This window comes from Eubacterium sp. (assembly GCF_057858645.1).
In genome coordinates this window covers 40,568-98,238 of sequence record NZ_DBLZZO010000003.1, presented here as the reverse complement: position 1 = coordinate 98,238, position 57,671 = coordinate 40,568, and the positions used below count along the sequence as shown (strand labels likewise).

The window sequence follows — 57,671 nt, the reverse complement described above, 5'->3', positions numbered from 1 at the left end:
TGATAGTCCAAAAGATTTAGGAGTTACAACAGGATTGAATGCTGATACAAAGGGCGACATTTCAATTATGGTATGGTCAGGTGATGGAAAGTATTACGAAGATATCGGAAACCCTGACAGCAAAGCTGGTAAGCAATTATCAGATGCAAAGAACATTACAGCAAGTAACGTTGCACAGGTATATGCAGTAGCTCAGAAGTTCCATGAAGCATATCCTAACATTAAGATTAATCTTTGGTCAAAGAGCGGTGACCCAGATCAGTACAATACAGCAACTTGGGAAGAAGAAATGGAAAACTTCAAGGCTAAGTATGGTAAGTATCCTGATGTTTGGGCTTCAACAGATGTTACATCAGATGTTAAGAAAGGTTTAGTTGCTGACTTATCAGTTTACAAAGATGATGAAACATATAAGTCATACAATAAATCTCTTATGGATAAGTTAAACTATTATGGATTCCAGGCTGGTATTCCATCATACACAATCCCTTGGGGTGTTTGGGTTAACAAGTCTTTAGCAGAAGATAACAACATTAGCGTTCCAGATCCAGATTGGACAATTGATGAATTTACAAGATTTGTCACAAAGGCTGATGATAAGACATTCTGGGGAATTAAAGCAATTCCTGGAACAATCATCAACATCGGAACAGAAGCAATTGCAAGAAACATTACTAAGGAAAACAAAGTTGATTTAAATAATGAAGAAGTTAAATCATTATTAAGTTACATTCCTAAGTGGTCAGACCACACAATCGATTCTGCAGAAGGTTCAGGTGCCTTAACTAAGGAAATCGTTCAGGAAAGCAAGGCTTATACATGGTACTACTTCACAAACAACAGAACATTAGTTAACACAACAGATCCTTGGTTCTTAACAGCAGGCGCTGATGAATCAGCAAAGGACAGCGATGCATACATCAAGGCTGCTGATTGGGATTATTATCCATTCCCATCAACTAAGTATACAGAAAACAGCGTTAAGATCGTTATGGATCCAATGTGTATACATAACTACGCACAGGATGATGGAAACACAGAATGGAGCAAGGCAGAAACACAGAAGAGAGATGTAGCTTACACATTCGCATCATTCTGGACAGCTTCAACAGTAGCAAAGAAAGCAGTTTATGCTCAGAAGTTCTCTGAAAACGGAGAAATGAAACTTGCAGCTGGAGATTCATTCCCAGTTGTAACAGGTAAGGCTTATGATGAACAGATGGATTTATGGAACAGCATCGATGCTCATAAACTTTACAAAGACAAAGCAGGATTCCAGGAAGTTCTTAAGATCTGGAAAGAAGGCAAGAACACAGTTGTTGACTATAGCGATGCATGTGAAAAGTGTTGGACTAAGTCAGTTACTGAAAGTGGAGAAAAGAAAGATACATTATATGAATGGAATCATAATGGTGACGAGCAGGTAGTTGGAGCATGGCCTGGAGATAAGGATTGGGCTGATAATGTTAAGGCTAAACTTTCAGATTGGAATTCAACAATCAACAAACGTATTGATAAAGCTCAGACACAGCTTAAAGATGCTTTAAAGAAATACTATAATATTGAGGCTAAATAGTAATTACTAATTAATTATTATAAACATAAGAGCGGAACTGCCGTTAAAGTAGTTCCGCTTTTGTGAAAAAGGGAAAGGACAACAATGAAAAAGAAGATTACTACTATTATAATAGCTATAGTTTGTATCGTTGTTGCTGCACTTGTTTTAACACAATTTGTTTTCAAAACAGAAACATCACATATCAAAGATGTAGATAGTAATACTTTTGAAAAAGCATATAATTTACTTTCTACATCTTATCTAAGCGATGGAGAAGAAGCAGAAGTATACTACACCGATTTCATAAAGAAGAACACAACAATTGGTGAAGGAACTCATGTTGCTAGTTTGAAAGACGGAATTGATGCTAATAAGTTCTATAACAATAAGAAGAAAGACAGCACTGATGACACAACACCAAAGGCTGTTACAAACTATAATTCAACAATGACTGAATTGAATTATAATGATAAGGCTGAATATACAGTCAAAGTAGATAAAGAAGGTTTATATTACTTGAACCTTGATTACATTTCTATTGGCGAATCATTGTCTGATTATACTGTAAAACTTACAGTAAATGGAAAGCAACAGTATTCAGAAATGAACACTATTGCATTACCAATCATATGGGCAGATGAAGACACAAAAACATATGTAGGTAGTGATAAGAAAAAGAGTTTTCCATTAGATAGTTATGGCGATGAAATAGCACCAAGTCAGAATAGAGTTCAGGAATGGACAAATACATATTTATACAATAATACATACGTTTCAAGCTCCCCGCTTTCATTCTATTTAAAGAAGGGTGTTAATAAGATTAAAATTGAAAACGTATCATCAGGTGGTTTAGCAGTTGGTAAGCTTCAGGTAGAAGCAGGAAAAAACAACACTAAGTCATATAAGGAATACGCATCAGAACATAGTAACGCAGAATTAGTAAAAAATAGTGATGATGCATTACAGGTTGATGCAGTATACTATACTAAGAAAAATTCATCTGATGCAGTATATGGATCTGAAACAAAATCTTCGCTTACAAGATTCAACATAGATAAAGAAAAATTGAATACATTACAGTGGAATGCAGCAGGTATTGAAGTTACATATACAATTAATGTAAAGAAAGCAGGTAACTACAATCTTACTTTCCATTATGATAATGGAAAGAAAGAATTTGATTCTTTCGAAACAATTAAGATTGATGGAGAAGTACCTTTTAGCGAACTTTATAACTACGCATTCGCACCGGTTTCATCAGGTTACGCTAATGAAACATTATCAGACAAAGATGGTAATGCATATAGCATTTATTTAACAGAAGGTAAGCATACAATTTCTATTAAGCAGGAAAACCAGCCTGTAATGGAAGCTTACAGATATGCATTATTACTTCAACAGCACATTACTGATTTTGAATTGGAAATTACAAAGATTACAGGTAGTGATGTTGATACAGAACGTAACTGGAAAATGACAAAATATATTCCGGAAATTCCAGAATATTTAAAAGCATATAAGACAGTAATTCAGCACATTAGATATATTCTTCAGGATTATTCACCTAATGGAAATTCAAGTGCAGTGCTTACATATTTAGATGAAGCAGAACAGTTTATTAAAGATATGCAGAAATATCCTGATGAAATTGCTTTGCACACAGCTGACTTAACTGGAGCAGATAACTCTATCTTAGTTTCATTAAGTAATTTTACAACAGAAGTTACATCAAATGATTTTACATTAGATAGAATTTATGTAACTGCTGATAAAGGTCAGATTGAAAAACCAAACCCATCAGCAGGTAGCTCAATGTGGACATCAATTAGAACATTGGTAAATACATTTACATCTTCTAAATATGCTACAGGTGCAAGTCAGGACAGCAAGACTTTAACAATTTGGGTAAATAGAGCTATCACTCATGTAGACTTGTTACAGAAGATGGTAGATACAGAGTTTGTTCCTTATTATAAGGAAAAAACAGGAAAAGACATTAAGGTTAAAGTTTCTACAATGCCTGATGTTGCAAAATTAACATTGGCTATTGCAGCGAAAGAAACACCTGACGTAGCATTAGGACTTATGTCTTATGTACCTTTTGATTTATCAAGCCGTGGAGCTTTATATGATTTAACAAAGTTCGATGATTTCTGGACAGTGGCAAGAAGATTTCCAACAGGATCTTTTGTATCATATGTATACAATGAAGGTATGTATGCAATTCCTGAAACAACAGACTTTAACGCTATAGTTTACAGAACCGACATTTTTAACAACTTAGGACTTAAAGTCCCAAGTACATGGAATGAATTAATAGATATTTTACCAACATTGCAGAGATATGGTATGAACTTCTATCATAACATTGCATTAGGTACAACAGGTTACAAGTGGTTCTACCAGACATCCCCAATGATTTTACAGAATGGTGGAGAATTATATACTCAGGACGAGAATGGTCTTGTTACAACAGGTATTGATTCTAAGAAATCTGTAAAGGGATTGTCATTGTTAGGTAACTTATTTACAAAGTATTCACTTGAAACATCAGTACAGAACTTCTTTAACTCATTTAGATATTCAACTAATCCAATTGGTATTATTGGAATGGAAGATTATACATTGATTAATAATGGTGCTAAGGAATTAGAAGGTAAATGGGCTATCGCTCCATATCTTGGAACAGAACAGGAAGATGGTAGCATTGACAGAACATTCGTTGCAAATGGTACAGGTGGAGCAATTTTCAAGACTTCAAATAAGAAAGATGAATCTTGGGAATTCTTAAAATGGTGGACAAGCAAAAAAGTTCAGACAGAATATACTTATACATTACGTTCATCTTATGGTAAGACATTCTTCTGGTTATCAGCTAACAAGGCGGCATTACAGAATAACCCAATGGATGAAGCTGATAAGAAGATTATTACTGAACAGCTTGACTATGTAACAGACGTTACAAGAACACCTGGTCAGTACCTATTAGAAAGAACAATTTCTAATATTTGGACAACAATGGTATTCGACGGAACAGCCGGTCAGGTAGCTGTTGATGAAGCTAAGAATGATGTTAACAAGGAAATCGTACGTAAGATGCAGGAACTTGGATATTATGACGAGAACGGAAAAATGGTTAAGAAATTCAAACTTCGTGGATATGATTGGATAAAAGAAAATCAGGATAAAGCGAAAGCTAATCCGGAAGAGGAGGTAAGCAAATAATGAGTAGTGCAGCTGCAGCAGTAGAGAAAACAGCCACAAAGTCAAAAGGCGGTAAAAAATTCTACCAGACTGAAGGATTTAGATCATTTTTACTTTTACTTCCTTACGGATTGCTATTCTTTACATTTATATTATTGCCAATACTTATAGCTATTGGTTTATCATTTACATACTTTGACGTTATTAATATGCCAAAGTTTGCAGGGTTAACAAACTACATTACTCTTTTTACAGGTGATGAAGTTTTCATGAAATACGTTTTACCTAACACTGTACTTTACGCTATTGTAGTTGGTATTGGTGGTTATGTATTATCGTTTATTATGGCATGGATTCTTGCTCAGGTTACTCCAAGAGCAAGAACACTATATGCTTTAGCAATGTACACACCTTCATTGTCAGGTCAGATTATGATTCAGGTTATCTGGAAAACAATCTTCTCAGGTGACCAAAGTGGTCTTGCTAACGCATGGTTACAGAAATTAGGCTTTATAAATCAGCCTATTCAGTGGTTAATATCATCTGACTACTTTATGCAGATTATGATATTCATATCATTATGGTCATCAATGGGTATCGGTTTCTTATCCATGTTATCAGGTATTATGAACATAGACCAGGAATTATACGAGGCAGCTTATGTGGATGGTATCAAAAACAGAGCCCAGGAAATTATTTATATTACAGTCCCATCAATGAAACCACAGATGTTATTCGGTGCGGTTATGTCAATTGTAAACGCATTTAACATGGGCTGGATTGGTGTAGCGTTGGCAGGTGCAAACCCAACACCTGATTATTCGGGTCAGTTAATAGCCAACCATATTGATGATTACGCGTTCGTTCGATACGAGATGGGTTACGCAGCTGCAGTATCAGTTGCACTTCTTGCATTGGTATGGGTATGTAGTAAAGTAGCAAACACATTATTTACAGAGAAAGAAGAATATTAGAAAGGAGGATACATAAATGGCAGGTTTTCAGGGGAACAGAATTAATCCAACACGTTTTTCGCGTGGTCAGATTAAGTTTCATATAATTGCATTACCATTATCAATATTTATGATCCTTCCGGTAATATTTATGATAAATAATGCATTTAAACCTTTGGGAGAATTGTTTAAATTTCCACCAACATTATTTGTACAAAATCCAACATTGGATAACTTTAAGAATTTATTGAACTTATCAGGAGCAACAGGAATTCCAATGTCCAGATATTTCTTAAATTCATTAATCGTAGCAGTATTAACAGTAGTGCTTGGAATTCTCATTACGATTATGGCAGCTTATGTACTTTCAAAGAAGAAGTTCAAAATCAAAGGTGCTTTATGGGAAGTAAACCAGATGGCTCTTATGTTCGTAGCAACAGCCGTAGCTATTCCAAGATACTTAATTATCGTAAACTTAGGCGTATACAATACATGGTTTGCACATATCTTACCATTGATTGCAATGCCTGTAAGTTTATTCTTAGTAAAACAGTTCGTTGATGGTATTCCAGATGCGTTAATTGAAGCAGCGGTAGTAGACGGTGCAGGAGATATTACTATATTAAGAAAGGTAATTATTCCTTTAACAAAACCGGCTCTTGCAACATCTGTGGTTCTTACATTCCAGCAGGTATGGAACAACGTGGAAACATCAAACAACTATATTACAAACGAAGCATTAAGAACATTAACATACTATTGTAACTCCATTGGTGTAAACAATGCTGTAGCGGCAGCCGGTATGGTAGCTGCATCAAGTTTGATTTTATTCTTGCCAAACTTGATTATATTCATTTGTATGCAGTCTAAGGTTATGAACACAATGGCAAGTTCAGGTATCAAGTAAGGAGGCAGAAATGAAAAAAATTATGAAAAAAAGTTTAGTTCTGTTTCTAGCCTTGGTATTTGTGGTAATGTCAGTGTTACCAGTGGCAGCATCACAGGCAACCAGTTACTCATATACAGAAGATGATCAGGGAGAATTGGTTAGAACACAGGATGCATATTTGCCTGACAGAACTATAACAAACTTAGAATTATCAGATCCTGAAGATATGGTAATTGATGATAACAACATTGCTTACATAGCAGATACAGGAAATCAGAGAATTGTTATTTACGATTTAAACACTGAGAAAATCGTAAGAATCCTAAATGGTAAAACAGTTAACGATAAAAGATTCCCTGGATTCAAAAGTCCTAAGGGTGTATTTAGAACAAATGCCGGTGAATTATATGTTGCTGACGTAGGACAGAAAGCGGTATTCAAATTTACAAAGGATTTTAAATTCGTAAGAAGTTATTTAAAACCATCAGCAGCTATTTTTGCTGATACAAACTACGAACCAAGTAAGGTTACAGTAGATAGCGGTAACAACATCTACATCGTTTCAGAAGGTGTTTACGCAGGTGTAATTCAGTTGGCAAACACAGGTGAGTTCTTAGGATACTTCACATCAAATAAGTCAAAATTAACACCACAGCAGATGTTCTTAAAATTAATTTATACAAAAGAACAGCAGAAAAAATCAGAGTTATTAAATACTCTTCCATCTACATTCTCTAATGTTTTTGTAGATACAAATGGTACAGCATATTCAACATGTATGGGTACAGGAAATGACTTACTTAAGAAGCATAGTACAGATGGTACTAACATGCTTGGGAATGTTAAGACTTCTTCAGCATTAACAGATGTTACTGCAAACAAAGACGGTATTATTTACGCAAGTGATTCACATGGTATGATTTGGGTATATACAAGTCAGGGTGAAGTAATCTTCCAGTTAGGTGCAGAAGCAGCAGACAAAGATATTTCAGGTTTATTTACATCACTTACAACAATTGCTGTAGATAACAGTGGAAACATCTGGACAGCTGATGGTGAAAAAGGATACTTACAGTCATTTACACCGACAGAATATGCAACAACTATTTTCAAGGCTTTAAAAGAATATGAAAATGGTGATTATAAAGAAGCCCTTAGAGATTGGAATTATGTATTAAGACTTAACCAGATGTCAGTTCTTGCTCATAACGGTGTAGCAAAAGCTTACTACAATGATGAAGTTTATGACAAAGCAATGGAACATTTTGAAATTGCCGGAAACAGAGACGGTTATTCAAACGCATTCTGGGAAGTAAGAAACAAATCAATCCAGAAGTGGTTAGGAACAGTTTTAATTGTTTTAGTTATTCTTATTGCAATTAAGATTGCTATCGGATTCATTGATAAGAATCATGTACTTAAGAAAAAGAAAAGAGCTCTTGGACAAAAACTTAAGAATACACCTGTTATTGGTGAATTAGGTTATGCGTTCAAGATAACAAAACATCCAATTGACAGATACTATGATATTAGAGTAAACAAGAACGGTTCAGTGATAGCTGCAACAATCTTATACATTGTTTTCTTCGGAGTATACATGTTATACCAGACAGGTAAAGGATTTATTTACCAGTATTCAAAAGTAGAAGACATGGATATGGGAGCGGTTATCGTAGGTTTCTTTGCAATATTAATTTTATTTATTATTTGTAACTATCTTGTAACATCAATTACAGATGGTGATGGTACATTTAGACAGGTTTACTTAATACCTGCATACGGATTAATACCTGCAATGATATCAATGGTAGCAACAGTTATTATGTCATACGTATTAACATACAACGAATCATTTATCTTAACAGTTATTATGATAATTGGTGTATGTTGGAGTATTGCTCTTATATTTGAAGGTCTTTCAACAGTTCATGATTATGACTTTAAACATACAGTAGTAAGTTTGATAATCACAGTAGTATTCATGCTTATTGCAGCAATCGTTGTTTTAGTAGTTATTATTATGTGGGAACAGTTAAAAGATTTCTTAGTAACAGTAGGAAAGGAGATTATAAGAAATGTTACAGGCAGCTAAACATAAAAAGATTAAAATTACAGCACTTGTGGTATGTCTCTTATGCGTCCTTTCACTTAGCGCTGCAGTAGCAGCTGCGTTCTTGAATACAAATAGAGATACAAGACCTGCACCTAACAAGGTAACATCAAATATGAAAGTAACAAACGCATATCAGTTACTTTGTAAGAAAGGTAATTATGAATATTATTTCAGAGATGACCGCGATATTATCTTAGTTAGAAACACAAAGACAAAATATGTTTGGAAAACAGGTGTAGATGTTGCACTTCCTAAAGAAATTGAAGAAGCTTTAGATGTTGTAACAAGTGCAAAAGAAGATAAAGATCCTTCAGAAATCAAAGATTACGCTGAGGAAAAAGGAATGACAGTTGCGCAGGTTAAAGAACTTGCCAACACACCAAAGGATTCATCATTTACTAATGACCAGTATGCAGCATTTGCAAACTCAATTGTTACAGTTGAGTATTATACAGGTTCAGGTAAGAGTATGAAGACTACAAGAGTTTCATCAGCAGCAGCTAGTGAGAATGATGGAAAATCAGGACTTAGTGAAGTTGATAAAGAAAAGGGAGAATACAAATTAGAATGTGTATTCAAACTTGGTGATGATGATTTAGGTATGAATGTATATATTACATTCGGTGATGATGGAAATATCAAATACGATATACCATATAAAGAACTTACAGGTTCAGGCATCAAGAAAATTGCTAACGTAATCATTACACCGTTCTTAGGAACAAGTGGTGGTGCTACATTAGCATATGATGAAGAAGAAGCTGACTGGGTTAAGTTACAGGGAAAAGAATTAACACCTGGTTATGCATTAATACCTGACGGAAGTGGAGCTTTAGTAAGATTCGCAACAAACAATACAAAGTTCAGTGAATATCAGGGTAAGATTTATGGAACAGATCCATCAACAAACTTAACATATTATGCAACAAGCGATGACGTTGTTCCTGTACAGGAACCAACAATGCCGGTATTCGGTATTTCACATGGTGATGGAACACAGGCAGCATTTGTTGCTTACGCTGATAAGGGTGATGAATACATGAGCATAAATGCAGTCCCTTCAACAACAGCAGAAGGTGAAGTAAGATATACATACGCTTACCCAACATTTAAGTTCAATTCAGAATATTATCAGGTAACAAACCAGAAGGGTGATTCTTACAGAAAGACACAGGATACACCAAACAAGGTTGATATTTCAATGACATATCAGTTCTTAAGTGGCGATGGAAGTGATGGAACACCATCAGCAGATTACGCAGGTATGGCTCAGGCATACAGACAGCACTTAATTGATAATGGAACATTGAAAGAAAGAACAACAGAAGGTTCAAACCTTCCAATTAGAGTTGACTTCTTAATGTCAGATTCAAAGAAAGGTGTATTCTCAACACAGCAGGTAACAGTAACAACTGCTGATGATGTAAGAAACATCTTAAACAAGTTAACAAAAGATGGAGTTGAAAATATTAATACAGGTTTAATCGGATGGCAAAGCGGTGGAGAAACATTATCAAAGCCAAACAGCACAAGTTTTTCAAGTGCCGTAGGAAGTGAAAGTAAGTTCACTTCATTAATATCTGATTTTGCTAAGAAGAATATTGATATTTCATTCTCAAGAGAGTTTACAACAATTAATGAAGATATGGTAAGTTACTACAGCAACTCTGCTAAGCACTTAAATACAAAATACCTTCAGGTTGATAAAACAGATATTTTACCAAAGAATGCTCCTGTAACAGAATTTGGTTATGCACTTCCTAAGAAGACAGCACAGTGGATGGATGACTTATATGAAGACTTAGGAGAATACAGCAAGTCATTTACAATTGACGGAGCATCAAATGTATTAGTTAGTACATACAGTAGTGATGGTGTAGAAACAACAGTAAGTGATGCAATTAAGTTATATCAGAATTCATTACAGAAAATGAAGAAGAATGGTACAACACTTAACTTAGTAGCACCAAACAAATACTTATGGAAATACACAGACAGATACTTACAGTCACCTGTAGGAACATCACAGTATGTATACGAAACAGATACAGTTCCATTTTTACAGATGGTACTTAACGGTACAATGGAAGTATATGCACCATATGCAAACTTCTCATTCTACTCAACAACAGACCAGTTAAGAATGATTGACTACAATATTTGTCCTTCATTTGTATTAACACAGGAACCATCATATCTTTTAGCATCAACAACTTCATCAGACTACTATTCAACAGAGTTTGAACAGTATGAGCAACTTGTAAAAGATATTTACAACAAAGTCAACACACCATTATCTAAGGTTATTGGATATAAGTGGTCAGGCCGTAAGGTAGTAAGTGACGGTGTTATCGTTAATACATACAAGAAAGACGGAGATACAAAGAGTGTAGTAATTAACTATACAAAGGATAAAGTTACTGTAGGAAATACAGAAGTAGCTGCACAGAGTGCAGAAGTAATTGAAGGAGGTGTTAAATAATGGCTGAAGAAAAGAAGACAACAGAAGTAAAAACAACTCCTAAAAAAGACAAGCCAAAAAAGGCTAAGAAAATGCGTACATACCAGCAGAGACAGGACAGAACAGGTTATATGTTTATGGCTCCTTGGATTGTAGGTTTTGCATTATTTACATTGTTCCCATTTGTATTTACTATTTATTTAAGTTTTACAAATGTAAAGAGAACAATCAGAGGATACGAAATTGAATGGACAGGTGTAGGAAACTACGTTAAGGCGTTCATTGGAAACAGTGAATTTACACCTGCGTTAATTAAGTATTTACAGATGATTATACCTTACACATTTATTGTAGTAGTATTATCATTTATTATCGCTTACCTTTTAAATAAGATTAAAGTAGGTAAGGGTGTTTTAAGAACAATTTATTTCTTACCTGTTATTATCATGTCTGGTCCGGTTATGACACAGATTATGGAAGTGCAGGGGGCCGCAGGACAGGCAGCAGCTCAGGCTACTGCATCAGCCACGGCGCCAGAAACAACCAATGCATATTTAAATATATTTATTATGCAGATTATAGACAGCTATTCACCGGCACTTGGAAATGCCCTAGCAGGTGTATTTGATCAGTTATCAATTATACTTTGGTTTACAGGTATTCCAATTGTATTATTTATCAATGGTTTACAGAAAATCAACCCAAGTGTTTACGAAGCAGCAAAGATTGACTCAGCCAATGCTTGGCAGATTATGTGGAAGATAACAATTCCAATGTTAAAACAGATTGGACTTATTATTACAGTCTTCACAGTAATACAGCTTGGTATGTTCAGCTCAATTAACCCATTATATGAGTTAATTCAGGAAAAGACAGGTGAAACAGGTTCAGGTCTTGGATATGCCGCAACTTACGCATGGATATACGCGTTAGTGGTACTCTTACTTGTTGGATTTGTGTTCTTACTATTTAGAGATAAGAAACCAAAAGATATCAAGGCAAGACAGAAGCAGGAAAAGAAATTAAAGAAGCTGGAAAAACAGCAGAAGAGAAGATTAAATTCTCAGAAGAGACATCAGGCAAAGGAGGCAAAGTTATATGGCAAATAAAAATAACAGTGCAAAGAAGATTGATTTGTCATCAGTTAAGAAAATCAACTTTGCCAAATTAAAGAGATTAAAAGCTGTAAACATTATTTCAAAATTTGCAATTTACTTTGTATTAATTTGTATTGGATTCATTTTCTTAGAGCCAATCTTTGAAATGATTTCCAAATCAATTATGACAACAAAGGACTTAATTGATCCATCAATTACATGGATTGCAAAACATGCAACATTAGATAACTTTAAAAATGCTATTGGAACACTTGATATTCCAACATCAATTTTAAACTCAATTTGGTACTCAGCATTACTTGCTGTTGCTCAGACATTTGTATCAGCAACAACAGGTTTCGCATTATCAAGATACACATTTAGAGGAAGAAACTTCTGGTTTGTAATGTTAATTATTGCATTCATTCTTCCTGTACCACTTTTAACAGTACCAAGAATTATGATGTTCAGCACTGCTGAAAGCATTTTAGGATTTAAATTAATTAACACAGTTGTTCCACAGTTCTTATTAGCATTATTAGGACAGGGAACATACTCAACAATGTTGGTATTGATATTCTACAATTTCTTTAACATGATACCAAAGTCACTTGATGAAGCGGCAATGATCGATGGTGCCGGTTCATTAAAAGTTTTCTATCATGTAGCAATTAGATTATCAATTTCAACAATCTTAGTTGTATTCTTATTCTCATTCGTATTTAACTGGAATGAAACATATACAACTAACATACTGACAGGTGATGCTTTAGAGTTATTACCGGGAAGATTATCATTATTTGATAACGGTTCAACTTCAAATGCCGTAAGTGAGTTAAACGAAGCCATCAAGATGGCAGCTACACTTATAGCAATTGCACCATTGTTAGTATTGTACGCATGCGTACAGAGACAGTTCATTGAAGGTATCGAAAATACAGGTATCACAGGTGAATAAAACATTTTAGAACAGGTGCGTAAAGCATCTGTTCTAACAGATGAAAGTGAGAGGGCAAAATATGAATAAGATGTTAAAGAAAATCATATCTGTTGCATTAGCAATGGCTATGGTTGTTACTACAGTTTATGTAGGAAATCCAACAACAGCACAGGCAAAAGTAACAATCAAGTCTAAGAAGACAGTTACTTTAATCGCAGGAAACAGCAGCAAAATTAAAGTTAAACAAAAAGGTGCTAAGTTTACATCAAGCAATAAGAAAATTGCTACAGTTTCAAAAAAAGGAAAAATCAAGGCTAAAAAGCCTGGTACTTGCAAAATTACAGTAAAAGTAAAGAAAAGCAAGAAGAAAGTAACTGTTAAGGTTACACCTGGCGCAACATCAATTGAGTACGCAAAGAACACAGCAAATAATGGTATTTCATTAGAGTGGACTGGTGTAAGCGGTGCAACAGGCTACCAGATTTACTATTCAACAAATGCAAACAGTGGCTTTAAAGTAACAACAGTTGGAAAAGTTACAAGAACAACAGTTAATGGTTTAACAGCAGGTTCAACTTACTACTTCAAGATTAAACCTATTGCAAAAGTAAGTGGTAAGACTTATGTATGTTCAAAGTTCTCAAACGTAGTATCAGACAAAGTTCGTAAGATGGTTTGGAATGATGAATTTAGTGGAACAACAATTGATTCAACAAAATGGACTACAGAAGGCGCAACTGGTGCAGGTGGCTATGGTAATAGGGAACTACAGAACTATCAGCCGGAATATGCAGAAGTAAAAGATGGAAATCTTGTTATTAAGCCACAGTTCGAAACAAAAAAAGGAACTAAGAATATTATAAAAAGTAGCTATTATTCAACAAAACTTTGGACTAAAGGATTATATTCATTTACATATGGTAAGGTAGAATTCAGAGCTAAGTTACCGAAAGGACAGGGAACATGGGCTGCATGTTGGATGTTAGGTAATGATAGTAATTATGGTACATGGCCAAACTGTGGTGAAATTGATGTTTTAGAAACAATGAGTGAAGCATCAAAGACAGTTATTCCACAGTCAATCCATAATACAAAGTTCAATGGTATGCCAACAAGTTCTGGAAATAAGTATAAACATACAACAGTTGCAACAGCTACAAGTGCATATCACACATACGGAATTATCTGGAATGCAAAGGAAGTTACATTTACAATTGATGGTAAGGTAACATGGTCATATAACCCATCAAGATATGTGGCTACAGGAAATGCTTGGGCTAACAGTAGTATTTGGCCATTTAACAAGCCATTCCACTTAATTATTAACTGTGCTATTGGTGGTGTTCTTGGTGGAACAGTAGGAACAGATTACTGGACAAAAGTAGGCACAAAGACTTACCCGGACGGCGGAGTTAATGATGTATATCAGGATAAGATGTACGTTGATTATGTAAGAGTATATCAGTAAAAATAAAGTAACAAGGAGGCTTTAAGCCTCCCTTGTTGCGAAACTTTCCAAGTAGATTAGGAGGATTATTGTATGGTTACAATAAAAGACGTTGCCAGAGAAGCGGGAGTGGCAATATCAACAGTTTCAAATGTGTTTAATAACGCAGATATCGTTAGTGAAGAGACAAAACAAAAAGTATTAGATGCAGTAGAAAAACTTCATTACATACCAAATATGAATGCAAAGTTATTAAAGTCTAATAGAAAAAATACAATAGGCCTCTTTTTAACAAGTTTACAAGGTGATTTCTATAAGGTATTAACACAGGCAATTCATTTACAGTGTAAATTAAATAATTACATGTTAAATATTTATATAAGTAATGACAACTCACCAGATGAAATATACAGAATGATTATTGCATCAGGTGTTGCAGGCGCAATTATTTACCATGAAGACTTAACAGGTGATTATGTAAAAAGAATTGCAACAGTAAATATCCCTATGGTATTTATTGACAGAGATAGCAAAGGTAAGAACATTTCAGGTGTTTTAGTTGATGACAAATTAGGCGCATCAATGGCAATTGATTACTTATTAAAATTAGGACATAAGAGAGTCGGTTACATGCACGGAAATGATACGGGAGATGACAGGCATCGTTATCAGGGATATGTTGAAATTATGCAGAAGCATAATCTCCCAATTGATGAAGACATTGTTTTAAGAGGTTACTACGAAGAGAGCCTGGCATACAGCGAGATGCGCTCTATGCTATCAAGTGGAATAAAGATTCCTGATGCAATGTTTTGTGCCAATGACGAAATGGCTTGGGGTTGCATAAAAGCGCTACAGGATGTGGGAATTAAGGTTCCTGAACAGGTAAGCGTAATAGGATACGATGACAGCACAATTAGTGGATATTATGGCGTTCCACTTACAACAGTACACAGCCCAATTACAGAAATGGGTAGTGCAAGCGCAAATGAATTATTCAGATTATTAAACGATGATGGTGACAAGAGCGGTACAGTTACAAAACTTTCACCAAAGATGGTTTACAGAAGTTCATGCGGAAAACGCAAATAAAAAGGAGATTATTATGGAGAATTATAGACTTGAAGGTAAGACATTTGTTATAGATGATTATGACAGATTGCCAGCTTTTTCAAGCTTTTTACCTGGTCTTGCAGGTGTAAAGGGTATTCCAATGTGGACGTTCTACACAAACAGAGGACAGGGAATGAACAGTTTTGGTATTGATAACAAGGGCAATGCCATTATGGAATTTAATTCAGCTAATACAGCTTTTGAAAACACAACAGTAAAGGGTTTTAGAACATTCTTAAAAATTGACGGCGAATATTATGAACCATTTTTCAAATATGAAAAAGAAGCAAAACGTCAGATTAGAATGAATAAAAATAGTTTCAAGATTATTGAAACAAATGAAAAATACGGTATTGAAGTAACAGTTAATTACTTCATTCTTCCAAACGAAAGTATTGGAGCATTAGTTAGACAGGTTTCAGTGAAGAACATTTCTGATTCTGCAAAAGATATTGAAGTTATTGACGGACTTCCAAAGATTATTACATACGGAATCTCAAATGGTGAATTCAAGGAAATGTCAAACTTATTTAAGAGTTGGGCATACATTAAGAACATTGATAACAAGGTTCCATACTACACACTTAGAGCATCAACAAAGGATTCAGCAGAAGTTTCAGATGTTGAAGGTGGTTACTACTATCTTACAATTAAAGATGGAGAATTACAGGATGTAATCTACGATGTGGATACAGTATTCGGATATGATCTTTCATTAATGACACCTGTAAGATTTATCGAAGGTGGAATTGATAACGTAAAAGCAAAAGAACAGTGTTTCGCAAACAAAGTTCCTTGCGGATTTACAGCATTCCATGAAACAGTAGCTGCAAACCAAGCAATCACATTTGATACAATGATGGGATTTGCAGGTTCAGAAGAACAGATTAATTCAAAGGTTTCTACATTTACAAAGCCTGGCTATATTGCAGACAAGTTTGTAGAAGCAGAAGAATTAGCAGATAGCTTCACATCTGACATTAAGACACATACATCTGCCGGAAAATTTGATCAGTACATTGAACAGTGTTACTTAGATAACTTCTTAAGAGGTGGTTATCCATATGTTCTTAACAAAGATGGTAATAAGTCTATAATACATTTATTTAGTAGAAAACATGGAGATCCGGAAAGAGATTACAACTTCTTCTCTATTGCTGCTGAATATTATTCACAGGGTAACGGAAACTTCAGAGATGTTTCTCAGAATAGAAGAAATGATGTATTCTTCAATAAAGATGTTGGAGAATTCAATGTTAAAACTTTCTTCAGTTTAGTACAGGCTGATGGTTACAACCCATTAGAAGTACGTCCAAGTTTATTTAACGTAATTGAAGGAAAAGAAGACGAAGTTAATGCTTATGTAAAAGAAAACATTGACGGAGATGCAACAGCCATTGAAAAAATTGTTGCAGGTAAGTTTACACCGGGACAGATTTCAAACACAATTGCAAAACTTGGTTTAAAAGTAAAAATTGATGATGGTGATTTCATTGCAGAAATCTTAAATGATTGTGACCAGAACATTGAAGCCGGATTTGGTGAAGGTTACTGGAGCGATCACTGGGATTACAACATGGATTTAGTAGATAACTACTTAAGCGTATTCCCTGATAAGATTAACGAATTATTATTCGAAGACAAAACATACAAGTTCTATGACAGCGTTGCATACGTTGTACCAAGAGATGAAAAGTATGTTATTAATAAAAAAGGTGACGTACGTCAGTACGGTATGGAAGTTGAAGATGAAGAAAAACTTGCACGTCCTGGATTTAACAAGTGGGCAACTAACTGGTTAAAGACAAAAGACGAAAAGATTTATGAAACATCTTTAGCTGTTAAGATGGTTATTTTAGCACTTAGCAAATTCGCTCAGCTTGACGTTGACGGAATCGGTGTTGAAATGGAAGGTGGAAAGCCGGGCTGGAATGATGCCATGAACGGTCTTCCTGGATTATTCGGTTCAGGTACACCTGAAACATTTGAATTAAAGAGATTAGTAAACTTCATCATTAACAACTTTGATGGAGAAGGCGAAGTTACAATGCCTGCTGAGATTGCAAAATACTTAGATGATGTTAAGGCAGCACTTGACGAATACAACAACGGAACAATTAATGACTTCCAGTATTGGGATAAGGTTGCAACAATCAGAGAAGCTTACAGAGAAACAATTAAACTTTACTTAAGCGGTGAAGAAACAGTTGTATCAAAAGCTCACATTGTTGAAGTATTCAAGGCATTCGAAGCTAAGATTGAAAAAGGTATTGCAAAGGCTGTTGAAATGGGTAACGGACTTGTGCCAACATACATTACACATGAAGCAGTTGACTTTGAACCTGTTGTAGACGAAAATGGAGAACCTGTAATTAGTCATTACGGACTTCAGAAGGCAAAGGTTAAGAAATTTAAGGCAGTTGCTTTACCATACTTCCTTGAAGGACCTGCCCGTATGATGGGTTACGAAGATGTAGATACAGCAAGAGACATGTACAACAAAGTTAAGAACACAGGTCTTTATGATGAGAAACTTGCTATGTACAAGACTTCAGCATCAATTGAAGAATGTTCAATGGAAAATGGACGTTGTCGTGCATTTACTCCAGGATGGCAGGAAAGAGAAAACGTATTCTTACACATGGAATACAAATATCTCTTAGCTATGATTAAAGCAGGTCTATATGATGAATATTATGAAACAATTAAGGGAGCACTTATTCCATTCTTAGATCCAAATATGTATGGTAGAAGTACACTTGAAAATTCATCATTTATTGCATCAAGCGTAAATCCAAATGAAGATGTTCATGGTAGAGGATTTGTTGCAAGACTTTCAGGTTCAACAACAGAAATGATTTCTATGTGGATTCAGATGATGATGGGTGGCAAGGTATTTACTTATGAAGATGGTAAGCTTGCACTTAACTTTGATCCAAAGCTTGCAAACTGGTTATTTGATGAAGGAAAAGTTACATTCAGACTTCTTTCAACATGTGACGTAACATACATTAATAATACAGGAAAGAACACTTATGGCGCTGATGCTGCTAAGGTTTCAAAGGTTGAAATCAACGGTGAAACAGTAGCAACAGAAGGTAAGATTGTTGGCGAAATGGCAGAAGCTGTTCGTGATGGCAAGATTAATGCTATAAATGTTTACTTTGAATAAATCATTTAAAATGCTATAAATTTTTATAGAGCAAATGGTGGGGATGAGAATCTTTAGGGTTCTCATCCAACACACATTTGAAAAAGATATAAACTCTATAAGGTTCACAGCATTTTTTCTTTATAAAAGCTTGAAACGTTTTAATTTTTGGAAAGATTATAAAAGAAAGTAAATAAAAGAATTGAAATTATATCTTTTAGATGACCTAATACAAGTTCCTGCTAATTATATTTAAGAGCAAATAAAGGTATATAAAATAAATATGTAACAATTGTAGTTTTTCCAAAAACTAAAAATATAATATAAAATATAAAAAGAAAATTTTCTAAAAATAATAAGCAAAAAAGACAATCTGCAAAGATGCACACTAAAACAACTATCTGCAAAATACAGAGTAAAGACAACAACATGCAAAAATGCAGTTTCAAACAACTATTTGAAAACTATTGAACAAAATCAATTTAAAATAAAAAGGAGAAAGGATTAGATTTTATGAGCGATTTAAAGTATTTGGACAAAAAAGGAACATTTACATTAGATGATCCTGATTTAACAAGTTACATGTACTTCCCACTTGCTAACGAAGCAGGTATGATGAGTGCAATCACACCGGATTTAGGAGGCGACATTAAGCTTGACCAAAACACATTTTTACTTGAACCGGTAAGTAGCGAAAACTTACACAACAACAAGTCTTCAAGAAACTTCTGGGTTTATGTTGAAGGAAAGGGAGCTTGGTCTGTAACAGGCCGTTCAAGCAAACAGCAGGCAAAACTTTTTGAGGATGACAAGGAAGACGTAAAACTTACAGCAGGTATTATGTGGCATCAGGTAGAAAGACAGTCACAGGAAATGGGCTTAAAAGCTGTAATGACAAGTTTTGTACCTGAAACAGAAGAAAAAGTAGAACTTACAAAGTTTGAAATTACAAACACATCTGATAAGGCACAGACAATTACATCAACAGTTGCAATACCAATGTATGCCCGTTCGGCGTCAAACATCAGAGATCACAGACACGTAACATCATTGCTTCATAGAACTTTTACAGTAAAAAACGGAATAATGATTTATCCAACTCTTACATTTGATGAAAGAGGACACAACAAAAACAAGATTTTCTATGGCGCATTAGCAAAAGAAGAAGTTAACGGAGAAATGGTTTCACCTGTAAGTTTTTGCCCTGTAACAGAAGAGTTTATCGGGCGTGGAGGAAACTTCGAAAATCCATATTACGTTGTAAAAAATCAGCCATTACCATATAAGGCAGGCGAAGAAGTAGATGGATACGAAACAGTGGCTGCAATAAGATTTGCTGACTGTACATTAGAGCCGGGCGAAACAAGAACTTATATTGTAGCTTTAGGCTATGGTGAATCAGAAGCAGAAATCACAGAATTAAGCAAGAAATATTTAATAAAGAAGCATTTTGACAAATATTTAGAAGAAACAAAAGAATTCTGGCAGGAAAAAATCAACGTAAGTTATAATTCTGCTGATTCAGATTTCGATAACTGGATGCACTGGGTTAATTTCCAGCCAATGCTTAGAAGAATTTACGGTTGCTCATTTTTACCACACCATGATTACGGAAAAGGTGGTAGAGGCTGGAGAGATTTATGGCAGGATTGTCTTGCACTCCTTATTATGGAGCCTGAAAAAGTTAGAGAAATGTTAATAGACAACTTTGGCGGAGTAAGATTTGACGGTACAAATGCAACTATCATCGGTTCAAAACAGGGTGAGTTCATAGCAGACAGAAACAACATTGTAAGAGTTTGGATGGACCATGGTGCCTGGCCATATCTTACAACAAGATTATATATGCAGCAGACAGGGGACATTGAATTCCTTACAGAAGCCAATACATATTTTAAGGACGCACAGATTTGTCGTGGTGAAAAACGCGATGACCGTTGGAATGACACAAGAGGAAATAAGCAGATGACCGAAGACGCACTTCCATACGAAGGAACTGTTTTAGAACATCTACTTATTCAGCACTTAACATCATTCTACGATGTTGGCGAGCATAATCATATAAGACTTCGCGGAGCAGACTGGAACGACGGTCTTGACATGGCGGAAGAGCGTGGAGAAAGCGTTGCTTTTACAGCTCTTTACGGCGGTAACTTGAAGAATCTTGCTCAGGATATTAAGGATTACAGTGACAAAACAGGAAAAGATACAGTAAGCATAGCAAAAGAAATTTTGGTGCTCTTAGAAGCAGATAGTAGCGTTTATGATAGCATTGGCGAAAAGAATGCTTTACTTGAAAAATACTGTGATGAAGTTGGTCACATTATTTCAGGAGAAAAAACAGAAGTTAAGTGCGACTGGTTAGCCGATAAATTAACAGAAATGTCAAACTGGATTACAGACCACATTAGAAACACAGAATGGACTTCTGACAAGGAAGGAAATTCATGGTTCAACGGTTACTATGACAACAGCGGAAAAGCTGTAGAAGGTGACTTTGAAAGTGGAGTAAGAATGATGCTTACAGGTCAGGTATTTACAGTAATGTCAGGTGTTGCCACAGACGAACAGGTAGCAGAAATCGCAAAAGCTGCTGACAAATATCTTTACGATGAAGCAATTGGCGGTTACAGACTTAACACTGATTTTAAGGAAGTAAAAACAGATATGGGTAGATTATTTGGATTTGCTTTTGGTCACAAAGAAAACGGTGCAGTATTCTCACACATGGCTGTTATGTATGCAAATGCATTATATAGCAGAGGTTTTGCAAAAGAAGGTTACAAAGTAATCAACACATTGTACAAGCATTGCGCAGATTACCACAAGAGTAACATTTATCCTGGTGTGCCTGAATATGTAAATCAGAGAGGACAGGGAATGTACCATTACTTAACAGGTGCAGCAAGCTGGTTACTTCTTACAGTATTAAATGAAATGTACGGAATTAAAGGTGAACTTGGTGCCTTGAAACTTGCTCCAAAGCTTTTAGCTGAACAGTTCTCAAACGGAATGGCAAGTGCCACATGTATGTTCAGAGGTGCAAACATTACAGTAACATACCAGAATCCATTTGGTTTAGAAGCAGGAGAATACACAGTAAAAGAAATCTACATTGACGGTGATTTATACGGAAACACAGACACAATTGCAAAAGAAGATGTAGACAAACTTGGCGATAAGAGCCAAATCACAGCAATTTTAGGCTAAAAAATTCAATACTTCCGGCTGTGAAAAACATATTAACGAAAGCACGCTCCCGCTGCGTTCCGCTCGTAGTGGTTCTACAAAGCCTACTACGCTGCCTTTGTGAACCAACGGCTCCACAGCACTTTCTTATAATAATGTTTTTCACAGCCGGAAATATACAATTACCTAAGAATTGCAAGGATATTAGAAATGTATTGATACAGAAGGAGAAAATAAATGTTTGATTGGGGCAGAGCAATTTGCTATTCAGGATATAGAGAAGGACAAAGTCCAAAAACCTGTACATATCCAACATACGACCAGATTGTTGAGGATTTAAAAATTTTAGATGAAATGGGATTTAAGTATATTAGAATGTACGATCCAATTAGCTATGCAGAAATGACATGCCAGGTAATCCGCGACTTAGGTCTTGATATGCAGGTAATGTTAGGACCAGATTTAATATCAGAGGTAAATAATCCAGGTTGTCCATGGTTAAAAGAAACTTACACAGATGAGGAACTTGTTAATAGAGCAAAAAGAAATGATAATAACATTGAAAAATTAATTGAAATTGCTAATAACTACTCTGATGTTATTAACGCTGTTTCAGTTGGAAACGAAAATACACCAAAATGGGGTGCTAACAATGTGCCTGTAGAACGTTTAATTGAATTTGCAGACAGATTAAGAGAAGGAACAGGCAAGCCTGTAACTTTTAACGAAGGTGCTTTCGAGTGGGTGGAACTTGAAGAACTTGCTAAACATCTTGATATTATTAGCGTTCATTCATACCCATTATGGTACGGAAACACTGTGGAGGAAGCTTTGGAAGTAAATAAAACCTGGTACAATAAAATCAAGGAAATGTATCCTGACAAATTTGTGTTATTTTCAGAAGTAGGCTGGGCTACAGATTGCGCTGATTTTAAGCAGATGAAAGAAGGTCAGGCAAACGAGGAGAACCAGAAGAAATATTATGATGCGTTTTGGAACTGGACAGATAGGGAACAGATAATTGCCTATATGTTTGAAGCTTTTGACGAGCCATGGAAGGGTGGCAACAGACCAAATGAAGCTGAAAAGAACTGGGGGATATACAGAGTAGACAGAACTCCAAAACTTATGCTTAATTAATTTATAAAAAGGGATTACATACATAAATTAATTGGAATGAAAAAATGAATAAAAGTGTTTTTATTGTGAAAAACTACCAAAAAGAAGTGACTATTATCCTGATGGTCACTTCTTTTTTGCAAATTCCCCCTATTAATTAATAGGAATCAATGCTATAATCGTAAAGTATCATTTGCCAAAAAATGTATAAAAATGGGCTAAAAATACGAAAATGACAAATGAAAACATTTAACAAAGAGGAGGGAAAACACATGTTAAAAAAAGCAGGTAAGAAATTTTTATCTGTGGTACTTGCAACAGCAATGGTAGTAAGCAGTATAACTGTTTACGGTGCAAGTGTTAAAGTACCGGAAGACAGAGTGCTAACATCTGTAAAAGAATACAGTATAGCACCTGGTATTAAGGAGAAACACATTACAACAGTAGATAAGGATGGAAATAATCAGGTTCAGGCCTATATGGCAGAAGTAGATTTGAAAACATCTAGTATTGGAATGATGGCTGGTTATAAGAACTATGATAAGACTGGTAAATGGGGCATGCAGACAGTTCGAGATCAGGCAAAAGCAGCAGAAAAAGCAACAGGAAAAACAATCGTAGCAGCAATTAATGGTGACTATTTTGATATGGGAACAGGTCAGCCATGGGGTTCATTAGTTATGGGTGGAGATATTGTTCAGACTCAGAATGGTTATCCATACTTTGCAATAATGAAAGATGGAACAGCTGATTGTAGAGAAGCATATGAACCTTTAGATGATGTAGTTGAAGCTATCGGTTCACCATTCTTTCTTGTAAAAGATGGAAAAGCTTTAGAAGAATTAGCAGCGGATCCTTATGCAATGCCAAGATGTGCAGTAGGTATTAAGGCAGACGGTTCAGTTATCATATATGAAGCGGATGGTAGACAGGCACCAAAGTCATGTGGACAGCCAATTTATGAAACTGCAAAACAAATGGAAGCTATGGGGTGTGTTGAAGCATTATATTTAGATGGTGGTGGTTCAGCAACATTTGCATCAAGAACAGAAGGAACAGATTCATTAGAAGTAAAGAATAGCCCATCTGATGGAACAGAAAGAAAAGTTTCTTCATCATTATTCATTTATTCAGATGCAAAGGCAAATGGTGAATTTGATCATGCAACAATCTCACCTTTAGAGGAAGTATATACACCAGGTTCAACTGTACAGTTTGAAGCAAAAGGTGTTGACAGTGCAGGTAGCAAGGCAGATTTACCTAAAGATGCAACTTTTGTATTAAAAGATGATAGCTTTGGCACAATTGATGGAACAACAGGTCAATTTGTTTCTAATGGAACAGAAGGAACTGTAGAAGTACAGTTAAAGTCAGGAGATAAAGTTGTTGGTAGCACAACAATTGAAGTAAGAAAACCTGACAGCATTACATTCGTAAATGATGAAGTAAACCTTGGTTTTGAAGAAGAAACAGATTTAGGTTTAACTGTTAAGTGGAATAACAGACAGGTTAATTATGTAGATGGTGATTTTATTTGGACAACTGAAAATGTAACAGATGCTAACAAACAGCCTAGTGATTTATCAATTGGTACATTTAAGGATAATAAATTTACATCATCAGACGGAAATACTTTATATGGAACTATCAGATGTAAGTACAAAGATAGCGACATCCAGGCAACAATTAATGTTGTTGTAGGATTACAGCCAACAGTTGTATATGACTTTGAAGACCATACAATGGAAGATGGAACAGTAATTCCTGCAGCAGACTGGTATTCAACAGCAGCAGACAAGACAGAACCAAATGCCGGATTTAAGACAATGAATTATGGCAGAGGTGGTAACGAGTCTACAGAAGTTGTTGATATTGCAAGTGGTGAGCCTGTAAGATTTGGTAATCATTCGCTTAAATTAAACTATGACTTCTCACAGTGTGGAGCTGTTACAGAAGGTGCATGCGTAGGTCTTGAAAATCCATCAGGAGACATACCTGGAACACCAACAGGAATTGGTATGTATGTATATGCACCGGAAGGAATACCAAACTTCTGGTTGAGAATTCAGCTATATGATGCTAACGGAACAGTTCTTAACTTGAACTTTACAGAAGAAGCAAATTTGGATGAACATAAACTTGGTGGTTTCGATTGGACAGGTTGGAAATATGTAGAAGCCAGTTTAAAGGATTATCAGGCACCATACAAATTCCTTGGAAACAACATGATTAGACTTATGTTCGTAAACGGAACAGGTATGGGTAAATATGACAAGGATGGAAACGAAGTTCAGCCAAGTGACCGTAAGGGAGCAATCTATATTGACAACATTCAGTTCGTATATGGAGCAAATACTGATGATACAGACAACCCAAGTATTGATACAATTTCAGCCAACGGAACTGAATTAAATGATGATGCAGTGCTTGACACAAACAATGTAACATTCACAGCAAGAGCATCAGACTTACAAAACAAATACACATCAGGTGTAGATTTTACAACAGCAAACGTATGGTTAGATGGTGTTAATCTTACAAATGGCGGTAGTATGCATACTGACGAAAGTAAGGATGAAATCTCATTAAATAACCAGAAACTTGCAAACGGAAAGCATACTATCAAATTCTCTGTCAGAGATAAGTTCGGTAACGAAGCGTCAAAGACAAAGACTTTTGAAGTGAAAAATAAAGATGACAATACAGTTACAATTAATGCTACTTCACAGGGAGAAGCAAATATTGGTGACGAGGCGAACATCGACTTTACAGCAAGTGATGCAAGTAAAGTTAATGAATTAACAGCAACAGTTAAATTAGCAAAAGGTTATTCTGATTATTCAGTAAGTTATGCTGAAGGCTTTGAACAGGCAAAAGAACCTGAATATAACAAAGCAAACAATCAGGTAACAATCTATGCTAAGAAAAAAGCAAGTGAAACAAGTAATCAGATTGCAACCTATGCAGATACAGCAAACGAAGACTCAAATAAGATTGCAACATTATCTGTAAAGATTCCATTAGATGTAAGCGCTGGAAGCAAATTCTCATATTCAATTCCTAGCGCAACATATAAGATTGCAGCAGGTGACGGTGAAGAAACATATACATTTGTTCAGGATACAGAATATACAGATATTGGAGATTACTACACAATTTCTTTCAGTGACTTAATTGAAGGAATGGACATTACAATGTCAGTTAAAGACAGCAAGACAGGCAAGAGAGTGAAAGGTGTATCTGTTTATAAGGAGGATGGTGAACTTCTTGGAAAGACAGATTTAAGAGGAAATATTACAACATCTAAGTTTCAGGAAGCACAGGCAATTTCAGTTTATGCTCAGGATGACAATGGACATCGTTCATTTATTACAAAGGCACAGACATACGCTACAGCCGGTAATGAAGATGGTACACCAACATTTGTTAAGGTTAATGCTGTCAAAGATTCAACATCTATGAAGAATATCACTTGGGTTTCAAAACCGGGCGTAAGTGAAGACACACCTGTTGTTTTATACGCAAAGAAGAGTGATTATGAAAAAGATGGAGACGCTGCATTCAAGAAGGTTGAAGGCAAGTGCAAACTTACATCTCTTTCTGGATATTCAGATGTAAAAGAAAATAGAATTATCTATGCTAACTCAGCAGAAATTAGCAATTTAGATGCTGATACAACTTACGTATACAAAGTTGGAGACGGAGATTTATGGTCTAAGGAATATGAGTTTACAACTGCTTACAAGAATGAAGATACTAAGTTCTTCTTAGTTGGTGATACACAGGCAGAAGATACAACAATTATTTCTAAGATTACAGATATGATTTCAAAAGAACATTATGATTTTGGTGTTCAGACAGGTGACTTTGTAGATGATCCTACAAAGTACAATTACTGGGATAATATTTTAACAGCCTTTGACGGTGATGTATTTAAGGGTGTTGATATGATTCATGTAACAGGAAACCACGAATTAGCAGGTGATCCTGATTCAACAATTGCAAAGAATATGTTCAATATTGAAAGTGAACATCACTACTCAGTAACTTATGGAAATGTATACGTTGCAGTTATTGGATACACAGCTTCAAAGAACCAGACAATTGAAGATGCAAAATGGTTAGTTGAAGATGCAGCAAAGAGCAATGAAAAATGGAAAGTTGTTGTGTCACATCAGCCACCTTATGGAACAAATGAAACAACACATGACTGCGAAAACGTACATAAGTATATTTCAGAAGCATGTGACCAAGCAGGTATTGATTTTATGTTCTCAGGACATGATCATGCTTATGCAAGAACAAATCCATTAAAGGCAGGCACAAGAGACACAGAAAACGGAACAGTATATTATGTATGTGGTTCAACAGGTGAAAAATCATACCCTGCAACAAATGTAAGAGGTTATGATTTCGCTAAATTTGGAAACACAGACTACGACGGAATTTATTTCTCAGTTGATGCAAATGCATCAGAATTTAAAGTTGATGTATATGATCAGGATGGAAATTTATTAGACACATATACAAAGTCAAAAGGCGAATGTGCAAATGGAATCCATGATTATGTATATCAGGGAGATGGACATTTAATATGTAAGAAGTGTGATGGCTCAAGAAAAGTTGACGGTTACACAGGTATTGCAACTAATAAGGACAATGGCCTTCCAATGTTCTTTGCAAATGGAAATCTTGATAAGAACAGATGGGAAACAAATGACAATGACAACTACTATGTAGGAGAAGACGGAGTAGCAGTTACAGGCAAGAATACAATTGACGGAAAAGAATATACTTTTGATGAAAATGGTAAGTTTGTAAGAGGCTCATTTGTTGAAGAAGTTGTTAAGGATAAGAAAGGCAAAGATGTTACTATTACAAGATACTACACAGCAGGCGGTAGCTATGCATTAATGTGGCAGGAAATTGACGGAAATCTCTATTACTTCCAAAACAGCGGTAAAGAAATGGGTCGTATGTTATCAGGCGGTCAGTGGATTATCACAACAAGAGGTAAGAATACAAAGAGAACTTACACATTTGCTAAAGACGGTAAGCTTACAGTAGGTGCTTTTGAAGATGAACTTGATTCAGATGGAAATGTTAAGGGTACAAGATATTACTGGGGTGATAATTATGTAACAGGTGAAGTAGAAATTAAGGGCAAGAAGTACAAGTTTGATGAAAACGGCTACATGGTAAAAGAGCCTGAAACTACAACTGATACAACAACAGAAAAGCCGACTACACCGGCAACTACAACACAGAAACCAACAACACAGAAGCCAACAACTGAAGTTACAACACAGAAACCAACAACTGTAGTTACAACACAGAAACCAACAACTAAGAAGCCAACAACTGTAGTTACAACACAGAAACTTGGTAAGGCAAGTGTTGCTAAGAAATCAGCTAAGAGAGTTTCTAAGAAGAAAATCTCATTAATGGTTAAGAAGGTTAATAAGGCTAATGGATATCAGGTAAGAGTTTACAAAACAAAGAAAAATGCTAATAACAACAAGAAAGCGTTAGTAACTTGTACAAAGAAAGTTGTAAAAGCTAATAAGAACGCGATAACAATTAAAGTAACTTCTAAGAAGTTTAAGAATAAGAAAACTTTATATGCAAGAGTAAGAGCATTTAGAAAAGTTGGTAAGAATACATCTTATGGAAAATGGTCAAAACCTGTTAAGATTAAAAACAAATAAGAATAGGAGCAGATAATGTACAGAAAAATAGTTAAGAAAATTATTTCTTGTACAACAGTTTGCACTTTGATTTTAGGTATGAGCAGTGTCAATTTCGACACTGCTTATGCTGAAAATGGGAGTGGATCCGATGTTAGTACAGTAGCTGAAAAAAATACTGAAGACACAAAAGAAAATTTGGCAGGAAACACATCAACAGACGATTACGATGTGACAAAAAGTGGTTTGCCTGTTGTATACATTAACACAGAAGGCAATGCAGAAATTGCATCTAAGGAAGACTACATTGATGCTAATTTAAAAATTCAGGATGCAGGAACAGATGGAACAGACGGAAAAGTAGAATATGATGGGGTTACAAAAGTAAAAGGTCATGGAAATTCTACATGGAGATGGTTCCCCAAAAAAGCATATAAATTAAAATTAGATAAGAAAACAAGCCTATTTGGAATGGGCAAAAATAAACATTGGTTATTACTTGCCAATTATATAGATGAAACTCAGATGAGAAATGCGCTTTCATCAAAGATAGGTAAAACATTTGGTGTAACAGCCATGGATACTGTTTGGGTTGAGGTGGTTATTAATGGAAAAAAACTTGGAACTTACCAATTATGTGAACAGGTAAAAATATCAAAAGACAGAGCAGATACTTATGACTGGGAAGACACTGCAGGAACAATTGCAGAAAAAATCGCCAAGAAAAATAATTTGTCTAGTAAGGAAGAAAAGGCACTTTCAACACAAATGGAAGAAGACCTTAACTGGATGACAACTAAAACAGTTACATACAATAACGTTACATACAATATCGATGACTACTATGAAATTCCAAACGCTAATGGTGGATTCTTAATGGAAATTGACAACAATGCTGATGAGGCATCCTTGTTTTATACAGACAAGAAACAGTGTGTTATGTTTAAAAATCCGGAATTTATTAAAACAAACGAAACTGTCTTTAATAGCATTAAGACATATATGCAGAATTTTGAAAATGCCACATATAGCACAGACGGTTGTATTGACATAGACGGTGTAAAAACATCTTATACACAGTTATGTAATTTCGATTCTCTTGTAGCTTTTTGGTTTGCTTCTGAAATTCAGGTAAATGAATTTGGCGGAAGAAGTACATACGTTACAAAGGAAATAGATGGCGGTTTAACTTTTGGTCCTATTTGGGATTATGATTTCAGTTCAGGCTCTGTTGCACCTTTCGGAGCACAGGGAATTGAACGTTGGACTGCAAAGGATAGAACATGGTTCTCACAGTATGTAAAAGATCCTTACTTTGTTATAAAAGCAAGAGAACTTTATATGAAAAATAGAGATTTCTTAAATAATATTTATGCTGATGGAGGCTTACTTGACGGCTGGCATGACACATTAAAAACATCAGCGACACATAATGAAAGTATGTGGTTCTATTCAAAAGGTTTTGAAGGAGATTTTGCAACTTTAAAACAGTGGATGAAGAAGAGACTTACATGGATTAATGAACAGTTTGGAACAGACGCCTCAGCAATGAAATCATTTGGTGCACCTGTAAGCAAGGATATAACTGTTTCAATGACAGAAAATAATGGCACAAATAGCAACTATGGAAGCGGAGTTGCTAACACTTCAGGAGCAAATGACTCTGGAAGTGATATTAATGAAACAAGCAAAGTTGTAACAAACAGCGACAACGCATTTCATGTAAGCACCAATACAGATAAGGTTACATTGAAGTTTAAGTCAGATAACAAGGCTGATACTTCATTTAACTACTACATTAACGGAAAATACATTGATAATGTAAAATCTGAGAACAATGAAGTAGTAATAACAATTCCTGCAGAATTATTAACTAATAAAGATTCAAAGAACGTCGTTACAGTATGGGCAAAGGATGCAAATGGTAACCTTACAAGAATGAACTATGCTACTGTAAACTTTACAGATAAGCAAAGTCATACAGTAACATTCGAGGATGAAAGAGGAATTGAAACAACAGAAGTTTTAGATGGCGACACTGTTTACATGGACTATCCAAAATCAGATTCAGCTAATAGAATTTTTGTAGGCTGGACTGATGGAACAACAACTTATGACAAAGAATCACGCGTAGTTGTAAAAGAAGACATTGAACTAACACCTGTCTGGGAACAGTGTGCAGATGGAGGTTTGGAACATACATGGAAAGAAGAAGTACCTGAAGGTGATGACTTTGAATGTAGTACATGTGGAAAAACTAAATTAGACAAAAACACATACAAGGACATAACAAAGATTTACTGTAATTTAAGCTTAAGATACTCTAATAGTTATACAGGTGGAGAAACAATACCAACAATTGATGTATACTATGATAATAAGAAATTAACAAAAGATGTTGATTATACAATCTCATTTAGAAATGACGTCAATGTAGGTTACGCTACATACACAATTAAGGGTATTAAGAAAAATGGCTTCAAAGGAACAGCGGAAATGTCATACAGAATAATACCAAGAGCCATTTATGCGTGTGTTTCTTATAATATTTTTGGGACTTATGAATATACAGGAAAGCCAATAGAGGCTAAGAATTATTCTGTAAGATTAATTAACAATGAACTAAACTATAATTGCCTATTAACTGAAGGAGTAGACTACACAGTAACATATCAAAATAATGTTGAAGTAGGTGAAGGAAAAGCTATCCTTACAGGATTTGGTAACTTTAATAATACAAAGAATGTAAAAATGACTATAATCCCGGCAAAGGTAAAAGCTTTTGCAGGCAAAGCAAACGGCAAAAATGTAACATTGTCATGGAATAAGTCAGAAGAAGTAAATGGCTACAATGTTTACAGAAGAACAACTTCTACAGAAGAATGGACAAAAATCGCTGATGTGAAAGATACATCTTATGTAGATTCAGATATAAAAGAAGGCAAAACATATAGTTATGCAATTGAAGGCTACACTGCAAAAGACGACAAAATTTATGTAGGTAAGAAGGTTGAAATTGAAGTTAAGAATACTCAGAAAATAACAACTGAACCATCAACAACATGTAAAAAGCCTACAACAACAACTAAACCATCAACAACATGTAAAAAGCCTACAACATCAAAGAACACAAGCAAACTTGCTAGGACAAAGCTTATAACTACAAGTAAAAAGAATAATTCTAAAAAGATTAGTATAAGTTTCAAAAAGGTTAAGGGAGCAAAGAAATATACAGTACAGATTTCTGCAACAAAGAATTTTAAAAAAGTTCTTGTTAAGAAAACAGTGAAGAAAACAAAAGTTTCAATAACAAGCTCAAAAGTTAAAAAGAAAAAGGTATTGTATGTAAGAGTAAAAGCTGTAGGCGCAGCTAAATGGTCCAAGCCAAAGAAAGTTAGAATTAAAAAATAAATACTTATTTTACTAAAATAAAAAATCAAACTGCAATATATTTGTCCGAGGAAGAAAACTAGATGTATTGTCAGTTTGATTTTTTTGTGCTATTTGCAATATAGTGAGTGACTTTTAGCTTTGTTATGTAATAAAAATTAATAAAAAAAATGTTTTTTATACCAAGAATATAAAAAATATACAGTGAATAGTGCAATTTGCGTAAAAATAATAATAAAAAATATACATAATACACAAAAATTCGTCTCGAACCGTTACAAGGGGAAAAATTGTTTTATATAAAATTGACACTTTAAAAAAAAATGGTATACTTAAACGGAGCCAAAAATTGGCAACATAAGATTGAATGAAAATATTATAGGAAGATTCAATCGGGTATGTTTTTTTACAATGAAAGGAGAAATAGAGATGAAAAAACAGCTTAAAAAAGCGCTCGCCGTTGTTTGTGCAGTTGCAATGGTAGTAGCAGGAATTACAGTAGTTCCAAACAGTGTAAAAGCTGACACAACAGGAGTAGAAGCACCAGCAGAACAGTTAAAAGAAATTGGTGGAGATGCAGCAGCAACTTGGTTCTATGATGAAGCAAAGACAACAGGAATTAAAGAAGTTGTAAATATTCAGAAACCAGGTTTCGCTAAAGAAAGCGGTGTTTATGTAACAGTACCAGCAGGAATTTCAAAGGTTACTGTAAATGGTAATGATGATGCAGCTTTAACAGCAATCCAGGGAGCTGGAGTTGTAGTATATTTAACATCATTAACAAAAGAATACAACACAGTTGTAATTACATACGCTAATGGAGAAGGAACAGTTGTAATTAAGAATGTTAATGGAACAAAAGATACAACAGACGTAACACAGCCAGATGCATCATCAGCAGACGTTTCACAGCCAGATGCATCATCAGCAGATGTAACTTCACCAGATGCATCATCAGCAGACGTAACATCAGCAGACGTAACTTCAGCAGACGTAACATCAGCAGACGTAACATCAGCAGATGTAACATCAGCAGACGTAACTTCAGCAGACGTAACTTCAGCAGACGTAACATCAGCAGATGTAACATCAGCAGACTCAACATCAACAGATGTAACTACAACACCAAAGGCTACAACAGCTAAGCCAACAACAGCTAAGCCAACAACAGCTAAGCCAAAGGCAACAACAAAGAAAGCTTCACTTAAGCAGACAAAGGTTACTAAGAAAGTAACAAAGAAACTTAGCTCAAAGAAAGTTAAATTAACATTCAAGAAAGTTAAGGGTGCTAAGAAGTACACAGTACAGGTATCAACAAGCAAGAAGTTTAAGAAAGTTCTTTACAAGAAGACAGTTAAGAAGACAAAAGTTACTCTTTCAAGCAAGAAATTAAAGAACAAGAAGAAATTATATGTAAGAGTAAAAGCTGTAGGCGCTAAGAAATGGTCAAAGGTTGTTAAAATTAAAGTAAAGAAATAATTAAAATTACATATTTTAATCTAACAGAGTCCCTTATGAACTGTGATGGTTCGTAAGGGGCTTTTTGTGTGCCAAAAGATTAATTTGTTGTGTGTGAGTGTTTGGTAAATATGAAAAATAGTAACCCTTTGCAAAGTATATGAGTTCGTTAATTTCAGAACTAATAAAAATGATTTTTATATAAAAAGACACCTTAATAAAAAATAGGCTACTAATTTTGAAAAAATGAATCTGCTAGAATAAAAGCAGACTGTGATGAAAGACGCATCGAATCTAATACAATTTTATTTTTTGAAAGGAGTAGAATATGAGAAAACAATTTAAGAAAGGTGTTGCTATTTTAAGTGCAGTTTCTATGGTGGCAGCAGGTATATCATATGTACCACAGAATGTAAAAGCTGACGCGCCGGCGATAGCAGTTCAGGATAGCGAAGAAGGAGTGGATTATTCAAGCCTTACATACACAAAGGCAGAACCAATTGGTGGTGGAGAGTTCCCAGAACTTTATTATTCAGTTATAACAAATGAACTTCATGCAAATGTAGGTTATCTTGATGCAGGAGCAACATTCCAGTTTGCTTATTCAGCAGACAATAAGCAGGAGGATACAAAGATTACAGTAAATGGCGTTGAAACTGAACCAGGTGCTGGGGTTGTATCAATGTATACTCAGGGCTTAACAAAGTTGAATCCGAAAGCAATGGAAGATAATGCTTATACACATGTTGTTATTACAAGCACAACAGGTAAGCTTGAAATTGTGTTTAGGAAAGGTACTCCAGCAAGTTCTGGTACAACAACAACTACAACAACAGAACCAACAAGTTCTGACACAACAACAACTACAACAACAGAACCAGCAAGTTCTGACACAACAACAACTACAACAACTACAACTACTACTACAGAAGCACCTGAAGTTACAACACCTGCAAAGGTACTTGGTTTAACATATGCAGGAAATGAAAATTTACCATTTTATTTTGCATGGCAAAGTGTAGCAGGAGCTAATGGTTACAATGTATATTTAGATGGACAACTTATCACTAAAGTAGACGGTGTAACATACGAATTTAGTAAAGACTTATTTGCAGAAGCTCGTGAATATACAATTGCAGTAGCTGCTGTAAATGAAGCGGGAGAAGGCACCAAAACTGAATATAAATATACTGTAAAATCTAAAGAACCTGATTCAACAAAGAATGAAGAGACAACTTCAACAAAGAATGAAGAGACAGATTCAACAAAAAATGAAGAGTCAAATTCATCATCATCAACAGAAGAAGATGTAAAAGTACCTGTTGCAGTTGCAGGATTAGCATATACAGGAACAGAAGAAGCATCATTCAAATTCTCATGGGAGGCATCAGAAGGTGCTGAATCATATAATGTATACTTAAATGATATATTTGTTGAATCAACTATAGCACCTGAATATAGCTTTAACAGTGCATTATTTGAAAAAGCAGGCACATACACAATTTCAGTTGAAGCTGTAAATAAAGCAGGTAAGAGTGATAAGAAATCAATTGAATATGTTGTAAAAGAACCAGCTTCAAGTGAATCAACAGATGAATCAAAGGATCCACAGCCAAGCTCAACAGATGAATCAAAAGATCCACAACAGAGTTCAACAGATGAATCAAAAGACGATAATACAGAAGTTACAATGCCAAGTGATTATACAGCATTTGAGAATAACGCAGATTTCGGATATAAGTTTGTAAGTGCACCTGAAGCTGCAAAAGCAGAGGTTAAAACAGACCAGGGAGAAAACTTATTTATTGCCTTTAACGCAGTAGAAGGATTTTTACCTGATTACACAGGATTAAAAGTTAATGGAACAGACAGGGATGTTTCTAAGGGAACAGGAATTACACTTCCAAAATCTTTATTAACAAAGAAAGTAAATGAAGTAGTAATCTTAGACAAAGATGGAAAAGAAATTGTAATTAATATATTCAATGTAAAAGGCGAAGAAAAAAATCCGGTAACTAAACCTGAGGAATCAAAGACAAGTGGAACAGATGAATCAAAGACAACTTCAACAAAGAACGAAGAGACAGATTCAACAAAAAATGAAGAGTCAAATTCATCATCCTCAACAGAAGAAGATGTAAAAGTACCTGTTGCAGTTGCAGGATTAGCATATACAGGAACAGAAGAAGCATCATTCAAATTCTCATGGGATGCATCAGAAGGAGCTGAATCATATAATGTATACTTAAATGATACATTTGTTGAATCAACTATAGCACCTGAATATAGCTTTGACAGTGCATTATTTAAAAAAGCAGGCACATACACAATTTCAGTTGAAGCTGTAAATAAAGCAGGTAAGAGTGATAAGACATCAATTGAATATGTTGTAAAAGAACCAGCTTCAAGTGAATCAACAGATGAATCAAAAGACGATAACACAAAAGTTACAATGCCAAGTGATTATGATGCAATTGAAAACAATGCAGACTTTGGTTTCAAATTTGCAAAAGCACCAGCAGGCGCAAAGGCAATCACAAGTACAGATCAGGGAGATAAGTTATATATTGCATTTGAAGCAACAGAAGGTTTCTTACCTGATTATACAGAAGTAAAAGTAAACGGCACAAGCGTAGATGTTTCAAAGGGAACAGGAATTAGAATTCCAAAATCTTTATTAACAAAGAAAGTAAATGAAGTTATTATTTTAGACAAAGATGGAAAAGAAGTAGTTCTTAACGTATTTAACGTAAATGGAGAAGGAGAAATTCCAACGAGTCCAAGTGTAACTGAACCAGACGTATCATCAGCAGACGTAACATCAGCAGATGTAACTTCACCAGATGCATCATCAGCAGATGTAACAACACCGGATTTGACAAAACCAGATGTAACTACAACATCAACAGAAAAGGTAACAGAAACATCAACTAAAGAAGATGTTGAAACAACACCAGATAGCGGAAAAGATGAATCAACAGCTAAGCCAACAGTTGAGCCTACAACACCAAAGGCTACAACAGCTAAGCCAACAGTTAAGCCAACAACAAAGAAAGCTTCACTTAAGCGAACAAAGATTACTAAGAAAGTAACAAAGAAACTCAGCTCAAAGAAAGTTAAATTAACATTCAAGAAAGTTAAGGGTGCTAAGAAGTACACAGTACAGGTATCAACAAACAAGAAGTTTAAGAAAGTTCTTTACAAGAAGACAGTTAAGAAAACAAAAGTTACTCTTTCAAGCAAGAAACTTAAAGGTAAGAAGAAATTGTACGTTAGAGTAAAAGCAGTTGGTGCTAAGAAGTGGTCAAAGGCTGTAAAAATTAAAGTTAAATAAATAAGTTTTTCAGATTATTAAAATAATAATGATAAGGGCTATGTACAGTATAATAAAGTATATAGTCCTTATTTTGGTGTAATAAGAAATTATTTTAGAATTTCTATCGCACATAAGATATTTCATTGTTGATGTATACTCACATGAAAACACTTTTTAAAAAAAACACACCTTTACTAAAAAATGATACCCTTAAACACAACAAAAAGTTTGATAAAATCTACATAGTTTTTGTAAAACTAAAATTAGGAAATTTTGAAAGGAGTTACAAATGAAGAAAGGATTCAAAAAAATTATGGCATACTTTTGTGCCATAGCATTAATTGTTACAAGTGTAACAGTGTACAATAACAAGTCAGTTTCAGCATATGAAGATTCTGAGTACACAGCTTTAACAGATGGTAAGGGCGCTGCAGTTGGCGACTGGTCAGAATTGTTTGCGGGAACATGGGATAATCTTGCAGGTAAAATGAGTTATGCAGGAAGCAAGTTAGATGACTTAAGCTTAAAGATTGATGAGTCATGTGGTAAGCCTGGTACTTGGCATTTACAGGCTAAGACAAAATTGACAGGACTTACAGCAGGAAAGACATATGATATTAAAACAAAATTAAATTCATCTATGGCAGGAATTTTATATGAAAAAACTGATGTTACAAACGTAGTAAATTCAAACATTGAAATTAAAGCAGGTGAGAACGAAACTACACTTCAGTTTAAGGCAACAGGAGAAACAGAAACTTTAGTATTTGAACTTAGTGGTATGCCAACAGGTTGTGTAATTGATTTTAAGGGTATTACAACAACAGAAGCAACTGAGATTGTTACAACAACAGAACAGCAGCCGGAAGAAGATGGCTATTATGCTTCTATCAAAGGTCAGTGGACATTAACATCACCTTGGAGTGCTTTTTCATCAGGGAGCATTAAATATAAAGGAACAGCAGACAACAATTCAGCAACAGTAGATATTAAATTCGCTGAATATGGTGGTGGAGATTGGCAGACACAGCTTCGTGTTCTTGGCTCAACAAATGTAGTTGGTTCTTTAGAAGCAGGAAAAGATTACAAGGTAAAAGTAGATTACACAGCTTCAAAAGCTTTTGACGGTTTAGTAAAAATTGGAGAAAAAGTAGAAAATGTAAAATTCGCGGAAGGTACAAATTCACTTGAAATATCATATAAGGCTGAAACAGAAAGACCTGATATTTATTTAAATTTAGGATACGCTCCAGCAGATGAAGAATTAAATATTAAGTTGACATTAGTGAAGGTTGAAGATATACAGCCAACAGTTGATCCAACATCAAACAATGTGACATCAGCAGATGTAACACAGCCAGATGCAACATCAGCAGACGTAACACAGCCAGACGCAACATCAGCAGACGTAACATCACCGGATGCAACATCAGCAGACGTAACACAGCCGGATGCAACATCAGCAGACGTAACATCACCGGATGCAACATCAGCAGATGTAACTACAACTCCAAAGGCTACAACACCAAAGGCTACAACAGCAAAACCAACAACAGCAAAACCAACAACAGCAAAGCCAACAACAAAGAAGGCTTCACTTAAGAAAACAAAGATTACTAAGAAAATAACAAAGAAACTTAGCTCAAAGAAAGTTAAATTAACATTCAAGAAAGTTAAGGGTGCTAAGAAGTACACAGTACAGGTATCAACAAGCAAGAAGTTTAAGAAAGTTCTTTACAAGAAGACAGTTAAGAAGACAAAAGTTACTCTTTCAAGCAAGAAACTTAAAGGCAAGAAGAAATTATACGTTAGAGTAAAAGCAGTTGGTGCTAAGAAGTGGTCAAAGGTTGTTAAAATTAAAGTAAAGAAATAATTTGATATTATAACTAAAAAAATAATATGAAAATTTAATAGAGGAGGGCAGTGGAATAAACTGCTCTCCTTTCCTTTTAGAGTCAATTGTGACTTGTGGTTTCTATTGTAGAATGGTAGAATTGTTTTTATAAAAAGAGAGCGTTTGTAGGAGAATATTATGAGAAAGACAATAGCAGGTTTTTGTACAGTTTGTATGTTGGGGCTAACCTTATCAGTTGCGGCAGCACAAACTCCGGGAAATGGCTATGATGACGGGAATACATTTACTAATCCATGGGGTACATTGTTTAGTACAACAACGGCGAAAGAAAGTAAAACAACTAGAAAAGAAACAACAACAGAAACAGTGACAGAATCAGGAATAACAACTGAAAAAGGAACGGGAACAGGAACAACAACGGAAGCAACAACATCAGATAATACATCGGATTCAGCAGGTATCACTACAGAAGAAAAAAATACAGGTGACAATGCCACGGGAAGTGATGACAACACAAGTCAGACTAATATGACAAATAATAACGCAACAGATGAAGGTATAACATCTTCAGGTCAGAATAATGGTGGCAGTATAAGTGAGAATATAACAAATGTAAGTTCATTAGATGACCATGTAACAGAAACTAAGACAATGGTTACTGACGAGAGTGTTACAACAGAACCGTTACATACAATAATAACAGCAAGTACGACAGACAAAATCACAAAAACAACTAAAAAGGTAAGTGTGAAGTCTACCAAAGTAAAAAAAGCAACTAAGAAGAAAAACTCAAAAAAGGTTTATTTGAAGTTTAAGAAAGTTAGCAGTGCACAAAAGTACCAGATTCAGATTTCAGTAAACAAAAAGTTCAAAAAGAAAATAATTAACAAAAAAGTAAACAGTAAGAAAATAAGCAAAAAAATAAATGGCAAGGTAAATAGTAAAACAACAAATAGCAAAAAAATAATTAGTAAAATAGCAAATAGCAAAAACTCAAAAACAGTAAAATTTGTATTAAAAAATAAGAAGCTCAAGAACTCGAAAAAACTCTATGTTAGAATTAGAGCTATTAAGGTAGTAAAAAATAGAAAATATTATAGCAAGTGGAGCAAGCCTAAGAAAATAAAGATAGTGAGAAAGTAAAGGAGAGAACATGAAAGAATTTTCAAAGAAATTTTTAATATACATATTGACGCTTACATTGTTGGTGGGCACATTCACATATGTTACTACAGGTGGTGTAAGAGCAACAGACAATTTTGACGGCGACGTTATGGATAATCCATGGGGTGCATTGTTTAGTACAACAACGGCGAAAGAAAGTAAAACAACTAGAAAAGAAACAACAACAGAAACAGTAACAGAATCAGGAACAACAACTGAAAAAGGAACGGGAACAGGAACAACAACGGAAGCAACAACATCAGATAATACATCGGATTCAGCAGGTATCACTACAGAAGAAAAAAATACAGGTGACAATGCCACGGGAAGTGATGACAACACAAGTCAAACTAATACGACAAATAATAACGCAACAGAAACTAAGACAATGGTTACTGACGAGAGTGTTACAACAGAACCGTTACATACAATAATAACAGCAAGTACGACAGACAAAATCACAAAAACAACTAAAAAGGTAAGTGTGAAGTCTACCAAAGTAAAAAAAGCAACTAAGAAGAAAAACTCAAAAAAGGTTTATTTGAAGTTTAAGAAAGTTAGCAGTGCACAAAAGTACCAGATTCAGATTTCAGTAAACAAAAAGTTCAAAAAGAAAATAATTAACAAAAAAGTAAACAGTAAGAAAATAAGCAAAAACTCAAAAACAGTAAAATTTGTATTAAAAAATAAGAAGCTCAAGAACTCGAAAAAACTCTATGTTAGAATTAGAGCTATTAAGGTAGTAAAAAATAGAAAATATTATAGCAAGTGGAGCAAGCCTAAGAAAATAAAGATAGTGAGAAAGTAAAGGAGAGAACATGAAAGAATTTTCAAAGAAATTTTTTATATACATATTGACGCTTACATTGTTGGTGGGCACATTCACATGTGTTATTACAGGTAGTGTAAGAGCAGCAGACAATTTTGACGGAGACGTTATAGAGAATCCATGGAAACAGCCTGATGACAACAATAAACCAGGAGATATAACCATTGATGATCCGGGCGTTGCTGCAATAACAATAAAAAAGAAAGATTTAAAAATTTCCATTAAGTCTGCGACAAAGAAGAAAAAATCTAAGACAGCGAAGATTGTTCTTTCAAATAGCAAAGTAAAAAAGAGTATAAGAAAAAATGTTGAATATCAAATCAGATATTCAATAAAGAAATCTATGAAAAAATGTAAAACAAAAACTTACAAAACAACAAAGATAAAATTAAAAAAAATGAAAGCAGGGAAAAAATATTACATCAAGGCAAGAGCTTTTGTTAAAGGTTCCAACGGAAAGAAGATTTATGGAGCTTGGACGAAAGCGAAGAGAATTAAATTGAAATAATTATTATGAGTCGTAGTAAAAAAACATACTTTTTCTTATTAATTTAAGCGGGGAATGCGTTACGTGAAGATAAGTGTCACGTAGCGCATTTTCTGTTTTATTATGAAAAAAACATAAAAACGAATAAAAATATTTTTATTGAAAAATCGTTGACTGTAAAAAATACATAAAGAAATTGTATGAAAATCTATTAAATAAAGGGTTTGTGGAATAGAAAAAAGTAAAAACAACTAAAAACTCGAAAAAACGTTTTTTTGCTTGTTTTAAGGGTGATTTAAAAGATATAATTTAAGGGTGCAAGATTATTTAAGGGAGGAATTAAGATGTCAAAAGTATTGAAAAAAATCACAGCTATAATGCTCACTTTAGCTATGGTTGTAACAATTTGTCCACAGGGCAAGTTAATCAGTATCAAGGCTGCAGACGCAGAAGATAATACACCATACAATCTTTCAAATGGTAGACCGGCTTATGCTAGTTCACAAACCGGAAGTGGTTCTGCGGCAGAACTTGCAGTCGACAACGATGAAAGCACACGTTGGCAGGCTAAGCAGGACGACACAAATGAATGGTTATATGTTGACCTTGGAAAAGAGGCAGATATAGACCACATTTATTTACGTTGGGAAGCAGCGTATGCAAAGCATTATCAGATCCAGATTTCAAATAATGAAGATGACTGGACAACAATTTATGAGAAAGGAAACAAGCCGGGAGCTTTTGTAAATATGGCTTTCTCATATGAAGTAAACAAGTTTAATACAGAAAAAAATCTATATGAAGTAAGTGCAAAATGGACACCTGTTGAAAATGCTGTATACAGTGTTTACGAAGGTGACAAGATAGTACAGGCACCTGACAATTTTAAATTTGATAAAATTGGTCAGGATGGCGGAAATCTTGGTTTGACAGAAGGCACACATGAACTTGAGGTTAGAGCTTACAATAAAGATAACCCAGAACAACTTGTAGGTAGTGCAAAATGTACAGTAGAAGTTAAGGCAGACGGCAAAGGTAATAATGGTGTAGAAATTGACGAAACTGCAAAACTTAAACAGACAATTTCAAAAGAAGAATTAAGTAGTACAAAGGCAAGATATGTTAGAGTTCGTACAACAGAAAGAGCTACAGCTTATGGTAGTTCATTATACGAATTCCAGGTATGGGGTACAGGTGGTTCAGCAAAGAGACCTGTAAACTATGGCGAAAATCTTGCATTAAATAAAACAGTAACATGTTCAGGTACAAGAGATGAATGGTGGATGAAGGATGATCAGGGAAATATTAAGCCTGATGCTTACAATAATGTTAAGCCTGAAAACGCAGTCGACGGAAATACTTCAACTTCATTTACATCATATCAGGGAGATAACCAGTGGTTGACAGTTGACTTGGGACAGGCATATACAGTAGGAAGAATTGCTGTAGATTGGACTTCTGACGCCGGTAAGATTTATGATGTATTAGTTTCAAGTGATAACAAAACATGGACAACTGTTCATCGTGTACTTAAGGGATATGCTAACGCTACAGATAATTTCACTTTATATCAGACAGGTGTAAGATATGTAAAAGTATTAGGTTACACAAAAGTAGAAAGTGGTAGTGGTATTGGTATTAAAGAACTATCAGTATATCAATATAAGGAAGGGGATAGCAAAGAAAATGAAACTATTCCAGATCTTCCAACAAGACAGATTTTAAGAGCAGGAAGTGGTTCATACGTTTCAGGAGAAATGTACAACGAAAAGAACAAACTTCCAACTTTCGTAAATGAAAAGAACATTAAGACACCTATCGATTCAAACAGCTGGTGGTCATCAGCAATGGTACAGACATTTAGTAACTTACTTTGCGCGACACCACTTAAAGCATCATTCTCTAAGAAAGGGCTTGGAGTTTTACTTGCAACAGCAGGTTGGGTTCCAGAAAGAACTGAAACAACATTAGGTACTGACCAGAGTACAGAAACATCAAGAGATTTTTATTTGGTACCTGAAACACTTGAAACAACATCTGCATACGACAGAGTTGAAAATTACGGTGATTATTCTGTTGAATTAGGTCTTATGGATGAAGATGGTCTTAAGATGAAATCAACAGTTGTTAAAGGTTCACCATATATCTTCAATGAATTCAATAAGGATACTGTTGTATACTTAAGCGGTGAATCTATTACAGAATTCTTTAATGGAAAAGGCGAACAGATATTAGCTAAAAAAGGTGATACTGTTGTAACAGACCATATTGGATTCAAAACATTTGATGATGAAAACACAAAGGCAGTTAATGAGGGTACATACTACGAATTAAATGTTCCTGAAGGAACAGAATTCAAGGTTATGATTGCAGGTGGAAATTATAAGATTAAGATTACATTCCCATCAGCAGACCAGAATTATTTATCATTAGCAGGTATGAACAGTAAAGATGATATCGAAACTTACTATCAGCATGGATATGCTTTTGTAACAGATACATTAGTAACTTATTCATATAACAAAGATAATTCAAAGATTATTACAAATTACAAAGCAACTACAAAGTTAATGAGAGAAGGTTTCTCAAATGTAACGATGCATTGCTTATTCCCACATCAGTGGAAACATAGCGCAGATGTTGAGGGCGATAAGACTTTCACAACATATCCTTCAATCAGAGGTGATATGAAGTCAATCTGGGCTAATGAATATTCAACAACACAGCAGTTCTCAGGTTTATTACCTACATTCGCAAAATCAAACAGCAAGATGTTTGATAGCAATGAAATGAAAGATTACTTAAATCAGGTAGTAGCATCAAAGATGGATACAGCTCCTGTATCAGATGCTTACTGGGAAGGTAAAAACGTTCACCCACTTGCAATCAGTGTTCTTATGGCTGATCAGTTAGGTGAAACAGAAATTAAAGAAAAATTGTTATCAAAATTAAAGAGCATCATGGAAGACTGGTTCAACTATGATGGTGGGGATGATAGATGTTACTTTATCTACAATAAGGATTGGGGAACATTATATTATCCAGACAGTTCTTTCGGTGCTAACGCAGCTATCTGTGACCACCACTTTACATATGGGTATTTTATGTTTGGTGCAACAGTATTAGCAACATACGACAAAGAATTTTACAATGATTATAAAGATATGATTGAACTTATGGTTAGGGACTATGCAGATTCTGAAGAACCTGAAGATGATGGAAATATGTTCTGTAAGTTCAGATCATTTGACCAGTATTCAGGACATTCTTGGGCTGGTGGATATGCTGACAGCGATTCAGGTAATAACCAGGAATCGGCTTCAGAAGCATTATTCAGTTGGGTTGGTATGTACCTTTGGGGGGAAGCAACTCAGCAACAGAAGTGGATTGATGCAGGTGCATACGGATTCACAACAGAAATGGATGCGGTAGAACAGTATTGGTTCGATTATGATGAAACAAACTGGTTAGGAGATCATCCTGACAGAGATGCTGATAAAGTATATGATTATCCATTCCAGGGAACAGGACAGATTTACGGTGCATCAATGGGTTATGGTACGTATTTTGGTGGAGAACCATTATATGTATACGGAATTCAGTGGTTGCCAATTTCTGAGTACCTTACAAACTATGGTATGAATCAGGAAAAATGTAAAAAAGTATACCAGGGATTATGGGATGATACAAATTATGCCATTGAAATCGAAAGAAAGTTACATGAAAAATATGTAGCAGAAGGTAAGACAGAGGATGCCGCATGGCATAACCCTGATACTTATGCAACACCTGATACAGGTTGGCAGCATATTACATGGCCATTCTTATCACAGACAGATGCAACAAGTGCATATAACTTGTTTGAAAAGAATGTAAGTAAGGTTCAGGTAGAAGATAGAGCAAATACACTTTGGTTTGTTTCAGCAATGGACGAAATTGGTCATAGAACAAATGACTATATGGTAGTTGGTAATATTCAGGGTTCTGTTTATGTAAAAGATGGAAAATACACAGCAGAAGTTTGGAACCCAACATCAGGAAGAAAAGTAGTACAGATTAAGAAGGCAGATGGAACATTAGTTGGTAAAGCAAGAATTGAAGCAAACTCAACTGTAAGCTTTAAGATTGATACAGAAAATTACTTCGCATACAAACAGGTTAAGAAACCTACAATTACAGCAACAGCTCTTAAAGATGGTGTTGTAACAGATGATGTAAACGGAACAACAGAATTTTCTGATACACAGTTAGTAGAAATTTCAGCAGAAGAAGGCGCAACAATCTACTATACAACAGATGGTTCAGCTCCAACAAAAGACTCAAAGAAATATACAGGTAAGATTTTAGTATCAAGTGATACAACAATTAAGGCAGTTGCAGTTGAAGATGGATGTATTGATTCATCTTATGCAGCAGCAGTATTGAAGATTGATGGAGATACAGTTCAGGGTAGCGATAACTTGTCAATTGAAGCAACAGCAACAGCTTCTTCAGAAGATGGTGCAAATGTTGCCGCAAATGCAATTGATGGAAATGGTAGCACAAGATGGAAATCAAAAGATAATGATGATGAATATCTTCAGCTTAATTTAGGTTCTACAAAAGTTATTAACCAGGCTGTTATTACATGGGAAGCAGCATACGCTGAAAAATATGAAATTCAGGTTTCTCTTGATGGAAAAGAATGGACAACAGTTGCAACACAAAGCGGTAAAGTCGGCACAGTTACAACTAACTTCCCAGCAACAAAAGCTAAGTATGTAAGGATGAAGGGTCTTGCAAGAGGTACAGCTTACGGATATTCAATTTTTGAATTTGAAGTATACGGTGCCGTGAAAGCAACATCACCTGTAATTTCACCGGTTAGTGGTGTATATGATGGAAAACAGAAGGTAACATTATCAACTGTAGTTAAGGGTGCAGAAATCAAGTACACAACAGATGGTACTACACCTACAGAAGATTCTCCAACATACACAGCTCCATTTGAAGTTGATGGAACTACAATTGTTAAAGCTGTTACATATAGAAAAGGAATGATTTTATCAGATACAACAGAATCAGATATTATTATTAGTGGAACAGTTACAATTAATAGAAAAGAAGCAAGAATTGCAAGTGACAGATCAGTTCAGCTTTCAGCAATATCAAATGAAAAAGTAACATGGTCAAGTAGCAATACAAAAGTTGCAACAGTAGATCAGACAGGACTTGTATCAGGTAAAGGTGTTGGTGAAACTACTATTTATGCAACATTGCCTGGAGGAAGCAAGGCAGAATGTAAGGTAATTGTAACAAAACCTATACATGTTAAGTCTATTAGCATTCCTGAAACCTTTGAAATGAAGAACAAGTCTTCAGAAACATTGGAATTAACAATTAATCCTGAAAATACAACTGATGAAATAACTCCTGAATGGAGCTCATCAAATGACAAGGTAGCCGTAGTTAATGAAAATGGTACAGTAACAGCCAAAGGTGAAGGTGAGGCAACTATTACTGTTAAGGTTGGAACATTTACAGCAGAATGTAAATTAACAGTAGGACCTGCAGCAAGTAATGCAGAAATGGCAGTTAATAAGAAGTACAACAAGGCATTAGGCAAAACAGTAAATGTTTACCCAAGCAGACAGAATGAAGGTGGTACTGAAAAAGATATAACAGACGGTTCATTTGAAGGAAATTATATTTCACCTAAATTTGAAACAACTAATACATATTTTGAAATTGATTTAGGCGATACATATGATGCAGCTAAATTAGACAGAATAGTTATTAAGTATCATACAAATAATGATGGAACACTTCCTACTAAAGGATATAAGATTCAGTATTCAATTAACGGTGTTGACTTTAGAACAGTTAAGTCAGTTCCAGGTTCGGATTTAGCAAAGGCAAAGGAGAATGATCTTATTGATGAACAGAGCATGACTGGTGTTGAAGGCAATGTTAGATTTGTCAGAATATTCTACCCAGATGCAAATAATTGGGGATATCAGGTAAGAGAAATTGCTGTACTTAGTACAGAGCAGAATGCAGAGCCTATTGAGGTTGACAACTGCGATGAGGCTGATGATTTTACAGTAACATCAAACAAGTTCAGTGAAATTGAATACAATATTGTAGCAGGTGATAATAAGAAAGACTTTAAGTATAGAGTATTCCTTGATGGCAAGAGCGTAACTGATTTAATTGATGCCGGTGAGGGTGAAATTAGTGAAGTTGAAAAAGGAACTCATACAGTTAAGGTTGTAGCTTATGGCAACGGTCTTATGTCTAAGGGTATTACTAAGACAGTTGTAGTTGATGATGGTTCATTAGTTGATTATATTAGTACTGTTAGAAACTTAACTAAGGACAATGCAACAGTAACAGTTGAGGATATTAATGATGGTACTGAAGGCAGCAAGGATACTAAGATATTAGTTGATGGTACTATTTCAACTGAAAACGACAAAACAGTACAGACAACATACAGAAAGAAAGAGGCAACAGTAACACTTGAACTTACAGCTCCTGTTGATAAGAGTTTAGTTGAGGAATTATTAATTGCATTTAAGGCTAACAATACAAATGCGACAGCATTTAAGATTTACTTATCAGATGATGGACAGAATTATCAGTTGATGGCTGACAAGTCAGGTGTAGCCTATAAGAGTGCAACAGAAGTTAAACTTGATATGGACAAGTATACAAAGGACACTGTTAAGTTTGTTAAGATTGAACTTACAGACGGCAATGCAACTTGGGGATATCAGATTTCTGAAATTGCATTAATGGGTACTAGCGTGTTTATGCCAACTGAAGCAGAAGGTCTTGTAGTAACATCAGATGAATTTAACAAGATTACTGTTTCGTTTACAGGTGATACAGAACAGCTATACAATGTAAAGGTAGATGGAAAGGCAAAACAGATTAATGTTAAACCTGGTACATATACAATTGAAAGAGTAAAAGGTGGTTCACACGAAGTTGTTGTTACAGCTATTAAGAATAGTATTGAATCAAAAGGTATCTCAGAGACAATCGTTGTTAAGTCAGCACCAACCACAAAGAGTGTGAATGATGATGACGAAGACGATAATGACTTTACAAGACCTGGCGAGACAACAAAGCCAAGAGAAACAACGCCAAGTGGTACAACAAAACCAGGTGAAACAACAACATCAGGCACAACAACAAAGCCAGGAACTACAACAAAGCCAGGTACAACAACTAAGCCTGGTACTACAACAAAATCTGGTACAAAGGTTACTCTTAAGAAGGTTAAGATTAAGAAAGCTACTAAGAGTAAGAAATCTAAGAAGGTTAAGATTAAACTTAACAAGGTAGCAGGCGCTACAGCTTACCAGGTTAAAGTTTCAATCAAGAAGAACTGCAAGGGCAAGAAGAAGGTAACTATTACTAAACTTGTTAAGAAGGCAAACTTCAGCATTAACATTAAGAAACTTAAGAAATCTAAGAAGTATTATGTTAAGGCAAGAGCAGTTAAGATTGCAAACGGCAAGAAAGTCTACGGCAAGTGGAGTAAAGCTAAAAAAGTTAAGTTTAAATAATTCTTAATAAAATAAATAATACTAAAATTCCAAAAAGAGGGCAGAAAATGTATAAAAATTGTTTTATGCATTTTTCGCCCTCTTTCTTAAAATAATAAAAAATAATAACAATATACTAAAAAGTAATAAAAATACAAACGTTATATAAGCATAATGCACAAAAAAAGCTTTGATAGTTATGCAGAATATAGAAAAAAAGCTTTTTCGTTGAAACAAAATATGCACAATGTTATACTTGAAAAATGATAAAACAATGATGGGTTAGTCTACCTTTTTTTAGAATTGACCTAATAATATAAAGAAAAAATAAGTAGTTTAGTGAAAAACGACGTTAATTAAGAGTAAATACTGTTTATAAAAAAGAAAGGGAGAAAAGGGAAATGAAGAGACAGATGAAAAAATTAATTTCAATGATACTTGCTATGGCTATGGTGGTTACAAGTATTAATTTTACTCCGAAAAATGTTAGTGCGGAGGATGATGGTAGTGGATGGACTACAATTTCAAATATGTTGTATCAATCCAGTAATACTCCTATGACTTTAAATTATAAGGTGGCAAAGGGCGCAGAAAGTAGTGCCATAGAAGCTTACGGTGACTTTTTTTTGCATGTGTATCCGGAAGGACTTACAGGTGCAGATAATGCAAAAATTTATTTAAACGAGGGGCAGACAACAACAGGAGAAACTGTGTTTGCAGGAATGAAAGACCATGATAATACAAGATATAACATAGGACTTGGTTTGACTGACGTAAATTTAAAGGCTGACACATATTATTCATTACGCTTTGTGTATGGCACACATGATGTTGTGTATTATTTCTATACAGGAAACAAAAATATTAAGGAAGAAACCACAACAGAAACAACCACAACAGAACCGAAACCTTCAATTACACTACAGGCTTTAACTAAAGCGTATGTGTACAACTATTCAGAAATTGATGGAGGATATAAGGTAAGTTTTACGGATCCAAATACTGTTACTGTTGAAAATGAGGCAACATATACATACACATTAAATATCAATGGGCAGACAATAGAAAACATTGCATCATCGGGAAGCAGTGTTGACTTAAGTAGCCTTAATTTAACAGAAGGTACAGTATATACTGTAACAATGAATGCTGTTTATAAGAAAGGTGATACTACTGTAACATCACCGGCTTCAAGTGAAACAACATTTACATATAGAGGAAAAACAACAGCATACGATAACGGAATCCCGCAGATTTTTATAAACTCATCAAGAGATACAAAAACAAAAGATATTAATTTATACACAGATACTACAAAGACAAAAGTTAATGCCTCTTTAATGATAAAAGGAGCAGACGGAAGTACAACAGAAGTTTCAAATTCAGGAACTGTAAATGTTAGAGGTAATTCAACATCTTTAGCTGACAAGAAAGCGTATAACTTAAAGTTTAACTCTTCAATTAATCCATTTGGTATGGGTTCAGCAAAGAAATGGAGTCTGCTTGCAAATATTTTTGATAAAACTTTAATAAGAAATCATATGGGACTTGATTTCCAGAGATATTTAGAGAGTACACAGACACCATTTGCAAATAATGTAAGCAAGGCGTTTACAAGCAACTGTAAAAATGTTGATTTATACGTGGACGGAAAATACTTGGGAACATACCTTTTAACAGAGTCGGTGGAAGTAGGAGCAGACAGAGTTAATATTGATACAAGTTACTATGACAAAACTACTGATGATGTAAAGGCAGATAGTACACCAACAACAGTTACAATTAATGGAACAGAGTACAAGTTATATGATGCCTTATTGGAATTAGCTAATGACAGCAGACTTGATACAGATGCATATTATTTTAAAACAAGTGTACTTGGACAGCAGTTTGGCTTAAATGATCCGGTATGTTCTACAGACATTGCGGGAAATAAATTAAATCCTAGTTTGAAGGAGAATAGTGCAGATGCTGTTAAGCCACAATTTGTAAATGATATTAGATCATACTTAGAAGGATTTGAAAATGTAATTAACAGTACATCATACAAAACATCTGATGCTCAGTTTGAAGATATGGAAAAATTCATTGACGTAGATTCTTTTGTGGATTTTTACATTACTTCAGAATATTTTATGACAAAGGATATAGGCTTTAGTTCTACACGTTTCTATATTAAAGATGGAAAACTATATGCAGGTCCATTGTGGGATCTTGACCTTTCAAGTGGTAATATTGATGACCATGAAAATGCAGAAGATTTCAGAAGTAAGAATTCATTTAAGTGGTTTGAAGTTTTAATGAAAAATAAGAACTTTTATAATAAAGTTGTAGCAAGATACAAAGAGTTATTACCAAAAATTAAATCTTTGTATGCTGACAATGGAGAAGTAGATACACTAGTAAGTGAAATCGCTAAGTCGGTTAAGACAAATTATGAGAATGCATACAACTACAAACGAGCTACAACTGATGACGAAAGAAATGTAGGCTGGGGTTACTCGTGGTTGTACGGAATTAGTGGTTCACTTGACGGGACAGGTGAAAAAACATTTACAAAAGATGAAATTGCAGCAGTAGGCTCATATGGCTCAGGCGTAATGCACGATACATATGAAGAGTATATTACTGAATATAAGACATGGCTTAAAAATAGAAACACATGGCTTATGAGTCAGTTTAATATAGGCGACGAAGATGCAGATTATTATAGAATTAGTGGCGCCGATGATTTAAACAGTAACGGTGTAGGAAAAGATACTGTTGACGGTCTTAATAATTATGTAAGATATGCAGGAGCAAGAGCAATTGCTTACTCACCAATTGCAGGGGACATTCCATCAAATGCCATTGATACCCAGTCAAATACAAAATGGGAACCATTGGATAATACAAGTGATAACTTTAAACTTAAATTAGGAAATACATATAACGTAAAGGAACTTTTGATTAAGTGGCAGACAGCCAGTGCTGCAGATTATGAGATAGAAGTTTCAACAGATGGTAAAATCTATAATAAAGTTGCTGAGTTTTCCGGATTAACAGGAGCAAGAACAGATAAAATAATTTTAAGAGATTCAGTAGAAGCTAAATATATCAGAATAGTGCCAACAAAGAGAAGTACAGGCTATCCTGTGGCAATATTTGATTTTAGCGTTTATGGAAGTGATAGCGAAAAGACAGCCGAAGAGTTTGTTGATGAAGTTGAAGATGCAACCCAGGAAAAAATTAATCCGGATAGCATTGCTAATGATGATTGGGAAATTGTAAATGAAAATAAGTCAAGCAGTGGCGCAACAATTTATATGACAAAAGCCAAAAAAGTCATAATGGCAGAACGTGAAACCATGTGTGGTTATTATGGAGCAAATACAGTTCAGGCATGGGGAAATATTTCTGATAATATGAAAGCACAAGGTATTTTCGGCTTTGTTGCTAAAGACGGTGGTACACCAACAGGAATTATTATTGATGGTGTTAGATATATGGATATTATAAATGCATCCGTTAATAAGTTAGTTTATGTAAAAAATGATTGTGTATTTATTAAGGACTCTTTGTTGGATGCGAAGAAAGGAGAAATCTCATACCATACCATTACCGTAGAGGGAAATAATTTAGGAACATTCCTAGTTAAAGTAGTGGGTGCTACATCTAAACCAATTACTCCAATGGGATTAAAGGTAGCACCGGACGGAAAAGGAATAATCAACGTAGTTTGGGGACAAAATGATGAAATGATCAATAATGGTCAAAAATATAATGTATACATTGATGATGAATTAGTGGCATCAGGAGTTGCATGTGGAAGTTATAATTATGAAGTAACTAATGGAACTCATACAGTAAAATTAACAGCTACATTAAATGGTTATGAATCAGATGCAGTTACGGCTACAGTTGGGTCCACGGGTGGTAAAGATCCGGGTGAAACAGATTCATCTACAGTAGCACCAACTGAAACAGCAACAGAAACACCAACTGAAACAACAAAAGCAGGTGAAATTGATGTGCCGGGTGATGCAAACTGGATTGATTTTGAAGGCTCAGATGGAGAGTACAAGTATTATATTCCATCAGAGTATAGCACAGCGTATGACAAAAAAGCCAAAAAAGTATTCGATACAACACTTTATATTGAATACAATTTAGGTGCTAAATTTACTTCAGTAAAATTAGATAATAAGGATTACACTATCACTGATGGAGCTTTTGTTAACGTCTTAAAAACAGATGTAGATGATTATAATGTTCATAAACTGGAAGTTGTAGACGCTAATAAAACGGATAAGGCTATTATATATTTGAAAAGAGCAAAGGCATCTGCTATAAAAGTTACATTCACAGACAATCAATGGGAAAAATATCGTAATGAAAGTATTACATGGAACAAAGTAGATGATGCCGTAAAATATGCAATTTATGCAGACGGTAAATTGTACATAACAACAGATGACGAGAATACAACATCAATATCAGTTCCTGCTTATGCTTTTGCAAAGGCAACAAATAACAACGGACAGGCAACTACAGTTGGAAAACATACAACAGCAGTTGTGGCAATCAAAAATGGAGACGAAATCAAAGAGACTCTATCAGATGTTGATTCAACAAGAGTAATGGGTTCAAATTCATTCCAATTGTATGTAAATTACATTTTCGGAAGTGAGACAAATTTGTGGAATCATACGGGAGTTGACAGCAAGTGGAATTTCACTATATGCGAAGGTGTAAATTCAGACATATCAACAGGGGCAGATGTAAAAGTAGATTACACAAATGATGGACAGGCTAATTTGACTTTTAACAATATGGGCAAACATACAGGAAGTGATCAGGCATGGACTATCAAAGCTGCAATTTATAATGAAGCAGCAACAAAGGGCGAGTTACAGAATTTATCTTTTAAGATATATGGACCAAAAGAGTTAATAGGCGAGACTATAAAGATAAAATGTTGTCCTGAAGAGTATGTAAATGGAGCATATTCAAATGTTATTTATGAAGAAAAAGAATATACATTTGAAAGGGCAAAAGATGGAAGTGCGGTGCTTAATTATTCACTTTCATTTAACTCAACAAATGATTCATACGATTTATTGTTTGGCTTAGGTTTACTTGATTTTAAAAATGCAACTAATAAAACTCTTACATTCTCAGATGCTGACATTAATACTGTATATGGAATTACAGATTTAAAGGCAACAGGTACAAATGTTGCAAGTGATGATGCTAAGGGCGATTTATTTATATCATGGTCATCTAATGTACCTGACAAAATGGCAGGTTCCTATAAATATCAGGTAGAAATTGATGGGGCACTTTATAAATATTCAGGGACTGAGGACTTGTTCCCTGGAACTGTAAACAACATAACAGCATCAGGATATTCAGTTGGTGAACATAAGGTTGTTGTAAAAAGTATTTACGATGGCACAGTTACGAGCTCAAAAGAAACAACAGCCATCATTTCAAATACAAAAAAACCTGATTTAGTTGTAACAGGAATGAGCATTCCAAAAGTGACACATTATATTGGTGAAAACTTACAGCTTAGTGTAACAATAAAAAATATTGGTAATGCAGTTGCAAAACCTGTAGCAGGAAAGAATCTTGTTGTAAGACTATATGAAGATAGCAATAACGGTGAAGTTTTAGGTAATAAAATATGTTACGCTAATACAACTGAGGCAGAGCAGGGAACTAGTCCTGGATATTTGAAACCGGGCGAAGAGTATACAGTTGTTTTTGATGTTAAAATTAATGAAAATCAGGATGGCTCAAATATATATAAATACAGAGCATTTGTAGATGCAGACAGAATTATAGATGAGGGAGAAGATGAGGATAACAACGAATATTCTAAGTCATACAAATTCTACGATCCATTAAAAGAAGTAACATTTGGAACAGAAAATGGAAAGATTACAGCAACATGGCCTGCATCTGATGATGTTAAGAAATACATCGTTGAGTATACTGTTGGTGATGAAACAAAAACAATGACAGTTACTGATAACAAGTGTAGTTTAGGTGATTTGGAACAGTTCACTGAAGGAACAACAGTAACAGTAACAACTGTAGGAAAAGATGATGATGAACATGTTCATGCAAAAGGAACACCAAAATCAGATTTGATAATTTCATCAGTATCAACTCCAAGTAATGCCTATGGAGTAGGGGATGTTATTCCGATTACAGTAACTATGAAGAATGTTGGCTTAGGGGTTGCAAAACCTAACAGAAACAATAACATGACTGTAAAGCCAACTAAGGATGGAAAAATAATTACGTCAGACATTGTTGCACCTAAATGGAGAACAATGGCAGAAGATGGTCTTGAACAGAAGTTAAATGTGGGAGCTGAGTTTACTCCAACAGTTACATTTAAGTACACTGTTCAGGAAAGTGATTTAAAAGAAGGAACAATTCATATAGGTGGCTACGCTGACGGAGAGTATGTAGTTGATGAAAGTGATGAGAACAATAACTGCACAGAAGTTGCTATAAAGATTATTTCAAAAGGAGCAGTTACATTAGACAGTAATAATGGTGACGGACCAGTCAAGGCAACATGGAAACAGTCAACAGATGAAAATGTTGACTCATACCAGATTCAGTACGTTGTTGATGGAAACATAATTAAGAAAACTATTAGCAAAAAGGAAGTAGACAGTGATGGTAATTATGTTTATACATTTGGAGATAATGAAGGTCTTGATAATCAGTCCCAAGTAAAAGTGTTAGTTAAATTTTCAGGAGATAAAAACTATTATAATTATGCAAGTACAACAGCTATGGTTGATTTGATAGTCAGCACTGTAAAGGGACCAAATGAAAACAACGAAAAAGTAAAAGTTAATGTAAACTTTGATTTAGTGGCAACAGTTAAAAATATCGGTACAGCAAAGTTATCAGCTACAGCAGATACTCAAGAAAATTATGGCAAAAAACTTTATGTGACACTTTGTAGACAGGAAGGGATAGAGCAGGTAGTGTCAGATGGTTATTATTTAGGCTTGAATGTTGGAAAAACAGCTAGTATCAGATTAAAAAATGTGTGTGCAAAAGAAACTGGAACAAAGAAGCTGATTATTAATGTAGATGATGCTGGATGGGATACAGAAGAAGGCAAAGATGTTGGATACATTCAGGAGTCTAATGAAAATAATAACAGTTACGAATATACTGTTAATGCAGTAATTGAACAAAATTCAATGGATTGGACAACTTTAAAAGAAACAGTGGGAAGTAATACACCATATCAATTTAAAGTGGCACAGGGAACTAAGAATGCCCGAATAGAATACAAGGTAGTTTCAACTAATAATCAGACACTTGATTATAAAGATATTATTGTAAAGTATACAGGTTATAACACAAGATATATGTCAATTGGTTTCAATCCAAACTACACTGTAATGACAGAAGTTAAGAATGATTCAACAGGTCAGGTTATCAGTACAGTTCCATATTGGGCTGCAATAACTAAGAACCAAGTTGATTCTAACATTCACGACCTGGATAACTGTACAATAATGGATGTTGAAGGTTGGGACATTGACGGTATTGGTGTAGATGGAAATGCTGTTCAAAAACCTAAAAAACCAGGAACACACTTTAACAGAGACGGAAACGGCTTCAACATGAACGTTGATGACTTTGATTTAAATGCATACTACTTATTGAAGTTATATAACAAAAATGGTGATTATGTAGTAGTTGCATTCAGAGTTACAGATGAAAATGGTGATATTGGAGACTGGACACAAATTCAGGGAAATAATATGGATAATTCAGCAATTCCTGTTTGTTACCACACAGCTCATCGTGAAGTAAAGAGTTCACTTTATTACGATAAGCATGATATTAAATTAAGTAATATTGCAGCTTACAACGGAAATCATATTTCTGTAGATTTGGATACACAGAACAAGATTAATCCAAATGCTAACAGAGTTTTAATTACAAGAGGTTTGTTAGACAGTAGCGGTGATATGATTATTCCTTCAGTAGATGGAACATATGTTGAGGAAGGAACAGAAACAGGTTCTTATTATGCATGTACAGGTGATTTGTTAAATACAAATTCAGTAGATTATTATAAGAGTGAGAGCAATTATGTTTCTTTAAGTGGATATGGAATTAATGGAAACAATAAGATTCAGATTATGCTACCTAATATGTTAGCGCAGATACCTGTTCATAGTGCTTTAGGTGGAAAAAAAGATAATGAATATTATTACATGAAAGTATATTGGGATGAGCAAAATTATCCGGGACAATATGTTTCTATTCCAATAAAGATTAAAGCAGATATACCTGAGATTGAAAAGGTTAATGGTTTAGTTGCTACAAACAGAGGTAGTTCGTTATCAATTTCCTGGGTTAATTCAACACAGCAGGAAGCTGATGGATATTTATATGATGTTTACATTGATGGTGAATTAAAGGCTCAAGATGTACAGGCAGGTTCATATAGCTTCTTAGGATATAATGAAATCGGTTCTACACATACCATTAAAGTAGTGGCAAAATGGTGTGAACAGACAACAGAAGATTCGGTAGAATACACTATTGTTGAGCCGGAAAAAGAACCTGAAGAAATAGTACCAGGTGAAGTACCTACATATCCTGATGACAATGATAACAGATGGATATTAATTTCAGGCCAGCATATATTACCTGTTTCAGAAGAAGGTTCACTTGGAAAAAC

Annotated in this window: 23 protein-coding genes (1 of these 23 cut by a window edge); all 23 read left to right on the top strand. The window is 34.8% G+C overall.

Going from position 1 to position 57,671, the window contains the following annotated elements:
• On the top strand, positions 1–1,576 hold the 3' portion of the coding sequence (locus ACZM4J_RS01935) for an ABC transporter substrate-binding protein (protein WP_022164713.1). Its footprint begins 113 nt before the window's first position; only the last 1,576 of its 1,689 coding nucleotides appear in the window; its start codon lies off the left edge, out of view; its stop codon occupies positions 1,574–1,576.
• A gap of 84 nt (positions 1,577–1,660) precedes the next feature.
• Positions 1,661–4,783 carry an extracellular solute-binding protein gene (locus tag ACZM4J_RS01930; RefSeq protein WP_022164714.1) on the top strand — a complete coding sequence of 1,041 codons (3,123 nt, stop codon included), beginning with the start codon at positions 1,661–1,663 and terminating at the stop codon, positions 4,781–4,783.
• Positions 4,783–5,736, top strand: coding sequence for a carbohydrate ABC transporter permease (locus tag ACZM4J_RS01925; protein ID WP_022164715.1), 954 nt, complete (start codon positions 4,783–4,785; stop codon positions 5,734–5,736). Before ACZM4J_RS01930 ends, ACZM4J_RS01925 begins: the two co-directional genes overlap by 1 nt.
• 16 nt (positions 5,737–5,752) lie before the next feature.
• Positions 5,753–6,622: a carbohydrate ABC transporter permease gene (locus ACZM4J_RS01920; RefSeq protein ID WP_302689965.1), complete on the top strand. Its 870-nt coding sequence runs from the start codon at positions 5,753–5,755 to the stop codon at positions 6,620–6,622.
• A gap of 10 nt (positions 6,623–6,632) precedes the next feature.
• Positions 6,633–8,696: an L-dopachrome tautomerase-related protein gene (locus tag ACZM4J_RS01915; protein ID WP_022164717.1), complete on the top strand. Its 2,064-nt coding sequence runs from the start codon at positions 6,633–6,635 to the stop codon at positions 8,694–8,696.
• Complete coding sequence (locus ACZM4J_RS01910) at positions 8,680–11,199, top strand: DUF5696 domain-containing protein (RefSeq protein WP_022164718.1); 2,520 nt, start codon at positions 8,680–8,682, stop codon at positions 11,197–11,199. Before ACZM4J_RS01915 ends, ACZM4J_RS01910 begins: the two co-directional genes overlap by 17 nt.
• A complete protein-coding gene (locus ACZM4J_RS01905) occupies positions 11,199–12,287 on the top strand; it encodes a carbohydrate ABC transporter permease (protein ID WP_022164719.1) in 1,089 nt (362 codons plus the stop codon). Before ACZM4J_RS01910 ends, ACZM4J_RS01905 begins: the two co-directional genes overlap by 1 nt.
• Positions 12,277–13,233 (top strand): carbohydrate ABC transporter permease, encoded by a 957-nt coding sequence (locus ACZM4J_RS01900; protein WP_489485516.1) that lies wholly within the window; start codon positions 12,277–12,279, stop codon positions 13,231–13,233. The genes ACZM4J_RS01905 and ACZM4J_RS01900 overlap by 11 nt, the downstream gene beginning before the upstream one ends.
• Positions 13,234–13,294: 61 nt before the next feature.
• Positions 13,295–14,683 (top strand): family 16 glycosylhydrolase, encoded by a 1,389-nt coding sequence (locus tag ACZM4J_RS01895; RefSeq protein ID WP_022164722.1) that lies wholly within the window; start codon positions 13,295–13,297, stop codon positions 14,681–14,683.
• 72 nt (positions 14,684–14,755) lie between these two features.
• On the top strand, positions 14,756–15,754 hold the full coding sequence (locus tag ACZM4J_RS01890) for a LacI family DNA-binding transcriptional regulator (protein WP_022164723.1): 999 nt from the start codon (positions 14,756–14,758) through the stop codon (positions 15,752–15,754).
• 13 nt (positions 15,755–15,767) lie between these two features.
• A complete protein-coding gene (locus ACZM4J_RS01885; RefSeq protein ID WP_428245245.1) occupies positions 15,768–18,947 on the top strand; it encodes a cellobiose phosphorylase in 3,180 nt (1,059 codons plus the stop codon).
• Positions 18,948–19,439: 492 nt separating this feature from the next.
• Positions 19,440–22,136, top strand: a complete 2,697-nt coding sequence (locus ACZM4J_RS01880; RefSeq protein WP_412621984.1) for a GH36-type glycosyl hydrolase domain-containing protein — start codon at positions 19,440–19,442, stop codon at positions 22,134–22,136.
• Between the two features lie 216 nt (positions 22,137–22,352).
• On the top strand, positions 22,353–23,255 hold the full coding sequence (locus ACZM4J_RS01875; protein ID WP_302689971.1) for a glycoside hydrolase family 17 protein: 903 nt from the start codon (positions 22,353–22,355) through the stop codon (positions 23,253–23,255).
• A gap of 251 nt (positions 23,256–23,506) precedes the next feature.
• A complete protein-coding gene (locus ACZM4J_RS01870; protein ID WP_489485514.1) occupies positions 23,507–28,942 on the top strand; it encodes a phosphodiester glycosidase family protein in 5,436 nt (1,811 codons plus the stop codon).
• A gap of 15 nt (positions 28,943–28,957) precedes the next feature.
• Positions 28,958–32,332, top strand: a complete 3,375-nt coding sequence (locus ACZM4J_RS01865) for a CotH kinase family protein (RefSeq protein ID WP_489485512.1) — start codon at positions 28,958–28,960, stop codon at positions 32,330–32,332.
• Between the two features lie 408 nt (positions 32,333–32,740).
• The gene (locus tag ACZM4J_RS01860; protein ID WP_428245249.1) at positions 32,741–33,790 is read left to right on the top strand and encodes a hypothetical protein; all 1,050 of its coding nucleotides are present in this window, start codon (positions 32,741–32,743) and stop codon (positions 33,788–33,790) included.
• Between the two features lie 307 nt (positions 33,791–34,097).
• Complete coding sequence (locus tag ACZM4J_RS01855) at positions 34,098–37,103, top strand: hypothetical protein (RefSeq protein WP_428245250.1); 3,006 nt, start codon at positions 34,098–34,100, stop codon at positions 37,101–37,103.
• Positions 37,104–37,374: 271 nt separating this feature from the next.
• A complete protein-coding gene (locus tag ACZM4J_RS01850) occupies positions 37,375–38,958 on the top strand; it encodes a hypothetical protein (RefSeq protein ID WP_428245251.1) in 1,584 nt (527 codons plus the stop codon).
• Between the two features lie 159 nt (positions 38,959–39,117).
• Complete coding sequence (locus ACZM4J_RS01845; protein WP_428245252.1) at positions 39,118–40,083, top strand: hypothetical protein; 966 nt, start codon at positions 39,118–39,120, stop codon at positions 40,081–40,083.
• A 10-nt stretch (positions 40,084–40,093) separates the two neighbouring features.
• Positions 40,094–40,912 (top strand): hypothetical protein, encoded by an 819-nt coding sequence (locus tag ACZM4J_RS01840; RefSeq protein WP_428245253.1) that lies wholly within the window; start codon positions 40,094–40,096, stop codon positions 40,910–40,912.
• A 10-nt stretch (positions 40,913–40,922) separates the two neighbouring features.
• Complete coding sequence (locus ACZM4J_RS01835) at positions 40,923–41,441, top strand: hypothetical protein (protein ID WP_428245254.1); 519 nt, start codon at positions 40,923–40,925, stop codon at positions 41,439–41,441.
• A 323-nt stretch (positions 41,442–41,764) separates the two neighbouring features.
• Positions 41,765–48,976, top strand: a complete 7,212-nt coding sequence (locus ACZM4J_RS01830; RefSeq protein WP_489485509.1) for a discoidin domain-containing protein — start codon at positions 41,765–41,767, stop codon at positions 48,974–48,976.
• A gap of 380 nt (positions 48,977–49,356) precedes the next feature.
• Positions 49,357–57,671 (top strand): CotH kinase family protein (locus tag ACZM4J_RS01825; RefSeq protein WP_489485507.1); only part of this gene is annotated, 8,315 nt, incomplete at its 3' end.

Excerpts from the sequence above, each read along its gene's own strand:
- ACZM4J_RS01930 (WP_022164714.1), top strand. The coding sequence starts at position 1,661 with ATGAAAAAGAAGATTACTACTATTATAATAGCTATAGTTTGTATCGTT.
- ACZM4J_RS01925 (WP_022164715.1), top strand. The coding sequence starts at position 4,783 with ATGAGTAGTGCAGCTGCAGCAGTAGAGAAAACAGCCACAAAGTCAAAA.
- ACZM4J_RS01920 (WP_302689965.1), top strand. The coding sequence starts at position 5,753 with ATGGCAGGTTTTCAGGGGAACAGAATTAATCCAACACGTTTTTCGCGT.
- ACZM4J_RS01915 (WP_022164717.1), top strand. The coding sequence starts at position 6,633 with ATGAAAAAAATTATGAAAAAAAGTTTAGTTCTGTTTCTAGCCTTGGTA.
- ACZM4J_RS01910 (WP_022164718.1), top strand. The coding sequence starts at position 8,680 with ATGTTACAGGCAGCTAAACATAAAAAGATTAAAATTACAGCACTTGTG.
- ACZM4J_RS01905 (WP_022164719.1), top strand. The coding sequence starts at position 11,199 with ATGGCTGAAGAAAAGAAGACAACAGAAGTAAAAACAACTCCTAAAAAA.
- ACZM4J_RS01900 (WP_489485516.1), top strand. The coding sequence starts at position 12,277 with ATGGCAAATAAAAATAACAGTGCAAAGAAGATTGATTTGTCATCAGTT.
- ACZM4J_RS01895 (WP_022164722.1), top strand. The coding sequence starts at position 13,295 with ATGAATAAGATGTTAAAGAAAATCATATCTGTTGCATTAGCAATGGCT.
- ACZM4J_RS01890 (WP_022164723.1), top strand. The coding sequence starts at position 14,756 with ATGGTTACAATAAAAGACGTTGCCAGAGAAGCGGGAGTGGCAATATCA.
- ACZM4J_RS01885 (WP_428245245.1), top strand. The coding sequence starts at position 15,768 with ATGGAGAATTATAGACTTGAAGGTAAGACATTTGTTATAGATGATTAT.
- ACZM4J_RS01880 (WP_412621984.1), top strand. The coding sequence starts at position 19,440 with ATGAGCGATTTAAAGTATTTGGACAAAAAAGGAACATTTACATTAGAT.
- ACZM4J_RS01875 (WP_302689971.1), top strand. The coding sequence starts at position 22,353 with ATGTTTGATTGGGGCAGAGCAATTTGCTATTCAGGATATAGAGAAGGA.
- ACZM4J_RS01870 (WP_489485514.1), top strand. The coding sequence starts at position 23,507 with ATGTTAAAAAAAGCAGGTAAGAAATTTTTATCTGTGGTACTTGCAACA.
- ACZM4J_RS01865 (WP_489485512.1), top strand. The coding sequence starts at position 28,958 with ATGTACAGAAAAATAGTTAAGAAAATTATTTCTTGTACAACAGTTTGC.
- ACZM4J_RS01860 (WP_428245249.1), top strand. The coding sequence starts at position 32,741 with ATGAAAAAACAGCTTAAAAAAGCGCTCGCCGTTGTTTGTGCAGTTGCA.
- ACZM4J_RS01855 (WP_428245250.1), top strand. The coding sequence starts at position 34,098 with ATGAGAAAACAATTTAAGAAAGGTGTTGCTATTTTAAGTGCAGTTTCT.
- ACZM4J_RS01850 (WP_428245251.1), top strand. The coding sequence starts at position 37,375 with ATGAAGAAAGGATTCAAAAAAATTATGGCATACTTTTGTGCCATAGCA.
- ACZM4J_RS01845 (WP_428245252.1), top strand. The coding sequence starts at position 39,118 with ATGAGAAAGACAATAGCAGGTTTTTGTACAGTTTGTATGTTGGGGCTA.
- ACZM4J_RS01840 (WP_428245253.1), top strand. The coding sequence starts at position 40,094 with ATGAAAGAATTTTCAAAGAAATTTTTAATATACATATTGACGCTTACA.
- ACZM4J_RS01835 (WP_428245254.1), top strand. The coding sequence starts at position 40,923 with ATGAAAGAATTTTCAAAGAAATTTTTTATATACATATTGACGCTTACA.
- ACZM4J_RS01830 (WP_489485509.1), top strand. The coding sequence starts at position 41,765 with ATGTCAAAAGTATTGAAAAAAATCACAGCTATAATGCTCACTTTAGCT.